The organism is Blastococcus sp. KM273128, assembly GCF_021698975.1.
Classification (GTDB): domain Bacteria; phylum Actinomycetota; class Actinomycetes; order Mycobacteriales; family Geodermatophilaceae; genus Blastococcus.
This window is the reverse complement of the sequence record NZ_SSXA01000013.1, coordinates 1-56,804: the sequence shown is the minus strand read 5'-3', so window position 1 is coordinate 56,804 and position 56,804 is coordinate 1. Positions and strand designations below refer to the sequence as shown.

Sequence of the window (56,804 nt, the reverse complement as noted above, 5' to 3'; positions counted from 1 at the left end):
CCACCGGGATGATCGGGTCGTCGTCCCCGGCGACGACGAGGGTCGGCTGCCGGATGAGCCGCAGGAACGGCAGGCTGCTCCAGCCGGTCGTGGCGGCCAGCTGGTAGTAGTAGCCGCGCTGCGGGCCGACCCTGGTGTGGCTGTGCAGCGCCGCCGCGGCCCGCCCGGGGTCGGTGCGGACCGAGCCGCCGTAGATCTGCCCGGCGATGCGGCGGGCGTACTCGGGGTCGCGGTGCCGCCGCGGGGTGAGCATGTGCGCCAGCACCCGGGGGCTGGCCGGCACCATCAGGGTGCCGGTCGCCGTCGCGGCCAGCACCAGCCGCCGGCACCGGCGCCTGTGCTGCACCGCGAAGTGCTGGGCCAGCCCGCCGCCCCAGGACAGGCCGAGGACGTCGACCGGCCGGTGGTGGCCCAGCCTGTCCAGCAGCCCCGCGACCACGGGGGTCAGCGTCGACAGCACGTAGGGGACGACCGGCGCGGGCGAGCCGCCGACGCCGGGGACGTCGAAGCGGATGACGGTGCGCCGGGGGTCCAGCGCGTCGACGAAGGGCTGCAGCACCTCCAGGCTGGCGCCGATGCCGTTCATCAGCAGCAGCGGCGGCACCGTCTCGTCGGTGCCCGGCCGCACGGCGGTGCGCAGCGTCCGCCCGCCGATGGTCAGGCTGCGGACGACCTCCCGGCTACTTGTCGAAGACATACGTGCCCGGCGCATCGGCCAGCGGCTCGAGGCCGTCGCCCCCCAGGTGCTCGGGGGCGGGGATCTCCTCGCCCGAGCGCTCGCCCAGCCAGGCCACGTAGTCGGGCCACCAGGAGCCCTTCACCGTCTCCGCGCTGCCCAGCCACTCCTGCGGGTCCGGCGGGGTGGAGGCAGCCACCTGGAACGTCGACCTCGGGTTGCCCGGCGGGTTGACCAGCGAGGCGATGTGGCCGCTGGTCGAGAGCACGAACCGGCTCTCCCCGCCGAGCAGCTGGGTGGTGCGGTAGCAGGCCTGCCACGGGCAGAGGTGGTCCGCGACGCCCGCGGTGACGTAGGAGTCGACGGTGACCGCCGAGAGGTCCACCGGCGTGCCGAGCATCGTGGCCCGGCCCGGCTCGGTCAGCGCGTTGCCCAGCGCCACCTCGATGAAGTCGCGGTGCAGCGCGGCGCTCATCCGGGTGGTGTCGGCGTTCCAGAACAGGATGTCGAAGTTCGGCGGGGGCTTGCCCTGCAGGTAGTTGTTGACCCAGTAGTTCCAGATCAGGTCGTTGGGCCGCAGCCAGGCGAACACCTCGGCCAGCTGCGCGCCGTCGAGGTAGCCCTTCTTGCGCGAGCGCTCGATGGCGGCCCGCACGGCCTCGGGGTCCATGAGCGCGGACATGGTGCCGGCCCGTTCCCAGTCGAGGACGGTGACGGCGAAGCTGGCCGAGCGGATGCGCTCCTGGCGGCCGGTGGCGGCCAGGTGCGCCAGCACCATCGCGGTGATGATCCCGCCGGAGCAGAAGGCCTGCACGCTCGCCTGCTCCTGGCCCGTGATCCGCTCGACGGCGTCCAGCGCGTCCAGGACCGCCTGACCGTAGGTGTCCAGGCCCCAGTCGGCGTGCCGCTCGTCGGGGTTGCGCCACACGATCATGAACACCTGCTGGCCGCCGGAGAGGTAGTGCTCGACGATGCTGCGGCCAGGGGCGAGGTCGGTGATGTAGTACTTGTTGATCGTCGGCGGCACGACCACCAGCGGCACCGACCGCACGGTCTCCGTCGTCGGCCGGTACTGGATGAGCTCGAAGACGTCGGTGCGGAAGACCACCGCGCCCGGCGTGACGGCGAGGTCCTCGCCCACGGTGAACGCGTCCGGCTCCACCATCGAGGGCACCCGCGGCGGGCTGGCCAGGTCGTGGACGAGGCGCCGCACGCCCTCGACGGCGTTCTTGCCGCCGGTGTCGATGACCGCCTTGAGCGCCAGCGGGTTGAGCAGCGGCACGTTGCTGGGGGCGAGCGCGTCGACCAGGTTGGTCGCGGTGAAGCGGAGCCGTTCGTCGTCCTGCCAGTCCAGGCCGGCGTCCTCGATGAGCTCCCAGGCCACCCGCGCCGTCGCCAGGTGGGCCTGCATGGTCCGCCGGAGCAGCGGGTTCCCGCTCCAGGCGGGGTCGGCGAACCGCTTGTCCTTCTTGCCGGGCGCGACCTCGGAGCGGCCGATCACGACCTTGCCGAGCTCGCGGGCCAGCTCTCCGCCCCGGCGGGCGAGGGCGTCGGGCCGGCGGGCCAGCGCGGCCCCGAACCGCAGCACCGTCCCGGCCGGCGGGATCAGCCGGCGCAGCGGCCCCGCGGCGGCGTCCACGAGCACCATGTCCAGGCCCGTGGCGGCCTCGGTGGCCGGCTCCTCGGCCACGTCGGCCGTGGCGCCGTCGGGGACGGCGCGCGGCTTCCGGGCGTCGCGGTCCTGGTCGGTCGCGGGCTGGGCCATCGCGGTCTCCTCTCGACGCGCGGCCCCGGGGCGGACGGCGCCATCCCCCGAGACGCTGCTGTGACCTGGAACACTCAACCACAGGACGGGGGTCGCGGCAGGGCGCGGGCGGTCAGGCCGCCTCCTGGACCAGCGCGGTCCGGGGCGCGGCGTTCAGCGCCCGCCGCCAGCTGCGGTTGTGCCGCCAGAACAGGTAGCAGCCCAGCCCGAGCGGGATCGGGAGCACGTAGCTCAGCGCCCGGAACAGCAGCACCGCCGCGGCCACCTGCGCCCGCGGCCCCCCGGCCGCGGCGAGGCCCGCGATGAGCGCCACCTCCACCACGCCCAGCCCGCCGGGGGTGAGCGGGACGGCGGTGAGCAGCCGCGCGAAGGCGAACACGACCAGCGCCTCGGCCACGCCGACCCGGTCGGCGCCCACGCCGGCGAAGCGGAGCGCGAGCACCAGCAGCAGGAACAGCGACAGGTGGCTGACCAGCGTGGCGAGGGTGATCCAGTGCCAGCGCGCCCGCAGCAGCAGCACGGTGCGGTCGCGGAACTTCGTCGTCGCCCGGTCCCAGCCCTCCACCGGGCCGCGGCCGAACGGGCGGCGGAGCGCCGACGCCACCCCGGCGGCCGCGCGGCCGATCCGCGCCGCCCCGGTGGCGCTGCGCAGCACCGCCCCCAGGAGCGCGACGGTCGCGGCGAGGGCGCCGAGCGCCACCAGCCCGCCCGCCACCCGCGCGGCCGACGGCGGGGCCGAGAACGCCAGGAGGGCCAGCGCCAGGACCGGGAGGCCCAGCTTGGCGAAGTTGTTCCACAGCCCGGCGACCAGCAGCGCCACGGAGGTGCGGGAGCGGGAGAAGCCCCACGAGGAGTTCATCGCGTAGGTGAGGCCGACGGCGACGGCGGCCCCGCCGACCACGGTGTTGGAGACGGCGGTGGCGGCCTCGGTGGCCACCGTCGCCTGCCGCAGGGTTAGGCCGGGGGTCGTGGCGACGACGACGAACTGGTAGGTCACCACGTTCCACCCGGCCGCCAGGAGCAGCGCCACGACCTCGACCCACGACATGCCGGTGATCGCCGCCCACACGCGCGAGAGGTCGGTGAACTGGGGCAGGAACCAGGTGAAGACGGCGACGACGAGCCCCGCCGACAGCAGCGGCCCGAGGGCGCGGGTCCACCGCGGACGGCGGGCCCGGCCGCCCACCGGGGCGGCGGCGGTGCTCACCTCCCACCGGCCGGGGGGTCGAGCTGCAGCTGGCCGTCGGTCTGGTCGAGGACGGCGGCCCGCACCCGGTCGCGGGTCACCGCGCCGATGCCCTGGGTCGCCACGGCGAGCGGCTCGGAGCGGTTCTCGCCCGACAGCCGGAACAGCACGCGCAGGCACCCGCCGGCGAAGACGTAGGACCGGGTGCCGACGTACTGCGGGCTGACCTGCTCGACCCGCTCCCAGCGGCGCATGCCCTCCCGCTCGCTGGGGATCTCCGTGGCGCCGGTCGTGTCGCACGACGCGGTCAGCTCCACCTCGAGGGCGCGCAGCCCGTCGCGGTCGGAGTCCAGCCAGAAGCGCGCGGAGCTCTCGGTCGCCTCGAGCCCGGCCAGGTCCCACCCCAGGGGCATGGCCTCCAGGCAGGGCACCCAGGCGGCGCTGGGCACCGACTGCGCCATGAGGACGACGCCGTTGGCGGGCAGACCCGCGTCACCCTCCTCGCACGCCAGCGTCTCCTCGCCGAGCACGAGCGGCTGCCCGCAGCCGGCGAGCAGGCCCGCCGCGAGCAGCAGCGGTGCGGCCCGGCACGCCCGCCCGGTCACAGCGGGGACCCGAGCAGGCCGGCCGACACGTACAGGGCGGTCAGGGCGGCGGCGAGGGTGACGACGGTCAGCCCGGCCCGCCGCCAGCTCCAGCGCTGGATGCGCACCGGGGGCAGCCGGAACGGCAGCAGGGCGAGGAACTCCTCCTGCAGGTCCCGCCCCTGCTTGCGGATCATGCGCCGCAGCTGCGAGGGCATGGTCAGGCCGCGGGTGGCGGCGAAGGCCTCGGCGATCTCCTCGTCGGTGAACTGCAGCCGCGCCCGCCGGTACACCCGCTCGGCGTCGGTGCGCAGCGCCAGGACCAGCATCATGTTGGCCAGGTCCACCGCCTGCCGCCACGGGCTGGGGCGCACCTCGGCGAACGCGGAGTCGATGAGGTGCAGCGTGCCGTCGCGGACCAGCAGGTTGGCCGGCTTGATGTCCCGGTGGGCCATGCCGATCTCCCACAGCCGGCGCACGATCGCCAGCCCCTGGTCGATGACGGCGTCGTCGATCTCGGCCTCGCCGGCCTCGCGCGCGCCGGAGATGAACTCCGTGACCAGCAGGTACTCCCGCTCCGGCGTGATCTCGACGATGCCCAGCGGCTGGGGGACGGGCAGCCCGCCGTCGGACAGCACCCGCAGCACGTAGTCCTCGTACTGGACGAGCCGCCGCACGCTGTGGAACGGCTTCTCGTCCTCCAGCCGGCCGTACAGCAGCGTCCGGCCGAGCTTGTACCAGCGGTCGGAGCGCACGTGGGTGGCGGCGTAGAGCTTGCCGAACACGTGGCTCTCGTCGTCCCCCTGCGGGTCGTGGGCCTTGACGGTGATCCGCAGCGGCGTGGAGCCGCCGGAGCCGGCCAGGCCGAACGGCGAGACGTCGGTGGCCACCAGCCCCAGCTGGTCCTGCAGCGCGCGCACGATGGCCGCGCCCCGCTCGCCGGAGACGTCGAGGTGGGCCGGCCGGGCGCGGGTGTAGCGCACCGGGTGCACGGCGTTGGGGGTGAGCAGCCGGAAGGCGGCCAGCGGCGTGGCCACCCCGAGGACGACGCCGGCCAGGACGCCGGTGGGGTGGTCCTGGGCCAGGTAGAGCCGGGAGGCGGCGGTGACCACGAGCAGCCCGCAGACCACCCACTTGCCGATCGTCCGCTTCCGGCCGGGCGGGACCAGCGAGTAGAGGGTGCTGACCAGCAGCGCGGCCAGCACGGTCACCGGGAGCGACGGCATCGCGAACCCGGACCAGCCGCCCAGCACCTCCACCTCGAACGGTCGCGGCCGCTGGAGGGTGATCGTCATCGCGGCGCCGACGTTGACGACGAGCAGCCCCACGCCCAGCCACACCAGCAGGTGGCGCCAGCGGCGGAAGGCGGCCAGCAGCACCAGGTCGGCCAGCCAGATGGCGTGCAGCGCCTTCGCGCCGGCCAGCAGACCCGCGACCTCGGCGACCGCGGTCAGCGCGGGCGTCCGGGTGCTCGCGATCGCCTGGAGGATGCGGGTGTCGGCGACGTCGACGTACCGGATGGTCCCGGTGGCCACCACGGCGAGGCAGGCCACCAGGACCAGCGCGCTGAGCCCCAGCCACCACTTCCCGGACGTCCGGAGCTGGCGGGGCAGCGGGGGCGGCTCGCCCGAGGGGCGGCGACGGCGGCGGACGCGGGCGATCGGCGGCGGAGCGGGGCGTTCGGCCCGCCCTGTCGCCCGTGGCTCCGGCAGCGCCTGCGGCAGCGACGCCATGGCCGAGATGGTCCACCCGCCCGGGCACGCGGACCATCCCTTTCCCCGCGGTCCGGCGTTACGGTGGCGCCTCCGCGTGCCCGCCCCCGGCAGGCGGGCGGCGGTGCGGCCGGGAGGTGGCTGCCGTGCGCGCTGGCCGGGCCCTCGCAGCGGCGCTGGTGGCGCTCGCCGCCGTCCTCGGCTGCACGCGTGCCGAGCCCCTGCCGCGGGACCCGGGGGTGGTCCGCTTCGCCTCCTACGACTTCTCCGAGAACCAGATCCTCGTCGAGGTCTACGCCGAGGCCGTCCGGCGCCGCGGCCTGCCGGTCTCGGTGCTGCACGGCATCGGCACCCGGGAGGTGGTGTCCCCCGCGCTGCAACAGGGCGTGGTGGACGTCGTCGTCGACTACCTCGGGACGGCGCTCTCCTTCGCCCGGCCGCAGTTCCCCCGGCCGCCGGAGGAGCCCGGCCAGATGCACGCCGTCCTCTCCCGCACGATGGGCGGGCGCGGGGTCGACGTCCTGACCCCCGCCGCGGCGGAGGACCAGAACGGCTTCGTCGTCACCGAGGAGTTCGCCGCGGAGCACGGGGTGAGCCGGCTCTCCGACCTGGCGCCGCTGGCCGGCGAGCTCACCTTCGGCGGGCCGCCGGAGTGCCCGGACCGGCCGTTCTGCCTGCTCGGCCTCGAGCAGGTCTACGGGCTCCGGTTCGGCACCGTGACCAGCATGCCGTCGCGGGCGGGGACGCTCGAGGCGCTGCTGTCCGGGCAGGTGCAGGTCGGGATGCTGGAGACGACGGACGCGCGGCTGGCCACCGCGCCGCTGGTGCTGCTGGCCGACGACCGCGGGTTGCAGCCGCGGGAGAACGTGGTGCCGATGGTGCGGGCGGAGGTGCTGGACCGGTGGGGGGAGCCGCTGCGGGAGGCCCTCGACGGCGCGAGCGCCCGGCTGACCACCGACGACCTGGTGGAGCTCAACCGGGCGGTGGAGATCGACGGGCGCACGCCCGCGGAGGCGGCGCGGGACTGGTGGGACGCCCAGTGACCCCTCAGACGATGGCGCTCGCCCCGGTGACCCCCCGCCCGACGATCAGCGTGTTGACCTCGCGGGTGCCCTCGTAGGAGTAGATCGCCTCGGCATCGGCGACGTACCGGCCCACGTGGTTCTCCAGCAGGATGCCGTTCCCGCCCATGAGCTCGCGGGCCCAGCCGACCGTCTCGCGCATGCGCATCGTGCAGAACGCCTTGGCCAGCGACGCGTGCTCGTCGGTCATGGTGCCGGCCATCTGCAGCTGCGACAGCCGGGCGCACATGGCGGCCGAGGCGGTGATGTTGCCGAGCATCCGCACCAGCAGGTCCTGGACCAGCTGGAACTCGGTGATCTTCTGCCCGAACTGCTCTCGCTCCAGGGCGTAGCGCAGCGCGTGCTCGTAGGCCCCGCGCGAGCACCCGACGGCCGACCACGCCACGCCGGCGCGCGTCGCCCGCAGCACGTTCGCCGTCTCCCGGAAGCTGTGCGCCTCCTGCAGCCGGTTCTCCTCCGGCACCCGCACGCCCTCCAGGGTGATGTGCGCGTTCTGCACGGCCCGCAGCGCGATCTTGTCCTGCAGGTCGACGGTGGTGAAGCCGGGCGTCCCCTGCTCGACGACGAACCCGAGCACGCGGTCGGTCTCCACGTCGCGGGCCCAGATGATGACCAGGTCGGCGAAGCTGGCGTTGCCGATCCACTTCTTCTCGCCGTCGAGCACCCACGAGTCGCCGTCCCGGCGGGCGGTGGTGCGCAGACCGCGGGCGACGTCGGAGCCGTGGTCGGGCTCGGTCAGCCCGAACGCGCCGATGAGCTCCATGCGGGCCATCGCCGGCAGCCAGCGCTCCTTCTGCTCCTCGGAGCCGCAGAGGTCGATCGAGCCCATGGCCAGCCCGCCGTGCACACCCATGAAGGTGGAGATCGACGGGTCTCCCTTGGAGAGCTCCATCGCGATCATGCCGTCGACCAGCGACGAGCGGCCGGGGCAGCCGTGGCCCCGGATCGGGGTGCCGGCGATGCCGAGCTCGGCCATGGCCGGGATGAGCTGGCGGGGGAACTCCGCGCGGGTCCAGTACTCGTTGATGATCGGCGTGACCTGCTCGTCCATGAAGGCCCGCACCCGGTGCAGCAGCGCCCGGTCGTCCTCGTCGAGCAGCGCCTCGAGGTCGTAGAAGTCCGACGTGATCGTCGACGGGTCGCTCATCGCGGTGCGGCCTCCTGGGTGGGGATCGGTGGGCTGCACCTACCCGGCGGCGTCCGGTGCAACCAGGCGTGGGGCACGGGCGTCGCGGGCACGGAACCAGGATCGACCGACCGGAGGTTCCTGTGCCCAGATCCATCGCCGACCAGACCACCGAGGAGCTGGGCGGGCCGGGCAGCGTGCTCGTCCGCCAGCGCCGCGACCACGAGGAGCTCGACCGGCTGCTGCACGAGCTCGACGGCACCGAGGGTGCCGCGCAGGAGGAGGTGCTCACCCGCATCGACCGGCTGGTGTTCAGCCACGCCTTCGCTGAGGAGACCGTGCTGTGGCCGGTCATCCGCCGGGTGCTGCCCGACGGCGACGCGCTGACGCTGCAGGTCGAGGAGGAGCACCAGGAGGTCAACGAGCTGGTGAGCGCCCTCGAGCGCGGCGGGCTCGACGACCCGGAGCGGCCGGCGCGCCTGCGGCGGCTGGTCGAGGTGCTGCGGGAGGACGTCCGGGACGAGGAGGACGTCCTGCTGCCTCGGCTCCAGGAGCGGCTGAGCCCCGAGGAGCTGCGGGCGCTGGGCCGGCGCTGGGCGCTCGTGGCCCGCATCTCGCCCACCCGGCCGCACCCGACGGTGTCCAGGCGCCCGCCGGGGAACGCGCTGTCCGGGCTGCCGCTGTCGCTGATCGACCGCACCCGCGACGCCGTCGACGCCGGGGTGCGTCGCGTACCGGACCGGTTCGTCCCGGCCGGGCGGGCGGTGAGCTCGGGGCTGGCCGCCGTCGCGGGGCTGGTGGAGCGGGTGCCGCTCGCGCGCCGCGGCGACCGGCCGCCGACCAGCCGCTGAGGCGCCGGGTGGCGGCTCCGATGCCGCCCACCGGTGCGCGCTCGTGCCCGTGTGGGACGCCCACGAGGGGTGCGTGAGCGCGCACCCGCGGCGCTCGGGGCATGCGCGACGGCCCCCTCCCGGGGTGGGAGGGGGCCGTCGGTGTGCGGTGCGACGACTACGTCGTCTGCTTGTCGTCGGGTTCGGCCCGGGCGTCGAGCTGGATCTCCTTCTCGGCCCGCGGCACGCCCTCCTTCAGCTCCTTGGTGCGCTCCACCTCGGCGTCGAGCTCGATGCCGAACAGCAGCGAGACGTTGATCAGCCAGAACCAGATCAGGAAGATCACGACGCCGGCGAGGGCCCCGTAGGTGGCGTTGTAGCTGCCGAAGTTCGCCACGTAGAAGGCGAACGCGGCCGAGGCGACGACCGCCACCAGGATGGCGACGCCGGCGCCGGGCGTCACGAACTTGAAGCCGCGCAGCTTCGCGTTCGGCGTCGAGTAGTAGAGCACCGCGATCATCAGCGCCAGCAGCACGAGGATGACCGGCCACTTCGCCCACGACCAGATGGTGAGGACGGTGCTGCCCAGGCCGATGGCCTGGCCGATGGCGTCGACGACCGGCCCGCTGAGCACCAGCATCGCCAGGATGAGGGCGGCGAACAGGATGCCGACCAGGGTGATCAGCAGCTGCAGCGGCTTCAACTTGTAGAACTTGCGGCCCTCGCGGGTCTCGTAGACGACGTTCGCCGCGCGGGTGAAGGCGCCGACGTAGCCCGACGCGCTCCAGATGGCGCCGGCGAGACCGAGGATGAGACCGAACCCGGCCGCCGTCGAGCTGCCGGCGACCTGCTGGATCACCGGGTCGAGCGTCTCCGCCGCGCTCTCCGGGACCACCTCGGTGAGCGCGGTGGTGAGCTCCTCCGGGTCGGTCAGCAGCCCGACGATCGAGGCGAGGGCGGCGAGCGCGGGGAACAGCGCCAGGACGCCGTAGTAGGTCAGTGCGGCGGCCCAGTCCATGAGGTTGTCCTCGCTGAACTCCTTGACCGAGCGCTTCAGCGTGCCGCCCGTCGTGGGCTTGCGGTCCGCGCCTGTGGGGGCGTAGTCGGCCCGCGTGCCGCTGATGTTGTCGTCCTGCGGCGCGGGATCGCCGCCGGCGCGGTTGCCCGCGCGGTTGTCGGTGAAGCGCGTCTCAGCCTTGGCGCGGCTGGACGAGCCGGTGGATCGAGCCATGTGTGGTCCTCCGGGGACGAGGGCGGTCGCGCCTCTCGATGCCCCGGACGGTGTCGTTCCATGCCGGATGCGCCCGTAACGGTTCGGTCGCACCAGCGCGCGGTGGCCTCAGCGCACCCCGGAGACCGGGGACCACTCACCCGCGCCGGCGGTCGCCTCCTCCACCTCGGCGAGCCCGTCGTGCCGCCGGTGCGGACGGTCGCCGCGCAGCCCGATCAGGGCCACCAGCACGACCACGGCCGAGGCGACGACGCCGATGAGGGCGACCAGCGTGAAGGCCAGGGCCCGGGGGAGCCCGGTGGCGGGGTCGAGGCTGCCGGCGATCAGCGTGACCGCGAGCGTGCTGCCCAGCGCCTGGCCGACCGAGCGGGCGATCGAGTTCACCGCGTTGGCCACGCCCGTCTCGTCCTCCCGTACGGCGTCGACGACGAGCGCGGGCAGCGCCGCGTACGCCACGGTCACCGACACCTGGGTGAGCAGGCCGGCGACGACGACCAGCCACGGCTCCCCGCGCGCCCCGGCCAGCAGCCCGAAGCCCGCGACCCCGAACAGGGCGCCCGCCGTGAGCGTCGGCAGGCCGCCCACCCGGCCGACGACCCTGCCCGCGAACGGCGCCAGCAGGATGCCCACGACGCCGCCGGGCAGCAGGTAGACCACTGCCGCCTCCAGCACGCTCGCGTCGAACCCGTACCCGGTGACGGCGGGGTCGGCCTGGACGTACTGCAGGACGGCGAGGAACGAGGCGAACAGCGCGATGCCGCTCATCACCCCGGCCACGTTGGGCACCACCGTGCGCCGGTCGGTGAGCATGGCCGGGCGCACCAGCGGCTCGGCGGTCCGCCGCTGCAGGACCACCCACCCCGCGAGGACGGCGACCGCCCCGATGGCGCAGCCGATCGTGCCCGGTGAGACCCAGCCCCAGGCAGGGCCCTGGGAGAGCGGCAGCAGCAGGAGCACCAGGCCCAGGCCCAGCACCAGCGCCCCCCACCAGTCGATCCGGCCGCGGGCGGAGACCGGGCGGCGGGGGAGCAGCCACGCGGCGAGCACCAGGGCCAGCAGCGTGATGCCCAGCCCCAGCCAGAAGGCGTGGCGGTAGTCGCCGCCGTCCCCGGTGAGCAGCGCGGTGGCGACCAGCCCGGCCACGCCGCCGACGGCCAGCGTGCTGCTCACCACCGACATCGCCACGCTCAGCCGGGCCTCCGGGAGCTCGCGGCGCAGCACGCTGATCGAGAGGGGGAACAGCCCGTAGGAGGCGCCCTGCAGGACGCGGCCGGCCAGCAGCAGCGGCAGGGACTCCGTGGTGACGATCAGCAGGGTGCCCAGCGCGACCGCGACCAGGATGCCGAGGATGACGGGGCGGGCGCCCCTCAGGTCACCGAGCCGGCCCAGCACCGGGGTGAGGACGGCGGCGGCCAGCAGGTTGGCCGTGAGCACCCAGCCGGCCGCGCCGGGCGAGACGCCGAGCTGCTCCTCGATCCGCCCGAGCGCCGGGACGACCAGGCTCTGCAGCAGGGAGAGCGTGGTGACGCCGAGGGAGAGCGCCACGACCAGCGCCACCGGTCGGGTGCCGCGAGCCGCGCCGGCCTCGTGGGCTGCTGTGGCATCGGGCACGTCCTGATGCAACCACGTCGCCGACCCACGCTCGGCTGCGGTAACAGCTGTGCAACGTGTCACACCCCCTCAGGTGAACTCCTGGAACCGACGATTGAGACGGCGGAGATCGGGGGAAGGTGAGCCCCGACGACGTGCCGCCGCCCGTGACCCGGTGGTGGCATCCGCGAGTTGTGCGAGGAGAGAGTGCAGATGATGTTGTGGCCGGCCGTGACCCTGGTGGGCTTCCTGGTCCTGACGGCCCTGGTCATCGCGATGGGCACCCAGTCCACCGCCCGGTACGAGCAGGAGCAGCGCGCGGCCACCCGTGCCGCGAAGGCGCGCTCCACCGCTCCCGAGACCGTGGGAGCCGCGCGCGCGGCCTGAGCCGAGCGCACCGACCGCCCCGCCGTCCACCCGGACGGCGGGGCGTCGTCGTCTCAGAGCCAGGCGTCCCGGGCGTCGAGCACCGTGCGGTCCAGCGACTCCAGCAGGTCGAACCAGGCGCGCGTGCGGGGCAGCTCCCAGCGCCAGAAGTACCGCGCCGCGGCGCGCTTGCCCTCGTGGAAGTCGGTGCTCCCGGCCTCGGCGGCCAGCGCCTGCTCCAGCCAGAGCCAGCCGACGACGACGTGCCCGGCGGCCTCCAGGTAGACGTGGGAGTTGGCCAGGGCGAGGTCGGGGTCGCCGGTGCCCCACAGCGTCGCCGTCACCGCGCCCATCCGGGCCACCGCGGCGTCGAGGTCGGCGGCGAAGCCGGCCCACTGCGTCCCGGCGGCGCGGGCGGTCGTCGCGCCGATCGTCTCCCCCAGCAGCGCCAGCCCGGCGCCACCCTGCATGACGACCTTGCGGCCGAGCAGGTCCAGCGACTGGATGCCCTGGGTGCCCTCGTGGATCGGGTTGAGCCGGTTGTCCCGGTAGAACTGCTCGACGGGGTAGTCGCGGGTGTAGCCGTAGCCGCCGTGCACCTGGATGGCCAGGTCGTTGGCGGCCAGCCCCCACTGGGAGGGCCACGCCTTGGCGACGGGGGTGAGCATGTCCAGCAGCAGGTGGGCGCGGTCGCGCTCCTCCTGCGTCTCGGCGGTCTGCTCCTCGTCGACCAGGCGGGCGCAGTACAGGCCCAGCGCCAGGCCGCCCTCGGCGTAGGTCTTGGCGGCCAGCAGCATCCGGCGCACGTCGGGGTGCTCGACGATCGGCACCATGGCCGACGCCGGGTCCTTGGCGCCGGCCGGGCGGCCCTGCGTGCGGGTGCGCGCGTACTCCAGCGCGTGCAGGTAGCCGGTGTAGCCCAGCACCGTCGCGCCCATCCCGACGCCGATCCGGGCCTCGTTCATCATGTGGAACATGTAGGTGAGGCCCTTGTGCGGCTCGCCGACCAGGTAGCCGACCGCGCCGGGCTGCCCGCCCGGGGTGTGCACGCCCTCGCCGAAGTTGAGCAGCGTGTTCGTCGTCCCCCGGTAGCCCATCTTGTGGTTGAGCCCGGCCAGGACGACGTCGTTGCGCTCGCCCAGCGAGCCGTCGGGGTTCACCAGGAACTTCGGGACGATGAACAGCGAGATGCCCTTCACCCCGGGCGGACCGCCGGGGATCTTGGCCAGCACCAGGTGGACGATGTTCTCGGTCAGCTCGTGGTCGCCGCCGGAGATCCACATCTTGTTGCCGGTGAGCCGGTAGCTGCCGTCGTCCTGCGGCACCGCCCGGGTGGTGATGTCGGCGAGCGAGGAGCCGGCCTGCGGCTCGGACAGCGCCATGGTGCCGAACCAGCGGCCCTCGATCTCGGGGGCGACGTAGGTGTCGATCTGCTCCCGGCTGCCGTGCGCCAGCAGGAGGCGGGCGTTGCCCATCGTCAGGAACGGGTAGGCCGAGGTGCCCACGTTGGCGGCCTTGAACCAGGCGAAGACGGCCTGCCCGACCACGTGCGGCAGCTGCATGCCGCCGAACTCCTCGTCGAACTCGCCGGCCATCAGCCCGGCCTCGGCGAAGACCCGCAGCGCCTGGGACACCTCGGGGATCAGCTCGACCTTGCCGTCGACGAAGCGCGGCTCGTTCTCGTCGGCCTTCCGGTTGTGCGGGGCGAAGTGCTCGGTGGCGATCTGCTCGGCGAGGTCGAGGACCGCGTCGAAGGTCTCCCGCGAGTGCTCGGTGAACCGTGCCCGCTTGGTCAGCGACTCGACGTCGAGCCACTCGTTGAGCAGGAAGTCCAGGTCACGGCGGGACAGGATCAGCGACGACGACGGCACGGGGTCTCCAGGCGCGGGTACGGCGACGAGGTGCGAACCACTTCACACTAGGCCGGTTGCCCGGCGGCCCGGAGGGGGTAGGGCGGGGGCGCCCGCAGCCGAGCCGAGGGAGCACGCCGTGGAGCTACCCGCCATCGTCAGCCGCGCGGGAGGTGCGCTGCTCAGCACCCTGCAGCACGTGCGCCTGCCCGGAGTCGGCCAGGCGTCCGTCACCGACGACCCGGCCACCGCCGCCCGCAGGTGGCGCGCGGTCACCGTGCTCCGCACCGGGGAGGAGGTCGGCGCGCTGCCGCCGCCCCTGGAGCGGTTCGGCGACCGCATCGAGGTGCGCACCGAGCCCGCGCCGGGGGACCGGGGCACCGAGCTCGCGGCCCGCTTCCGGGGCACGCCGTCGGAGGCGGAGATCGGCGAGCTGCGGGCCGCCCTGCGCGAGGCCAAGCAGTTGCTGGAGGTGGGGGAGGTGCTGCGCGTGGAGCCGCAGCCGCACGGCGTCCGGAAGCCGACCCCGCAGGGCGCGGCGCTGGAGGGCATGACGGAGCGGGCACCGAAGGAGGGCGTCCTGTGAAGGCGGCGACCTGGGCGGGCGTGAACGAGATCGCGGTCGAGGACGTGCCCGAGCCCACGATCCTCAACGACCGCGACGTCATCCTGAAGATCCGCCAGTCCGTCACCTGCGGCTCCGACCTGCACCTCGTCGGCGGCTACATCCCCTTCATGCGGGCCGGTGACGTGATGGGCCACGAGTTCATCGGCGAGGTCGTCGAGGTGGGCAGGGAGGTCCGCGACCGGAAGGTGGGCGACCGCGTCGTCGTCGCGCCGTTCGCCGCCTGCGGCAGCTGCTGGTACTGCCGGCAGGAGCTCTACTCCCTCTGCGACAACGGGAACCCGGATCCCGGGATCACCGAGGGGCTGTGGGGCCAGAGCCCCGGCGGTTGCTTCGGCTACTCGCACGCCATGGGCGGCTACGCGGGCAGCCATGCCGAGTACATGCGGGTGCCCTACGCCGACGTCGGCACGTTCGTCGTCCCCGAGGCGATCCCGGACACCCGCGCGGTGTTCGCCTCCGACGCCGCCTCGACCGGCTGGATGGGCGCGGACCTGGCCGGCACGAAGCCCGGCGACGTCGTCGCGGTCTGGGGCGCCGGTGGTGTCGGGCAGATGGCCGCCCGTGCGGCGATGCTGCTGGGCGCGGAGCAGGTCGTGGTGGTCGACCGGGTGCCCGAGCGGCTGCAGCAGGTGCGCGAGCACATCGGCGCCGAGGCCGTGGACTACACGAGCACCGACGTCGTCGCCGAGCTGCGCGAGCGCACCGGCGGCCGGGGGCCGGACGTGTGCATCGAGGCCGTCGGCATGGAGGCGCACGCCCCCGGTGCGCCCGGCATCTACGACTAGGTCAAGCAGCAGCTGCGGTTGCAGACCGACCGGCCGACCGCCGTCCGCGAGGCGGTCATGGCCTGCCGCAAGGGCGGCTCGGTCTTCACCCTGGGCGTGTTCGCCGCGATGGTGGACAAGTTCCCGCTCGGCGCGGCCATGAACAAGGGGCTCACGATCCGGGGCGCCCAGGTGCACGCCCAGCGCTACATCCCGGAGCTGCTGCGCCGCATGGAGGCCGGGGAGCTGGTCACCGAGCACCTGGCCACGCACGTCATGCCGCTCACCGAGGCGCCGCGGGGCTACCAGCTGTTCAAGGACAAGGACGACGGCTGCGTGCGGGCGGTCTTCCAGCCGTAACCCTGTCGTCCTCCGGCCCCCGCACCGCCACCACCGTGCACAGGCGGCGTGGCGGTGCGTCCCGGGGTCAGCGCGGGGCGCCGGGCCGGTCGCCCGGCTGCCCCACCGGCGGCGGCACCGACGTGGGGGCGGCCGCGCCGACGGCCTCGGTGGCCTGCTCAGCCGGGTCCTCGGGGTCGGTGGTCGCCGTCCCGGCCGCCTCGCCCTGCCGGGCCTGGATGCCCGACTGGGTGCTCAGCGCCAGCTGCGGGAGGAACAGGAAGACGAAGAACCCGACCGCCACCACGCCGGCGGCGATGAGGAACACCAGGTCGATCGAGTTCGAGAAGCCGACCTTGAACGGCTCGGCCAGCGCAGCCGGCAGCTCCTGGATGAAGGAGGTGTCATCCAGCGCGCTCCCGCCACCGGCGGCGAGCTGCTGGAACTGCGGGGCCAGCTCGGGGTTGGCCCGCACGGTGTCCTGGACGGCGGCGTCGATGTCCTGCGGCAGCCGGGTGAACAGGACCGACAGGAACGCCGCCGTCCCGATCGTGCCGCCCATCTGCCGGAAGAAGGTCACCGAGGAGGTGGCCACGCCCATCTCCCGCGGGGAGACGGCGTTCTGCACGGCGAGGATGACCGGCTGGAAGTTGAAGCCGAGCCCCAGCCCGAGCAGGACCATGAACGGCACGAGCGCCCAGACCGAGGTGTCGGCGTCGACCAGGAACGACATCGCCAGCAGCGCCGTCACCATGAGCGCGATGCCGACCAGCGGGAAGACCTTGTACTTCCCGGTCTTCGAGATGGCGATGCCCGAGCTCATCGCGCCGGTCATGATGCCGGCGACGAGCGGGATCATCTGCAGGCCCGCGACCGTCGCGCTGGAGCCCTGCACGATCTGCAGGTACTGCGGGAGCAGCAGCAGCCCGCCGAACATGCCCGCGCCCATGACGACCGAGCCGATGCCGCTGACGGCGAAGCTGCGGTTGCGGAACAGCCGCAGCGGCAGCAGCGCGTCGTCCCGGTAGGCGCGCTCGGCCAGGACGAACAGCGCGAAGCCGACGGCGCCGATCACGTAGCAGGTGACCGCGCCGGAGGAGCCCCAGCCCCAGATCCGGCCCTGCTCGGCGACGACGAGCAGCGGCACGAGGAAGGTCATCAGCGCCAGCGCGCCCGGCCAGTCGATCCGGTGCGGGCGGCTCTCGTGCGGCAGGTGCAGCACCCGCCAGACCGCGGCGAAGGCGAGCAGACCGAGGGGCACGTTGATCCAGAAGATCCAGCGCCACCCATCGACGCCCAGCAGCGAACCCTGGCCGGCGAAGAACCCGCCGATGACCGGGCCCAGCACGCTCGAGGTGCCGAAGACGGCCATGAAGTAGCCCTGGTACCGCGACCGCTCCCGGGGCGGCACGATGTCGCCGATGATGGCCAGCGCCAGCGACATCAGGCCACCGGCGCCGATGCCCTGGACCGCCCGGAACGCGGCCAGCTGGTACATCGTGTCGGCGAGGCCGCACAGCGCCGAGCCGACGACGAAGATCGCGATCGCGAACAGGTAGAACGGCCGGCGGCCGTAGATGTCGGAGAGCTTGCCGTACAGCGGCGTGGCGATCGTCGAGGTGATCAGGAAGGCCGTCGTCGCCCAGGCCTGCAGGTCGTAGCCCTGGAGGTCGTCGGCGATCGTGCGGATCGCGGTCGCGACCACCGTCTGGTCCAGTGCGGCCAGGAACATCGCGACCATCAGACCGGCCAGGATCGTGACGATCTGCCGGTGGCTGAAGGCGCCGCCGGCATCGGGAGCGGCGGCGGCCGCGCGGGCCTCGCGGCGTGACGCGGCGGTGGTGGCGCGGGTGGAGGTCATGCGGACACCGTCCGGTCGTGGGGCGTGGACATGGGGTCGGAGGGCAGGGTGGCCGCGATGCCGTCGAGCAGCCGGTCGAAGAGGGCGGTGAAGGTCTGCAGCTCCTCACCGGTCCAGTCGGCGGTCACCTGGCGCAGGTAGGCCTCCCGCTCGACGCGGAGGCGGTCGAGCTGGGCGCGGCCCGCCTCGGTGACGACCAGGTTGCTGGCCCGGCCGTCGGACTCGTCGGGCGCACGGCGCACCAGGCCCTGCTCCACGAGGAGGGTCACGTGCCGGCTGACCGTGGAGGGGTCCGCGTGCACGAGGTCGGCCAGCGCGCCCTGGCGGAGCGGACCCAGCCTGCTCAGCGGGAACAGCAGCACGTGGGCCGCGCGGTCGCGCCCGCCCTCGGCGGTGTGCTGGTTCTTGAGGCCGTGCATGAGCCGCATGAAGCGGGGCAGCTGCTCGCTGAGGATGCCGACGCCGGAGCCGCGGGGGTCGCCGGTTGCTGGCTCGTCCGTCACGGGGCTCCTCGGGGTGGGGCAGGGGCATGACTGGTGCACGATACACCTTGTTGCACGTTGCATGCATCTGTTTTCCCCGGGCGAGGCGGCCGGTGTGCAGACGGTGCGATGCTGGGAGGGATCACCCGTCCGCGGTGACGTCACCGGGCCGAAGAGGAGTGCGAGAACCGCCGTGACCGCCCTGCACGAGGACCTGCGGTCCCGGCTGTCGCAGCTGACCCTCCTCGACGAGCACCGGCTGGGCCGCCGGCTGGACGGGCTTCGGCGCACCAGGGACGCGCAGGCCCGCGAGCAGCAGCGCGCGCGCATCGCGGCCGACGTCGCCGCGGCCGAGGAGCGGATCGCGCGCCGCCGGGCGGCCGTGCCGGCGATCTCCTACCCGGAGGACCTCCCGGTCAGCGCCCGGCGAGACGAGATCGCCGCCGCCCTCCGGGACGCCCAGGTCGTCGTCGTCGCCGGCGAGACGGGCTCGGGCAAGACCACCCAGCTGCCCAAGATCGCCCTCGAGCTCGGCCGCGGCGTCCGAGGGCGGATCGGGCACACCCAGCCCCGGCGGATCGCCGCGCGCAGCGTGGCCGAGCGGATCGCCGAGGAGCTCGGCACACCGCTGGGCGATGCCGTCGGCTACAAGATGCGGTTCAACGACCAGGTGTCGGACTCGACCCTGGTCAAGCTGATGACCGACGGCGTGCTGCTGGCCGAGATCGGGCACGACCGGCTGCTGCGCCAGTACGACACGATCATCATCGACGAGGCCCACGAGCGGAGCCTCAACATCGACTTCCTGCTGGGCTACCTGGCGCAGGTCCTGCCGCGCCGGCCCGACCTGAAGGTGGTCATCACCTCGGCGACGATCGACGTCGAGCGGGTGGCCCGTCACTTCGGCGGTGCGCCGGTCGTGGAGGTCAGCGGGCGCACCTACCCGGTGGAGGTCCGCTACCGCCCCGTCGTCGACCCGGACGACCCGGACTCCGACGAGGACCGCGACCAGGTCACCGCCGTCCTGGACGCCGTCGACGAGCTGGTCGCGGAGGGGCCCGGTGACATCCTGGTCTTCCTCGCCGGTGAGCGGGAGATCCGCGACACCCAGGACGCGCTGGCCGACCGGGCGCTGCCCTCCACCGAGATCGTCCCGCTCTACTCGCGGCTGTCGGCGGCCGACCAGCACAAGGTGTTCGCCCCGCACACCGGGCGGCGGATCGTGCTGGCCACCAACGTCGCGGAGACCTCGCTGACGGTGCCCGGCATCCGCTACGTCATCGACCCGGGGACCGCGCGGATCTCCCGGTACAGCCATCGCACCAAGGTGCAGCGCCTGCCGATCGAGCCGGTCAGCCAGGCCTCGGCCCGCCAGCGGTCGGGCCGCTGCGGGCGGCTCGGGCCGGGGATCGCGATCCGGCTCTACACCGAGGCCGACTTCGAGTCCCGCCCCGAGTTCACCGACCCGGAGATCCTGCGCACCAACCTCGCGTCGGTCCTGCTCCAGATGGCCGCGCTCGACCTCGGCGAGGTCGAGGACTTCCCCTTCGTCGACCCGCCCGACCGGCGGGCCGTCGCCGACGGGCTCGCACTGCTCGAGGAGCTGCACGCGCTCGACGAGCACGGGAAGCTCACCCCCACCGGCCGGGCGCTGGCCGCGCTGCCCCTGGACCCGCGGATGGCCCGCATGGTGGTGGAGGCCGACCGGCGCGGGGTGCTGGAGGAGGTGCTGGTCATCGCGGCCGGCCTGACCATCCAGGACCCGCGCGAGCGGCCGACCGAGCACCAGCAGGCCGCCGACGAGATGCACCGGCGGTTCGCCGACGAGCACTCCGACTTCCTCGCCCTGCTCAACCTCTGGCGCTACCTCGGCGAGCAGCAGGAGGCGCTCAGCGGCAACCAGTTCCGCCGCACCGTGAAGCGGGAGTTCCTGCACTACCTGCGCATCCGCGAGTGGCAGGACCTGCACGGACAGCTGCGCGGCACCGTCCGGCGGCTGGGCATGACGCTGACCGGCCCGGCGACGGAGCCGGACGAGCGCGGCATCACCGCCGCGTTGCTGGCCGGGCTGCTCTCGCACGTCGGCATGCAGGCCGAACCCGTCAAGGGGCGCGACGGGAAGCCGGGCCGCCCGGGCCGGGAGTACCTCGGCACGCGGGGCACCCGGTTCGTCATCGCGCCGGGCACCCCGCTGGCGAAGAAGCCGCCGCGCTGGGTGGTCGCCGCCGAGCTGGTGGAGACCAGCCGGTTGTTCGCCCGCACGGTGGCGCGGATCGACCCGGAGACGGTCGAGAAGCTCGCCGACCACCTGGTGAAGCGCCAGTACTCCGAGCCGCGCTGGGACGTCAAGCGGCAGTCCGTCGTCGCCACCGAGCGGGTCACCCTCTACGGGTTGCCGCTGGTGGTCGGGCGCCGGGTGCAGTACGGCTCCATCGACCCGGTCGTCTCGCGGGAGCTGTTCATCCGGCACGCCCTCGTGCAGGGGGAGTGGGCCACCCACCACCGCTTCTGGGCGGAGAACCAGCGGGCGATCGAGCGGGTGGCCGAGCTGGAGGAGCGCGCCCGGCGGCGGGACATCGGCGTGGACGACGAGACGCTGTTCGAGCTCTACGACGCCCGGGTGCCCGCCGACGTCGTCTCCACCCGGCACTTCGACACGTGGTGGAAGCGGGCCCGCCACGAGCAGCCCGACCTGCTCACCTTCACGCCGGAGATGCTCACCAACACCGCCGCGGCGGCGCAGGTGCGCCCGGAGGACTTCCCCGACGAGGTGCAGGTGGGGGGCGGGACGGGCGGTGGCCTCACGCTGCCCCTCTCCTACGCGTTCGCGCCCGGCAGCGCCGAGGACGGCGTGACGGTCGACGTGCCGCTGGGGGTGCTGGACTCGGTCGCGGAGCGGACGTCGGGGGAGTCGTTGGCCTTCACCGTGCCCGGCCTGCGCGAGGAGCTGGTGACGGCGCTGCTGCGCACCCTGCCCAAGCAGTTCCGCCGGGCCCTCGTCCCGATCCCGGACCGGGTGCGCGAGGTGCTGCCGCGGATCGACCCCGGGGAGCCGCTGCTGCCGGCGCTGGAGCGGGAGCTCCGGCGGTCGGTGGCGATCACCGTCCCGCCCGACGCCTGGCAGCCGGGGCAGGTGCCCGACCACCTGCGCGCCACCTTCCGGGTGCTCGACGACCAGCACCGGCCCCTGGCCACGGGCAAGGACCTCGCCGCGCTCAAGGCGCAGGTGGCCCCGCAGGCGAGGGCCAGCCTGGCGCGGGCCGCCTCGGAGCTCGAGCGCACCGGCTGCACGGCGTGGGAGTTCGGCGAGCTGCCGCGGACCGTGGAGGTGCGCCGGGGCGGCCACGTCGTCACGGCGTACCCCGCGCTGGTGGACGAGGGGACGACGGTCGGGATCCGGGTCGTCCCCACCGAGGCGGAGGCGACCCGGCTGACCTGGCGCGGCGCCCGGCGGCTGCTGGTGCTGGTCGTGGGCTCGCCGGTCAAGCAGGTGGTCAAGGGGTTGGGGCCGGCCACGCGCCTGGCCCTGCAGTTCAACCCGGACGGCGAGATCCCCGACCTGGTCGCCGACTGCGTGGACGCGGCCGCCGACGAGCTGATCGCGGCGGCCGGCGGCCCACCCCGCGACGCGGCCGCCTTCGACGCGCTGGTCGCCGCCGCGAAGGGGGAGCTGCAGCGGCTCACCGCCGACACGGTGCGGCGCGTCGAGGTCGTCCTGACGCGGGCGCGCGAGGCGGCGGTGGCGATCGGCGCCGCACCCGCCCGCCGGGTGCCCGAGGCGGCGGTGGCCGACCTGCGGCGGCAGATGACCGGGCTGCTGCACCGCGGCTTCGTCGCCGGCACCGGTCGCCGCCGGCTGCCCGACCTCGTCCGGTATCTCACCGCGATGGTGCACCGGCTGGAGAAGCTGCCGGCCAACGCGGTGCGCGACGAGCTGTGGATGCAGCAGGTGGCCGCGGTGACGGCGGAGTACGAGCAGCTCCGGAGGCAGGTCCCGCCCACCGGGGCGCCCGACGACCCGGTGACCCGGGTCCGCTGGATGCTCGAGGAGCTGCGGGTGGGACTGTTCGCCCAGAACGTGGGCACCCCGCGCCCGGTGTCCGAGCAGCGCATCTACAAGGCGATCGACGCCATCGGCGTCTAGGGACGCGGCACGGCCCCGTTCTCCCTCAGCAGGGCCGAGATGCGCTGGCGGGTCACGCCGAAGAGCGCGGCGATCCGGTTGATGCTGACCTGCTCGCGCTGCAGGGCCGCCGCCTCTTCGCGCCGGAAGGCGTGGCCGGCGGTCGCGAGCGAGGCGAGCACCGTGGAGACGCTCTCCACCACCAGCGGACCGGACTCCTCGGTGACCAGGTCCAGCCACGACCGGCCGGCGCGGCGCTCGGCCAGCAGCAGGTCGGCCCGGGCGCGGGCGTGCTCGAGCTCCGCGAGGGAGGCGTCGATGCAGGCGATCAGGCGTTCGAGCGCTGCCTCGGCCGGTTCCTCCGGCGTGCCGTGCGGGCCGCTCATCGCTGCTCCTCACGGGCGTCGGCGGGTGGGTCGGGGGCACTCTAGCGGGACATCTGTTGCACACAACCGGCCTGGGGGGCAAGAGGGGTTGCGCCCACGGGTCGGCGCGTGGCAGGTTGTGCGCAACCAGTCGAGCTCCGCGGTCTGCCGACGTCGCCACCGCCGGGCGACCAGCCGCGCGCCCGCAGATCGGAAACGCCTCATGTCCACGCTCAGCGCCAGCCTCGACCTCCCGCCGGTCGCGGCCAGCGTGCCGGCCGCCCGGCGGCTGGTCCGCGTGCTGCTCACCGGCTGGGGCGCCTGCCAGGACCACGAGGACGCCGCCCTGCTGGTGACCGAGCTGGTCGCCAACGTGGTGGACCACGTGGGCGGCACCGCCTGCCTGACCGTGGAGGCGACCCTCTCGGAGGACTGGCTGCGCCTCGCCGTCGTCGACTGCTCGCCCGCCCGCCCCGAGGTGCAGCCGTTCTCCCAGGACCGGCCCCGGGGCCGGGGCATGCTCCTGGTGGAGCTGCTCGCCGACCGGTGGGGGTGCGAGGAGCACCGCGACGGCAAGCGGGTGTGGTTCGAGCTGCGCCCTGCCCGGCTGTGACGCACCGGCTGGTTTGCCGCGGTCGACGATCGGGGACGGGCGAGGAGGAAGCCAGCCGAAGGAAGGGACCGCGCGATGAGCGAGCCGAACACCCACGCCGCCGGTGAGAACGTCTCCGACGAGGAGATGGTCGAGACCGTGGCCAGCCAGACCGACAGCGCGTCGGAGAACGCCGACGTCGCGGGCAAGGACTGGGACGGCGACCCGGGCTCCGCACCGGCCCCCGGCGACCAGGCCTGAGCCCCCGCACCCCGCTGCACCGCCCCCGTCCCGCACCCGGGCCGGGGGCGGTGCCGCGTCCGGCCCCGGCGTTGGCACACTGCGGTGATGAGCGCCACAGCGGAGCAGCTGGCCCGGCCCGCCCGCACCGCGGCCCGCTGGGCCGTGCGCCACGCCCTGCCCGCCGTCTACCTCTCCCGCAGCGCCCGCCGGGGTGACGCCGTCGGCCGGCTGATGCGCGACCCGGCCCTGCGCGAGCAGCCCTACGGGCTCTTCGAGGAGCTGCGTGCCCGCGGGCCGCTCACCGGCAGCAGCCTCGGCCTGGTCACCACGTCCCACCCCGTGGCGCAGGAGGTGCTGCGCAGCGAGCGCTTCGGCGTGGGCTGGGACCGCTCGGTGGCGCCGAGGATCATCCGGTGGGCGCTGGAGTTCGGGGACGACCCGGCCGCGGCCGGGGTGGCGGAGCCGCCGTCCATGCTCGTCGTCGACCCGCCCGACCACACCCGGTTCCGCCGGCTGGTCAGCCGGGCCTTCACCCCACGCGCGACGGCGGCGTTCGAGCCGGCCGTCCGGCGCACCGCAGGGCGTTTGCTGGACGAGCTCGAGCGCCGGGACGGCGTCGTCGACCTCGTCGGCACCTACGCGGCGCAGCTGCCGGTGCTGGTCATCGCCGAGCTCCTGGGCGTCCCGGTGGAGCGCCGCGAGGACTTCCTCCGCTGGGGGGCGGCGGCCGCCGCGACCCTCGACCCCGGCCTCCCGCTGGGCCGTTTCCTCTCCGCGGAGCGGGCGCTGCGGGCGATGCACCGCTTCCTCGCCGAGCACTTCGCACGGCTGCGCCGGGAGCCGGGCGAGGACCTGGTCAGCCGGCTGGTCACCCTGCCGCCCGACGAGGCGCTCACCGACCGGGAGCTGCACGCCACGGTGCTGCTGCTCCTCGGGGCGGGCTTCGAGACGACGGTCAACCTGGTGGGCAACGCCGTGGTGCTGCTGGATGCGCACCGCGACCAGTGGGCGGCCCTGCGCGGCGGCGACGCGAGCTGGGACGACGCCGTGGAGGAGGTGCTCCGGCTCGACAGCCCGGTGCAGCTGACCGGCCGGACGGCGCGCGCGGACGTCGAGCTCGCCGGGCGGCGGGTTTCCGCCGGCATGCGGGTCACCCTGCTGCTCGGGGCGGCCAACCGCGACCCGGACGTCTTCCCCGACCCGGCGCGCTTCGACGTCACGCGGGCCAACGCGCGCGAGCACCTGGCCTTCTCCGGCGGCATCCACTACTGCCTGGGTGCGGGCCTGGCGCGGCTGGAGGGTGCCGTCGGCCTGCAGGTGCTGGGCGAGCGCTTCCCGGGCCTGCGCGTGGCCGGCCGTCCGGTGCGCCGCGACCTGCAGACCCTGCGCGGCTTCGAGGTGCTCCCGGTCCGCCTCCGCTGAAGAGAGCTCGCTCTCAGCTGCCGGGCACCAGCATGCCGGCGCCGACGGTGGCGTTGGTGGCCTCGTCGACGAGGATGAAGCGCCCCGTGACGCGGTTGCGGGAGTACTCGTCCACGAACAGCGGCTGGGTGGTGCGCAGCCGCACCCGGCCGATGTCGTTGAGCCCGAGCTCGCCGGCCTCCTGCTCGCGGTGCAGCGTGTTCACGTCCAGCCGGTAGACCAGCTCCTTGACCACGGCGCGCACCGACCGGGTGGTGTGCTTGACGGCCAGCCGCTGGCGCGGGCGCAGCGGCTCGTCGGTCATCCAGCACACCAGCGCGTCGAGGTCCTGGGTGACGTGCGGGGCGTTGGCCGGGCGGCAGACCAGGTCGCCGCGCGAGACGTCGAGGTCGTCGGCCAGCCGCACGGTCACCGACATGGGGGCGAAGGCCTCCGGAACCGGGCCGCGGGGCCCGTCGATGCCGGCGATCGTCGTCGTCAGGCCGCTGGGCAGCACCTGGACCTCGTCGCCGGGGCGCAGCACCCCGCTGGCGACCGTCCCGGCGTAGCCCCGGTAGTCGTGGTGCGCGTCGGACTGCGGCCGGATGACGTACTGCACCGGGAAGCGCACGTCGATCAGGTTGCGGTCGCTGGCGACGTGCACGTGCTCGAGGTGGTGCAGCAGCGAGGGGCCCTGGTACCAGGGCGTGTTCTCCGACCGGCGCACGACGTTGTCACCGTGCAGCGCCGAGATCGGCACCACGGTGAGGTCGGGGACGTCGAGCTTGGCGGCGAAGGCGGTGAACTCGTCGCGGATCGCCTCGTAGGCCTCCTCCGACCAGTCGACGAGGTCCATCTTGTTGACGGCGACGACCAGGTGCGGCACCCGCAGCAGCGAGGCCAGGAACGCGTGCCGCCGGCTCTGCTCCACCATGCCCTTGCGGGCGTCGACCAGCACGATCGCGAGGTCGGCCGTCGAGGCGCCGGTGACCATGTTGCGCGTGTACTGCACGTGGCCGGGGGTGTCGGCCAGGATGAACGTGCGCCGGGGCGTGGCGAAGTACCGGTAGGCGACGTCGATGGTGATGCCCTGCTCGCGCTCGGCGCGCAGGCCGTCGGTGAGCAGCGCGAGGTCGACGTAGTCGCCCTTGCTGGCCCGCTCCACCGCCTCGTACTGGTCCTCGAAGACGGCCTTGCTGTCGTACAGCAGGCGGCCGATCAGCGTGCTCTTGCCGTCGTCCACCGAGCCGGCGGTGGCGATGCGCAGGATGTCCTTCCGCGCGGTGGCGATCTCGGCGGCGGCCTCGGCGGCGGCCGAGTGGACGTCGACGGGGGCGTCGGTCATCGGGCGGTCTCCTGGCGCGGGGCGGCGGCACGGCGGACGCTGGTGTCCGTCGACGACCGGGGAGGCTGCGGGTGTTCGTGCTGCTCGCCGTACCGGGCCTGCTCGTCGTGGTCGCCGGGTACGTCGTCGGCTTCGCCGCGGCGGACTGGGTGTTCGGGCTGCTCGGCGCGCGACCGGGGGGCACGCCGGAGGTCGTGGGCTGGGTGACCGGGCTGCTGCTGCTCGCCGTCGTGGTCAAGCTGGTGGTGGGCCGCCTGCGGCGCCGGGGCGGGGACCGCGGGCATCAGAAGTAGCCCTCCTTCTTGCGGTCCTCCATGGCGGCGTCGCTGACCTTGTCGTCCCCGCGGGTGGCCCCGCGCTCGGTCATCCGGGTCACCGCGATCTCGGCGATGACCTCCTCGACCGTGGTGGCGGTGGAGGGGACGGCGGCGGTCAGGTTGGCGTCGCCGACCGTGCGGTAGCGGACGCTCCGGCGCTGCACCTGCTCGCCCTCGCGCGGGGTGATGAACTCGTTGACCGCGTAGAGCATCCCCTGGCGCTCGACGACGTCCCGCTCCTGGGCCAGGTACAGCGCGGGGATTTCGATCGCCTCGCGGAGGATGTACTGCCAGATGTCCAGCTCGGTCCAGTTCGACAGCGGGAAGACCCGGATCGACTCACCGAGGTGGATGCGGCCGTTGTAGAGGTCCCAGAGCTCGGGGCGCTGGTTCTTGGGGTCCCACTGCCCGAAGTCGTCGCGGAAGGAGAAGACCCGTTCCTTGGCGCGCGCCTTGTCCTCGTCGCGGCGGGCGCCCCCGAAGAGCGCGGTGAAGCCGTGCTCCTCGACCGCGTCCAGCAGCACCGGCGTCTGGATGCGGTTCCGTGAGCCGTTGGGCTCCTCCTTGACCGTGCCGGCCGCGATGGCGTCGGGCACGGAGGCGACCACGAGCTGGACGCCGAGCTCGGCGACCCGCTTGTCGCGGAAGGCCAGCACCTCGGGGAAGTTCAGCCCGGTGTCCACGTGCATGACCGGGAACGGGATGCGGGCCGGCGCGAACGCCTTGCGGGCCAGCTCCAGCATCACGATGGAGTCCTTGCCGCCGGAGAACAGCAGCACCGGCCGCTCGAGCTCGGCCACCACCTCACGGATGACGTGGATGGACTCGGCCTCCAGCGTCTCCAGCTGGCTGAGCCGGTAGTCGGGCGTCGTCACGCGCGCATGCTCCACGGGTAGGGATCGGGGTCGGCGACCGGCGCAACCCGATCGGTTCGGTGCGGATTCCCGCCCAGTGTCCGCTATCGGGCCGCGGCGACCGCAGCCAGCACCCGGGGCGCCAGCTCCGGGCGGGCCACCACCAGGTCCGGCAGAGAGGGGGCGGGGTCGTTGTAGACCAGCGGCGAGCCGTCCAGCCGGCAGGTCACCAGCCCCGCGGCGCGGGCGACGGCGACCGGCGCGGCGGAGTCCCACTGGTACATGCCGCCGCCGTGCACGTAGGCGTCGACCTCCCCGCGCACGACCGCGAGCGTCTTGTAGCCCGCCGAACCCAGCGGCACCAGCTCGCCCTCGAGTGCGTCGGCCACGGCCTGCGCCTCGGCGGGCGGGCGGGTGCGGCTGACGGCGATGCGGACCGGTCCCTCCGGGCGGGGCGGCAGCACGGGAGCCGGCTCGGTGAGGTGCACCTCGTCCAGCGCCGGCAGGGCCACCGCGGCGGCCACCAGGTCGCCCCCGGCCCAGAGGGCGACGTGCACCGCCCAGTCGGTGCGGGCGGGGTCGGAGTACTCGCGGGTCCCGTCGAGCGGGTCGACGATCCACACGCGGTCGGCGGTCAGCCGGCGGGCGTCGTCCACCGCCTCCTCGCTGAACACCGCGTCGCCGGGGCGGGCCCCGGTGAGCACCCCCAGGATCGCCTCCTGGGCGGCGGCGTCGCCGGCGTCCCCGAGCGCGCGCCCCTCCGGGCCGCCGTGGCGCAGCGGCAGGAGCGCCGCGGCCGCGGCCCGCGCGGCGGCCACGGCGACGGCGACGTCGGAGCCCGCGGTCAGCTCCACTGCACCGAGGTGGCGTCGCCGGGACGCCGGGGCGGGGTGTGCCGGCCCGCCGCGTCGGTGATGGTGCCGAAGTAGGTCTGGGCCTTCTCCGGGCGCGGCATGACGAAGATGCCGCGGGCCTCGACCAGCGGGCGCCCGGGGGCGGCCGCCAGCGCGATCGTGCCGACGATCACCGACTTGCGCCCCTCGTTGCTCTCCACCCGGGCGCGCATCACCAGCGGGGTCTCCAGCGGCAGCGGGCCGCGGTAGTCGAGCTCCAGGTGGGCGGTCATGCCCCACAGCCCCGCCGCGCCGGCCGCGCTGCCGAGCAACTGGTCCATGAACAGCGCGCTCATCCCGCCGTGCACGTAGCTGGGCGGGCCCTCGTACGCGACGCCCAGGGTCACCTCGGCGACCACGCCGCCCTCCTCCCGGCGCACCACCAGCGGCGGGGCCAGGGCGTTGCCGGTGCCGACGACGGGGTTGAACACGCGCCGGCCCACCGACGGGTCGTCCAGCGCCGGCAGCTGGGCGGCGGGGCGCCGGGAGGCACCGATCGCCGCGGTCGCCCGGCGGACCGCCTCGGCCGCAGCGGCCACCTCCGCCGCCGGTGCCGTGGTGACCACGGAGGCCTCGATCAGCTCGCGCAGCGCGGCCCCCAGCTCGGTGGAGGCCGCCATGAGCTCGGCGTCGTAGGGGGCGCCGGTCTCGGCGGGGGCGTCGTTCGTCGTCACCGGGCGATGGTCGCAAGCGGGCTCAGGCGGCCGGTGCGCCACCCCCGGAGGGGCCGCTTCGCGGCAGCCGCACGGTGACCGCGAGCCCGTCCCCGGGAGCGGTCTCCAGCGACGCCGACCCGCCGTGGGCGGCGGCCAGCGAGGCGACGATCGAGAGGCCGAGCCCGGTGCCGCCGGCGGCGCGGGTGCGGGAGGTGTCCGCGCGGTAGAACCGCTCGAACGCCCGCTCGGCGTCGGCCGGGTCCATCCCGGGGCCCTCGTCGGCGACCCGCAGCAGCAGGGCATCGGGATCGTCGGGCGCCTCCGCCACGGAGACCAGCACCCGGGTGGACGGCGGGGTGTGGGTGAGCGCGTTCGTGACGAGGTTGCCGACGACCTGGCGCAGCCGGCCCTCGTCGCCGAGCACGACCGGGACCTCGGTGAGCGACTCGTCCAGGTGCAGGCTGATCGGCCGGTCGGGCTGCACGGCGCGGGCGTCGTGCACCGCGTCGCCCGCGATCTCCGCGAGGTCGACCGGCGCCACGGACAGCGGCCGCTGCTGGTCCATGCGGGCGAGCAGCAGCAGGTCCTCGACGAGCAGGCCCATCCGGCCGCCCTCGGCCTCGATGCGCTGCATGAGCCGGGCGACGTCCTCCTGCGAGCGGACGGCGCCCTGCCGGTACAGCTCGGCGAAGCCGCGGATGGAGGTCAGCGGGGTGCGCAGCTCGTGGCTGGCGTCCGCGACGAACCGGCGCATGCGGTGCTCGGACCCGCGCGCCTGCTCCTCGGACGCCTGCTGGGCGCGGAAGGCGGCCTCGATGCGGGCGAGCATGCCGTTGAGCGCCGTGGAGAGCCGCCCGACCTCCGTGCGCTCGTCACCGACCGGCACGCGCCGGGAGAGGTCGCCCGCGGCGATGGCGGCGGCGGTCCGCTCGACGTCGACCAGCGGGCGCAGGCTGTTGCGCACCAGCACGTAGCCGGCGGCGCCCAGCAGCACCAGGAGGGAGAGCCCCACGACCAGCTCGATGCGGACCAGCCGGGCGATCGCCCGCTCCACTCCCGCGTTGTCGTCGCCGACGACCAGCGTGTAGCCGCCGGGCAGCTGGCCCGAGGTCATCCGCCACCGCTCGCCGTCGACCCACATGGTGAAGGGGCGGGGGTCGGCCCGGAGCCGCTCCACCGCCTTGCCGCTCAGCTCGGGCACGGCGTCGCCGCCCGGCCCCTGGGGCTCGCCGAGGACGACCGGTTCGTCGCTGCCCGGCGCGAGGCAGGCGACGAAGAACGGGTTGGGCGCCGGGTCGCCGGGCTGGCGGCAGGCGGCCGCCACCTCGGGGCGCAGGTTGTAGTCGACGTAGATGCGCAGCTCGGCGTCCCGCTGGTCCTGCAGGTAGTCGCGCAGCAGCGAGGTGGTCGCCAGGCCGGTCGCGAGCAGGGCGGCGCTCAGCAGGGCGACCAGCAGCGCGACGAGGGTGACCCGGAGCGGGACCCGCGGGCCCCGCGCCGGTGCGGGCGCAGTGGTCATGCCCCCCGCGGCAGCCGCAGCGTGTACCCGACCCCCCGGATGGTGTGCAGCAGCCGCGGCTCGGTCGTGTCGATCTTGCGGCGGAGGTAGGAGATGTAGGACTCGACGACGTTGGCCTCGCCGTTGAAGTCGTAGTTCCACACGTGGTCGAGGATCTGCGCCTTGGACAGCACCCGCCCGGCGTTGGCCATCAGGTAGCGCAGCAGCTTGAACTCGGTGGGGGAGAGGCTGATCACCTCACCGGCCTTGATGACCTCGTGGCTCTCCTCGTCCAGCTCGATGTCGGCGAAGGTGAGCCGCGGGGCCTCGGCGCCCCGCTGCGCGCCCGTGGTGCGGCGCAGCACGGCACGGATGCGGGCCACCACCTCGTCCAGGCTGAACGGCTTGGTCACGTAGTCGTCCCCGCCGAGGGTCAGACCGGAGACCTTGTCCTCCGCGGCGTCCCGGGCGGTGAGGAACAGCACCGGGGTGTGGCGGCCGCTCTCCCGCAGGCGCCGGACGACGCCGAAGCCGTCGAGCCCGGGCATCATCACGTCGAGCACCAGCAGATCGGGCCGGAACGAGGCGGCCAGGGAGAGCGCCTGCTGGCCGTCCGCGGCGGTGGCCACCTCGAAGCCCGCGTAGCGGAGGCTCGCCGACAGCAGCTCGCGGATGTTGGGCTCGTCGTCCACCACGAGAAGGCGGGCCTCAGGGGCCGTGCGCCCGGTGGGGTGGGGGCCGGACATCGTTCCTCCGGGGGCGTGCGCCGGTGCCGTCGACATGCACCGAGGATGGGCGCGGCAGCTGCGGTCGCTCTGGACGCTACCTGTGAACCCGCTGGGAGGCCCCGGGTCAGCCGGCGGGGGACATGGCGCGACCGCGCCGCCAGTAGCCGATCGCGTGGTGCTGCGCCCGGCCCAGCCCCCAGCGGCCGCGGAGATCGGCGCGGATGGCGCGGACGGCGGCCGACTCGGCGCCGACCCACGCGAACACGTCGTCGCCCGGGGGCCGCTCCAGCGCCGCCACCGCGTCGGCCAGCAGCGTGCTCTCCCCCGGGGGCGTGGCGCCGCGGTGCAGCCAGCGCAGCTCCACCCCGGGCGGGGCGACCAGCTGCTGCTCCTCCTCGGGGCCGGCCACCTCCAGGTAGGCGACGCCGGTGGTGCCGGCCGGGGCGGCGGCGAGGATGCGGCTCACCGCCGGCAGCGCCGTCTCGTCCGCCGCCAGGAGCAGCCACCGGGCGGGGCGCTCGGCGAGCGAGGCGGCGCCGGCCACGCCGAGGATGGCGCCGGGCCGCGCGGCGGCGGCCCAGGAGGCGGCCGGGCCGTCACCGTGCAGCACGAAGTCGATGTCCACCTCGCCGGCGGCCGGGTCCTGCCGGCGGGCGGTGTAGCTGCGCAGCGCCACCCCGTGGCTGCCGTCGGGCCACACGACGCGCCCGTCGCGCTGGAGCAGCGGCCAGCGGGGCGCGGGGTCGTCCACCCGCGGCACCAGGAGGTTCACCGTCGGGCCGGCGGCGGCCACGGCCTCCGGCGTCCCGGCGAGCGTCACGCGGCGGACCGAGGGGGTGACGTCGGTGACCGAGACGACGGTGAGGACGTCGACCGGGCGCAGCCCGTCCACGAGTGCGGCGTCGTTCGCGGTGGTCACGTCATCCGAGCCTAGGCGGGTGGGAGATCGGGACCCCGATGTGTGTCGGCACCGCGCCGGGGGCACCGGCAGGGGCAGCACCGTCCGACGAAGGGGAACACGATGGCCGACGAGTTCGAGAAGGGCGACCACGTCGCCTGGAAGAGCCACGGGTCGAAGACGGAGGGCACGGTCGAGAAGAAGATCACCTCCGACACGAAGGCCTCCGGCCGCACCGTGCGCGCCAGCGAGGACGACCCGCAGTACGAGGTCCGCAGCGACAAGTCCGGCCGCACCGCGGTGCACAAGCCGGGCGCGCTCGACGAGGCCTGACCCCGGCGGACGGACCCATGGCCCGGCGCTGCCGGGCCCGATCAACTGGAGGAACACGTGACCGAGTCCGCAGGCGCGTCCTCGCGCAGCACCAAGCACAACCCCCGGCTCGACGAGGAGCTCGAGCACGAGGTCCAGGGCATGCTCAAGGCCGAGCGGGCCACCCGGGCGCACGAGTGGCGCGAGGTGGAGCCGGTCGGCGAGGGGCAGCCGGACATCGACGCGGACCCGGCGGGCACGCTCGTCGGCGGGACGCCGGTGGGCATGGACGAGGACGCCGTGGTCGCCCGCGCCGAGCTGGCGCGGTGGCTCGACCGGGCCGACTTCCCGAGCACCGGTCCGGACCTGGTCGAGGCCGCGCGCGACCACCGGGCACCCGACGTCGTCGTCTCCGAGCTCGAGCGGCTGCCCGAGGGGGAGACGTTCGAGCGGATCGGTGACGTCGTCCGGGCCCTCGGCTACCCGACCGAGACCGGTCCCGGGCCCGGGGCCTCGGAGCCCGCGCAGGACTCCTGACCCGCCCGCGGGGGCGCCGGCTCAGCCGTCGGCGCCCTCGCGCGCCTCGTCCTCGGCGATCTCCTCGGCGCCGCGCCGCCGGAACAGCTTGGAGCCGGGGAAGCCCTTCACGATCTGCCGCATGTCCTGCACCGTGTCGACGAGGTCGCGGACGTCGGTGCCCACGTTCTCCAGCCCCTCCAGGGCGGGGAGGACCTGGTCGTCCAGGTGGCCGAGCACCTGCGGCAGCCGGTCGATCAGCGTGATCAGCGCGTCGACCTCCGTCGCGTCGAACTCGGCCGCCAGCCGCCGCAGCGCCGGTGCGAGCGCGACGAGCGCCGGTTCGTAGTCGGCGAGCAGCGGCTCGACCCGGCCGACCATGCCCTCCGCGCGGCCGACGACGCCGTCGGCCCGGTCGGTCGTCCCGCTCACCTGCTCGATGGCGTCGTCGGCCTTGGCGCGGGTGCCGTTCATGGCGCCGATCGCGTCGTCGGCCTTGGCGCGGGTCTGGCCCATGGCTTCGATGGCGTCGTCGGCCTTGGCGCGGGTGCCGTTCATGGCGTCGATCGCGTCGTCGGCCTTGCCGCGGGTCTGGCCCATGGCGTCGATCGCCTCGTCGGCCCTCGCGCGGGTGCCGTTCATGGCGCCGATGGCGTCGTCGGCCTTGGCGCGGGTGCCGTTCATGGCGCCGATGGCGTCGTCGGCCTTGCCGCGGGTCTGGCCCATGGCGTCGATCGCCTCGTCGGCCTTGGCGCGGGTGCCGTTCATGGCGCCGATGGCGTCGTCGGCCTTCCGGCGGGTCTCCCCGACGGCGTCGATCGCCTCGTCCGCCCTGCGCCGGGTCTCCCCGACGCCGGCGATCGCCTCGTCGGCGGTGGCGCGCGTGGCGTCCAGCCGGGTGATCGCCCCGTCCGCGCGGTCGAGCAGCGCCTCCACCCGGTCCACCGCACCGGACACGCGGCCGAGCAGCTTCTCCAGGTCCCCGAGCACGGCGGCGGCCCGGGGTACGAGCGCCAGCGCGTCGCCGAGGCCGTCGCGCACGCCTCCTACCAGGGCGACGACGTCGGACGGGCCGGGCACGGAGGGGAGGCGCACCATGCGAACGCTACGCAGTGCCACCGTGGCCCACCATTCGATCGTGCCCGCTCCACCCGACGGGGGAACCGGCCGGTGCGGCCGCCGCCCCGCGCGTCGGCGTGGCCATCGCCGATCCGCCCGTATCGTGGGACGACGGGCACGGACATGCGGACGACGAGAAGGTGTCGACACCTGTGGGGGATCAGCCGACGCGGGACGACGCGGGGGACCGCGACCTCCCCGGTCGCAAGCGCCGTGGGCGCACCCCGGAGGGCGGCGCCGCCGAGCCGGTGACGGTGGAGCAGTTGCTCGCCCGGCAGGGGAACGACGTCGGTGGCCGTCGCGCCGCCCGGCGCAGCGCGGTGGAGCTTCGCCCACGCGGGGACCGGGCCCGGCCGGCCGAGCGCGGCGGCGGAGGCCGGGGCAGCGCCCCCGAGGGGCCCGCCGTCCGTTCCGGGCTCCCGCCGGTGCCCGGCGCCGCGCGGGCCGATCAGGTGCCGGGTGCGCAGCCCGGCTTCCCGCCGGTGCCCGGCGCCCGCTCCGGGCGCGCCCCCGGCGTTCCGGCCCAGTCGGGGTTCCCGCCCGTCCCCGGGGCCCAGCCGGGCTTGCCACCGGTCCCCACCGCCGCCCCCGGACGCCCCGGTGCGGTCGGGACGCCGGCGGCCTGGGCGCCCGACGAGCGGCCGTCCCGGCGCAGCGGCCCCGTCCCCCCGCTCCCCGGCCTCGCGCCGCCGCCCTCGTCGGGTGCCACCCGCCGGCGGGTGCCGGCCGAGCGCCCGCCGCGGAGCCCCGGCCGCAGGCGCCTGGTCCGTGCCGCCACGGCGCTGGCCGCGGTCGTGGGACTCGTCGTCCTCTACCACCTGGCGCTCTACTTCTACGTCGACCAGCGCATCGACCGGGTCGACGCGCTCGCCCTCGACGGCCCGGAGATCCTCGCCCCCGACCTGCAGGAGGCCGCGCAGACCTACCTCGTCGTCGGCACCGGTGTGCCCGGGCAGTCGGGCGCGGCGTCGGTGGCGACCCTGGTCGTGTCGGTCTCGGCCGAGGGGGACCGCGCGGCGCTGGTCAGCGTCCCGCCCACGGCGCTCGTGGACACCCCGGCGTGCCGCACCCCCGACGGCACCCTGCGCCAGCCGGTCACCGAGGCGTTCGCGAGCTCGCTGCTCGAGGGCGGTCCCGCGTGCACGGTCCGGGCGGTCCAGCAGCTGTCCGGGCTCCGGATCGACCACTACCTGGGCGTGGACCTCACCCGCCTCCCGGGGATGGTGGACGCCCTCGGCGGCGTGCCGGTGTGCGTGGTGCCCTCGGCGGCGATCGCGGCCGCGGCCACCCCGCCCCCCGCCGGGCCCTCGGACCTCTCCGGCGCCGCCGCGTCGGGCTTCCTGGAGCCGGGCGACGGCGAGGTCGACATGACCGGGGCGGCCGTCGCCGAGCGGGCGCAGCGCCTGCTCACCTCGACCATGCGGGCGGCGATGACCGCGGACACGCTGCTCGACCCCGTCACGCTGACCCGGTTCCTGTCCCGTGCCTCTGATGCCCTCACGCTCGACGACCAGACGACGCTCGGTGACCTGCGCGCGCTCGCCGGCACCCTGGGCGACCTCTCCGGCGATGCGGTGCAGCGCGCCGGGCTGCCGGTCGCCCAGGTGGGGTACGTGCCGGCCGGCACCGACCAGGCCTACGTGGTCCTCGACGCCTCCGCCACGCGGGCGCTGTTCGACGAGGTCATCGACGGCGCCGGGGTGCCGGCCGAGCTCCTGACCGTCCCGGACCCGGCGCCCGAGGCCGCCGAGCCGGAGCCGGCTCCCGAGGCCGCGACGCCGTCCGTGCCCGAGCCGCTCACCTCGCCCCCCGGTGAGATCACCGTGGACGTGCTGAACGGCACCGCGACCAGCGGGCTGGCCGCGACGGTGGCCGACGCCCTCCGCGCCCAGGGCTTCGGCATCGGCACGGTGGGCAACGAGACCGGCACCGTGACCGGGAGCGTCGTCCGGTACGGGCCGGAGGCGCTGGACCGGGCGCGCACCGTGGCCGCCGCCGTCCCCGGCTCGGTGCTGCAGCCCGGCGACGCCCTCGGCGACAGCGTGCAGCTGGTCGTCGGCCCCGGCTACTCCGCGGTCGTGCCGGTGGAGGTCGGCGCACCGGAGCCGGTCGCGGCCGCGCCGGACACGGCTGCGGCCGCCCCCGAGCCGGAGGCGGCCGCGGTCCGCTGCTGAGATCTCGCTGTCGCGCCGGCTCGACGGCGGCGCCGACCACGTTGCGCCGTCATGCGCACCGTTGCGGTTCTCCGGGCGGCAGAACAGCAACGATGCGCATGGGCGTGGCGCCGCTCGACGGCGCCGGCCCCGTCCAGAGGCTCGCGCCGAGCGGAGCGAGGTGTGAGGAGGGCGGGGTCCTTTCTCAGCCGAAGCGGCCGGAGATGTAGTCCTCGGTCGCCTTCACGTCGGGGTTGCTGAAGATTTTCTCGGTCGGGTTGAACTCGATCAGCCGGCCGGGCTGCCCGACGCCGTTGAGGTTGAAGAAGCCGGTCTGCTCGCTCACGCGGGCCGCCTGCTGCATGTTGTGCGTGACGATGACGATGGTGAACCGCTCCTTGAGCTCCGTCATCAGGTCCTCGATGGCGAGCGTGGAGATCGGGTCCAGCGCCGAGCACGGCTCGTCCATCAGCAGCACGTCGGGCTCGACGGCGATGGCGCGGGCGATGCAGAGCCGCTGCTGCTGACCACCGGAGAGCCCCGACCCCGGCCGGTCGAGGCGGTCCTTGACCTCCTCCCACAGGTTGGCGCCCTTGAGCGAGCGCTCCACCAGGTCGTCCATGTCGGACTTGCTCATCTTGACGCTGTTGAGCCGGAGCCCGGCGGCGACGTTCTCGTAGATCGACATCGTCGGGAACGGGTTCGGCCGCTGGAACACCATGCCGATCTGGCGGCGGACGGTGACCGGGTCGGTGTCGGCGCCGTAGAGGTCCTGGCCGTCCATGACGACCTTGCCCTCGACGCGGGCGCCCGGGATCACCTCGTGCATCCGGTTGAGCGTGCGCAGGAAGGTGGACTTGCCGCAGCCGGACGGGCCGATCAGGGCGGTGATGCTCCGCGGCTCGATCGAGACGTTGACGCCCTCGACCGCTCGGAAGCTGCCGTAGTAGATGTTCAGGTCGGAGACATCGATGCGCTTGGCCACGGGGGTTTCCTCCGGGTCGGTCCGGTCAGCGACCGGTCTTGGGGGCGAAGAAGCGGCTGATCAGGCGGGCGACGACGTTGAGCCCCATGACCAGCATGATGAGCAGGAGTGCCGCCGTCCAGGCGCGGTCGATCGCGAACTGGGGCGGCACACCCGGCTGGGTCAGCTGGTAGTAGGCGTAGACGGGAAGCGTCGCCATGCGGCCGTCGAAGGGGTCGAAGTTGGTCGCGTTGGTGATGCCGACGGTGATGAGCAGCGGCGCGGTCTCGCCGATGACGCGGGCGATGGCGAGCGTCACGCCGGTGCCGATGCCGGCGATCGCGGTCGGGAGGACCACCTTCGTGATCGTCCGCCACTTGGGCACGCCCAGGGCGTAGGAAGCCTCGCGCAGCTCGTTGGGGACGAGCTTGAGGACCTCCTCCGCCGAGCGGACGACGACGGGGATCATCAGCACCGACAGCGCGATCGCGCCCATGATGCCCAGCCGGATGCCCGGCCCGAAGATCAGCACGAACAGCGCGTAGGCGAACAGGCCGGCGACGATCGACGGGATGCCGGTCATGACGTCGACGAAGAAGGTGATGGCGCGCTTGAGCCGCCCCTGCGCGTACTCGACCAGGTAGATCGCCGCCAGCAGGCCGATCGGCACCGAGAGCGCCGTGGTGAGCGCGGTGATGATCAGCGTGCCCATCAGCGCGTGGTACGCGCCGCCGCCCTCGCCGATGATGCCCTGCAGGGAGGCGCCGAAGAACTCGCCGTCGAACCGCTCGCTCCCGCGGCCGATGACCTCCCAGACGAGGGCCACCAGCGGCACGGTCGCGATGCCGAACGCCGCGGTGACCACCGAGGTGACCAGCCGGTCGGTGGCCCTGCGCCGGCCCTCGGCCACCCGCGAGACGACGTAGACCGCGAGCGTGCCGAGCACGACCGCGTAGATCACGAACAGGACGACGTTGAAGCCGGTGAGGGCGCTCAGCAGGGCGGCGAGCGCGGCACCCGCGGCGAAGACCGCGAGCGGGACCCAGCGCGGCAGCGCGTTCTCGTGCTTCTGCTGCGGCCGGGTGGACGCGGAGGCCCCGGTCGTGGGGGTGGGGGTCTGGACGCTCATCAGTTGGCTCCGGAGAAGTCGGCCCGGCGGTTGACGATCCAGCGCGCCAGCATGTTGACCGCGAGCGTGATGACGAAGAGCGCGAGGCCGCTGGCGATCAGCGTGTTGACGTCGATGCCGGTGGACTCGGGGAAGTCCAGGGCGATGTTGGCCGCGATGGTGGCCGGGTTCGCGCTGCTGATCAGGTTGAAGGTGATGCCGCCCGAGACCGAGAGGATGATCGCGACCGCCATCGTCTCGCCCAGCGCGCGCCCCAGGCCCAGCATGGCGCCACCGATGATGCCGCTCTTGCCGTAGGGGATCACCGCCATCTTGATCATCTCCCACCGCGTGGCGCCCAGGGCGAGGGCGGCCTCCTTGTGCAGCGTCGGCACCTGGCGGAACACCTCGCGGGAGATCGCGCTGATGATCGGCAGGATCATGATCGCGAGCACCAGGCCCACGGTGAGCATCGTCCGCCCGGTGGAGGACGTCGGCCCGGCGAACAGCGGGATGAACCCGAGGTTCTCCTCGAGCCAGCGGTAGAACGGGACGAGCTTGGGGGCGAGCCAGAAGATGCCCCAGAAGCCGTAGACGATGCTGGGGATGGCGGCCAGCAGGTCGACCACGTAGCCGAGGCCCTGCGCCATCCGGCGCGGGGCGTAGTGCGTGATGAACAGCGCGATCGCCACCGCCAGCGGGGTGGCGACCACCAGCGCGATCACCGCCGAGAGCAGCGTGCCGAACAGCAGCGGGGCGATGTAGGAGACCAGCCCCTCCTCGCCGGGGATCTCCTCGGCGGGAGCGGTGAGCGCCGGGAACGCCTCGGCCATCAGGAAGGCGGCGACGCCCGCCAGGATGACGAGGATGAGGATGCCCGCGCCCTTGGCGGAACCCGCGAAGATGCGGTCGCCGGGCCGACGGGGCGGCTTGGTCGTGCTCTGGTCGGACGGCGTCCGGGTGGCTGTCACCGCTGCTCCGGGAGGTCGGTGGGGAGAACTGCTGGGAACTTCCTACCCGTCGCCGGGCGGCGCAACGGCCCGGGGCGTCGGATGACGCCCCGGGCCGTTGCCAGGTGGTGCGGGTTCACCTGGCGTCAGGTCACCCGGCGACCGTGATCGCGTCGATCGCCGTCTCGGCCTGCTCGCGCAGCCCGTCGGAGATCGGGGCGGAGCCGGCGGCCTCGGCCGCGGCCTGCTGGCCCTCCTCGCTCACGACGTAGGTCATGAAGTCCTTGACCAGGTCGACGGTCTCCTGGTCCTCGTACTCGATGCAGCCCACGTGGTAGCTGATCAGCACGATCGGGTAGTTGCCGGACTCGCTGGTGTCGCGGGCGAGCTCGATCGCGTAGCTGTGCTCCGGCCGGTCGGCGTCGTCGGCCTGCTCGGAGTTCTCGACGACGGCGGCGGCCGCCTCGGCGGTGGGCGCGACGAACTCGTCCCCGACGCCGACGTTGGCGACACCGAGGTCGCCGGCCTGGCTCAGGTCGGCGTAGCCGATCGCACCGTTGCCGGCGCCGACGGCGCTGACCACGCCCGAGGTGCCCTGCGCGGCCTCGCCACCGGCGACCGGCCAGTCACCGCTGGGCTCGTGCGGCCACGCGTCCGGCGCGGCGGCGGCCAGGTACTCGGTGAAGTTCTCCGTGGTGCCCGACTCGTCGGACCGGTTGACCGGGGTGATCGGCAGGTCCGGCAGCGTGGCGTCGGGGTTGGCCTCGGCGATCGCCGGGTCGTTCCAGTTGGTGATCTGCTGGTTGAAGATCCCCGCGATCACGGCCGGCGGCAGGTTCAGCTCGTCGACGCCCTCGAGGTTGTAGACGACGGCGATCGGCGCGATGTAGTTGGCGAGCTCGAAGATGCCGGAGGGGCCGCAGCGCTCCTCGGCCTGGGCGAGCTCCTCCTCGTCGAGGGCGGCGTCGGAGCCGGCGAAGTCGGTGCCGCCGGCGAGGAACTGCTCGCGGCCACCGCCGGAGCCGACCGGGTCGTAGTTGACGGTCACGCCGGGCTGGGCGCTCGAGTAGCCGGCCGTCCAGCCCTGCATCGCGGCCTGCTGGCTGCTGGCGCCCGCGCCGACGAGCGTGCCGCTGAGCTCGGTGCTGGAACCGGTGCCGCTGCTGCTGGCGGTGTCCGCGGTCTCGTTGGAGGCGCCGCAGGCGGCGAGCGCGAGGGTGCTGGCGAGCGCAACGGAGAGCGTCGTGGCGCGCGTCTTGGTGCTGAGCTTCAACTCAGGGCCTCTCAGGTTCGCCCGGACCTCTTCCGGGCAGCGTGGGACCGACAGGAGGGACGGTAGGGAGGCCAGGTGGCGGCACACCCCGCTTGCGGTGAACGGACGGTGAACGAGCGCCGAGGAGATCGATGATCTTGGGTGGTGCGGGTCACGCCCGGGGGAGGATGCGGGGTCGGGTGTCGCCCGGACGGGTGGCGCCGTGCCCGCAGCCCGCCGGGGCCTCCCTGGTCCGCGGCCCGGGACGAGAGCTGCGCCCCGGCATCCGCTGGGGACGCCGGGGCGCAGCCGGGTGGTCAGCGCGCGGCCGGCGGCCGCGCGGGGGCGTGCGGGCTCAGATGGCGCCCTTGCCCCAGGGGCCGCGGATGGCGAAGCTGACGCCCGGGGTCTGGATGTTGACGAACAGGACCTCGCCGTCGGGGCTGAAGCAGGCCCCGGCGAACTCGTTGTTCACGTCGTCCTCGTCGCCCTCGATGCTGTTCAGCGCGAAGTCGAAGATCCGGCCCTCCTCGTCGAGGCCGCGGACGAACTGCTGGCCGCCGCCGTCCTCGCACAGGACCAGCCCACCGCGGGGGCTGACCGTCAGGTTGTCCGGCGAGTCGAGCACGTCAGCGGACGGGGACTCGAAGAGCAGGATCAGCTGGCCACCGGAGCGGCCACGGGGACGGAACTCCCACACCTGACCGGCGCCGACGTCGCCGCCGCTGGTGGCGTTGAAGAAGATGCTGCCGCCGTCGTACCAGCAGCCCTCCAGGCGGGCGAACGAGGCCCCGCCCTGGGCGAAGCCCTGGTCGAACACCGACTCGGAGGTGATGTCGGCCGGGTCCGGGTCGTCGATGGTGACCCACTCGACCTGCAGTGGCCGGCCCACCAGGTCGCCGACACCCTGGTGGGTCTGCAGCTGCGGCCGGCCCTTCACGGCGAGCATCTGCAGCGTTCCGCCCTCGGCCAGGTAGCCGGGCTTGTTCGGCAGGAAGCGGTAGAAGCCCGAGGTGTTGCCGCTGTCCTCGGTCTCGTAGACCGTCCCGTTCGCCGGGTCGACGGCCACCGCCTCGTGCGCGAACCGGCCCATCTCCCGGAACGGGCCGCGGGAGCGCTTCCGGTCCGGGCCGTTGGCCGGCACCTCGAACACGTAGCCGTGGTCCTCCCGGAACCCGTTCTGGGTCCCGTTCACCGTCTCCTCGCAGCTCAGCCAGGAGCCCCAGGGCGTCGGGCCGCCGGCGCAGTTCACCGAGGTCCCGTTCAGGCTGATGAAGCTGTCGAGCAGCGTCATCGAGCGGGTGTCGAAGGTCATGGTCGTCGTCCCGCCGGCGGCCGCGACGTCGTAGGCGGTCGCGGCGTCGCCGATCAGGACGCGGTCGTAGGCGCGGGAGGCGGTGTAGTCGGCCGGCTCCTGGGAGGCGTCGGTCGGGGAGTAGCCCTGCTCGTGGTTGCGCACCAGGCGGATGACGCCCCGGTGGCTCTCGGGGGTGGTGAAGGCCGCCATGCCGTCGTGCCGACCGGGCGTGGGGTGCCCGTCCGAGCCGATCGCGGCCGGCAGTCCCAGGGCGGCGGCGTACTCCGCCGCGTGGCCGAACGAGGCGTACTCGAACCCGGCCGGCAGGTGCAGCAGGGTGAGGCCGGTGGTCCGGTCCTGCGTCGGCTGCAGCGGCCCGTAGCCGCCGTTGCCGGGGGACTTCAGCGCGGGACCCCGGCGGCCGGGGGCGGCGAGGGCGCCGTGCGTCCCGAGCAGCTGGGTGCCGCTGGCCAGCACGGTGCCGGCGGTCACCGCCGCGCCGCGCTGCAGGAACTTCCGTCGGTCGAACGAGATGGTCATGAACCGTGTCTCCTCGGAGTGGGTCCTCGGGTCGGGGGCGGCCCCAGGGCCTGACGGACGTTAGGCACGGCAGGAGGCGCCCCGAGGGCACGCGGGAGAACCCCCGGCCAACGGTCGGCGCGCCGGGTTCACCTGCCGGGAACGCTGCCGACGCGTCTCTCCCCGGCCTCGCGCGCGCGGGGAGGAGGGCCCCGCGGAGCGGTCCCCGGGCGGGGGCGGGTGTTCCCCCGGTGTTCACACCGGTGCCCTCTCGTGCCGCATAGCGTCCTCGGGCATGACCGACCTGCTGGTGACGCGCCCCGGCGCGACGTCCACGCCCGTCCAGGCCTTCCCGCGGGGCAGCGCGGGGCTCTCCCCGGCGTCCGCACCCGGCCCCCGCGTGCTCGTGGTCGTCGCCAGCCGGCACGGGGCGACCCGGGGGATCGCCGCGGAGCTGGCCCGGGCGCTGCCCGGGACGGCCGCGGGGCGCAGCAGCGGGCTGGTGGCGACCCTGGCCCCGGTCGAGCTGCAGCCCGACCCCGTCGGCTTCGACGCCGTCGTGCTTGGCAGCGCCGTCTACTCCGGCCGCTGGCTGGAGCCGGCCCGGCGGTACGTCGACGCGGTGGCCCCCCAGCTGCTCCCCCGCTCGACGTGGCTGTTCTCGAGCGGGCTGCCCGGCAACCGCCCGTGGTGCCCCGACGAGGCCGACGGCGACATGCTGGTCATCGGCGACCGCACCGGGGCACGGGGGTGCCGCGCGTTCGGCGGCCGGCTGGAGCGGCGGCTGCTGTCGGCCGCCGAGCGGCGCGACTGGCCGGCCGGTGGCGCGACGGGCGACCTCCGGGACTAGCGCGCGGTCCGGCAGTGGGCCGAGGAGGTCGCCGCCGGGGTGGTGGCCCACCACGCGGTGCCCGCCCTCGCGTAGCGCGGCCACCGATCGAGCCCCGGAGAGGGCGCGTGTTCAGCTCCATCGGGTGGGGCGAGGACGTCGACCACCTCCGCGACGTCGACCTGCGCCGTCACCACCCGAAGGCGCTGCTCCGGGAGCACCTCCTCGGCGAGGACGAGGCCCCGCCGCCCCGCGCCACCGGATGATCCCGCCGGGCGGCCTCAGCGGGGTTGCGGCTCCCGGTGCCACGCGACGTCCACGGAGTAGCGGGTGAAGCCGCGGCCCTCGTAGAGCCGCACCGCCGCCGTGTTGTCCTCCTCGACGTAGAGCAGCACCTCGCCGAGGCCGCGCGCCCGCAGGTGCGCCAGCCCGAGGTCGGTGAGCGCGCGCCCCAGCCGCAGCCCCTGGGCGGCCGGGTCGACGCCCAGCACGTACACCTCGCCGACGGGGTCGGGACCGGCGTCCCCCGCGGGGTGGACCTTGGTCCAGTGGAAGCCGAGCAGCTCGCCCCCGGCCCCGGGAGCGCCGCGCCACGCCATGAGGAAGCCCCCGGGGTCGAACCAGGGCTCGGCCTCGCGGCGCTCCAGGTCGGCGCGGGTCATCCGGCCCTGCTCCGGGTGCCAGTCGAAGGCCCGGGCGTTGACGCGCAGCCAGGCGTCCTCGTCCCGGCCGGGGACGAACGGCGCCACGTGGACGTCGCCCGGGAGCTCGGGGCGCGGATCGGGGTCCACGCCGGCCAGGTCGCGCCGCAGCTGGAGGAGCACCCGGGCCCGCCGGAACCCGTGCGGGGCGAGCAGCTCGGCCGACCCGGGCAGGTCCCCGTGCGCCCAGACGTCCAGCGGCGCCCCACCTGCGGCGTCCAGCAGGCGGTGCAGCAGCGCGGTGCCGTGGCCGCGCCGCCGCCGCTCGGGGTGCACCACCAGCTCGGCGGTGCCCCCGTCGAGGCGGGCGTAGCCGGCGAGCGCGCCGTCGTCGTCCCGGACCGTGAGGTCCTGCCCGTCGGGGGAGCCGTGCCGGAGGCGCAGCTCGCCCTCCTCGGAGACCGGTCGCACGCCGTCGGCGGCGCCGGCGGCGCGGAGCAGGTCGAGGACGCCGGCGACGTCGGGTTCGTCGATCACCGGCCCATCAGACCAGCTCGGCGCCCGCCCCGGCGTCGGCGGTGGCCGCGCGGTCCTCGGCGGCGGCCCGCGCGGTGGCGTCGGCCACCTGCTGGTCGAGCTTGTAGCCGACGTTGCGCACGGTGCCGATCAGCGCCTCGTGCTCGGTGCCGAGCTTGGCGCGCAGCCGGCGGACGTGGACGTCGACGGTGCGGGTGCCGCCGAAGTAGTCGTAACCCCAGATCTCCTGCAGGAGCTGGGCGCGGGAGAAGACCCGGCCCGGGTGCTGCGCCAGGTACTTCAGCAGCTCGAACTCCTTGTAGGTGAGGTCGAGCGGGCGGCCGCGCAGCTTGGCCGAGTAGCTGTGCTCGTCGATCACCAGCTCGCCGGCCTGGGTGAGCCCGCCGTCGCCGCCGTCGGCCGGGGTGGTGGCGGCCAGGCGCCGGGCCGTCGCCCACTTGAGGCGGGCGTCGACCTCCGCGGGGCCGGCGGTGTCGAGCAGCACGTCGTCGACGCCCCAGTCCGCGGAGAGGGCGACCAGGCCGCCCTCGGACAGGACGGCGACCAGCGCGGCGGCCACCCCGGTCGAGGAGAGCAGCCCGCACAGGGTGCGGGCCTGGATCAGGTCGTAGCGGGCGTCGACGAGCACGACGTCGCCGGAGTCGCCGTCGAGGAGGCTGGAGAGCTCCGGGGCCACCACGCGGACCTGGTGGCCGAGCAGCCCGAGCGCGGGCAGCACCTCGGTCGTCGCCTGCCGGGCGGCGGTCATGAGCACGAGTCGCATGTCGTCTCCTCAGGGGTCCGGGGCCGGCGGGTGCCGACCGGACCTGCGACGGCGCTGTCGAGGTGAGACGGCAGGATAGCGGACGTCCCCTCCGGCGGGCTCGATCCGCCACCGGGGCGTCCCGCCTGGTGGGCCCGCGACGGCGGACACGGGGCACCCGATCCGCTCGTCGACCGGAACGGGCGCCGGCCTTCTGACACGATCGGTCCGTGAGCTCCGCCGCGGTCCCGTCGACGACGCCGGCCCGCCCGCACCACGTCCCGGCCGCGGGCCTCGCCGTGCTCGCCGCGGGCCTGCTCGCGGGCCTGCCGCCGCTGGCCGGCGAGGTCGGCACCCTCGCCGCCGTGCTCGTGCTCCAGTTGGCGCTGGTGCTCACCTGGGTCCTGGCGACCGGGACGCAGGGCTTCGCGGCCTCGCTGGCCGTCGGCACGGCCGCCGCCGTGGCGGCCGACCTGGCGCTCGTGCTGCCCGAGGACCCGGTGCTGGGCGGCCTCCTGGCCGTGCTCGGCCTCGGCTTCCTCGCCGCCGTGCTGCAGCAGATGCTGCGCACCCCGCGGGAGGCCCTGGTCGACTCGCTGGCCGGGTCGGCCCTGCTGCTCACCGCCGTCGGCGCGCTGGCGTCGCTGCTCCTGCTCGGCCGGGCCGACGAGGACGGCCTGGTCACCACCGCGCTGGTCGCCGGCGCCGCGCTGGTCGTCGGCCACCTCGTCGACCAGGTGCTGCCGCGGCCCCGGCTGGCCCCCGGGGTCCCGCGCGGGCTGCTCGGCGTCGTTCTCGCCGTCCTGGCCGGCGCCGCGACGGCGTGGGCGGTCCGCGACCTCGCCGACCTCGGCGCGCTCCGGGCGCCGGCCGTGGGGGCCCTCGTCGCCCTGGTGGCGGCGCTCGTCGCCGTGGCCGGCAGCTACCTCGCCGTCGAGACCACGACCGAGGGGGAGGCGGAGGCGCTCTCCCCGTGGGCGCCGACCGTGGTGCAGGTCGTGCTGCCCCTCGCCGCTGCCGCGCCCGTGGCCCTCGCGCTGCTGACCGCCCTGTGAAGGTCGCCGCGGTCGTCCTCCTGCTGCTCGTCGTCACCGGCGTCGTCCTCGACCGGGTGGCGGTGGGCTTCGCCGAGCGCGAGGTGGCCGCGCAGCTGGCGGCCCACGACGCGCTGACGGGTGAGCCGGACGTCGACGTCCGCGGCTTCCCGTTCCTCACCCAGGCGCTCGCCGGGCGCTACGAGGAGGTGCGCATCTCCCTCACCGCCGACGAGCTGGGCCAGCCGGAGGGGACCCGCGCGGACGTGACCCTCCGCGGCGTGCACCTGCCCCTGTCGGCGCTCCGGGCGGGCGCGGTCGCCGAGGTGCCGGTCGAGCGGATCGACGGCACCGCGACGCTCTCCTACGAGCTGCTGGCCGGCGAGCTCGGCGCGGACACCACCCTGGAGCGGGAGGGGGACGGGCTGCGCATCACGCGCACCGTCGAGGTCCTCGGCCGTGCCTTCCCGCTGACCGCCGCCGGCACCGTCTCGCTGGACGGCGACGAGCTCGTCGTCGACGTCGACCGGGCCTCCGGGGTCGGCGTCGACGTGCCGCGCATCGTCGTCGAGCGGGCCACCGACCTGCTCGACCTGCGCTACCCCGTCGAGCTGCCCTACGGGCTGCGGCTCACGGAGGTGACCCCCGAGGACGACGGCGTCGCCGTGCGTGCGGTGGCCCAGGACGCCGTCCTCGCCGCGGAATAGGGCCGCGGCCGCGCCGGGTTCTGCCCAGGAGTGCCCGGGGAGCGGAGGAGGACAGGTGGACGCTGCGGCGGTGTTCGACCGGCTCGGCGTGCGCCCGGCCGAGGCGGAGCTGACCGTCGTCCAGTTCTCGACGGCGTTCTGCGGCCCCTGCCGGGCCACCCGGGCCCGGCTGGAGCAGCTGCGGGTGAGCCGACCGGGGCTGGCCGCCGTCCACGTCGACGCGGAGAGCCACCTGGACGAGGTCCGCGAGCTCGACGTCCGGCTGACGCCCACGCTCTTCTACCTGGACCGGGGCGGGCGCGTGGTCGGCCGCACCACCGGCGCTCCCCGGCCGGCGGAGCTGACCGCGCTGGTCGACGCCCACGTGGGTGGCCGGGCGGGCGGTCCGGCGTGATCGGCTACCCTCGCGCCGTGGGCATCCTGCTGACCTCGCGCCGCACAGTCGACCTGTGCCGCGTCGGCAGCTGCCTGTGTCCCGCCCTCTGAGGGCGGCACCGCGCCGCCCGGACGCGCTCCATCGCGCCGTCGGGATGCCCCTCTCCCCGTGAGCTCCGCGCTGCGAGCGATCCGCGTCGTCCTGCACCACCGCAACGACCGACCGCACGAACCGATCACCCGGAGGACCACCACCATGAGCCGCAACGACGTGCTCGTCACCGTCGACTGGGTCCAGGAGAACCTGGGCCGGCCCGGCCTCGTCCTCGTCGAGGTCGACGAGGACACCACCGCCTACGACGGCGGCCACATCGAGGGCGCCGTCAAGCTGGACTGGAAGAAGGACCTGCAGGACCCGCTGCGCCGCGACTACCTCGACAAGAGCGCCTTCGAGGAGCTGCTGTCGAGCCGGGGCATCGGCAACGACGACACCGTCGTCCTCTACGGCGGCAACAACAACTGGTTCGCCGCCTACGCCTACTGGTACTTCAAGATCTACGGCCACGGCGACGTCAAGCTGATGGACGGCGGCCGCAAGAAGTGGGAGCTGGACGGCCGCCCGCTGTCCAAGGACCCCGTCGAGCGCCCCGCCACGCAGTACCGGGCGTCCGAGCCGGACCTGTCGATCCGCGCGTTCCGCGACGAGGTCGTGGCCTCCATCGGCTCGAAGAACATCGTCGACGTGCGCTCGCCCGACGAGTTCTCCGGCAAGATCCTGGCCCCCGCCCACCTGCCCCAGGAGCAGTCGCAGCGGGCCGGCCACGTGCCCACCGCGATCAACATCCCGTGGAGCAAGGCGGCCAACGAGGACGGCACGTTCAAGTCCGACGAGGAGCTGGCCAAGCTCTACGCCGAGCAGGGCTACGACGAGAGCAAGCCGACCATCGCCTACTGCCGGATCGGCGAGCGCTCGAGCCACACCTGGTTCGTGCTGCGCGAGCTGCTCGGCAAGACCGACGTCAAGAACTACGACGGCAGCTGGGTCGAGTACGGCTCGCTCGTCGGCGTCCCGATCGAGAAGTGAGCTGACATGTGCGGAGCGCCGAAGCAGGGCGGTGTCCTCGACGGCATCGACCTGAGCACCCAGACGGTCATCCAGGGCTCGGTGTGGCACGACGGGGCGCCGGTGGCCGGGGCCTACGTGCGGCTGCTCGACTCGACCGACGAGTTCACCGCCGAGGTCGTGACCAGCCCCGAGGGCGAGTTCCGGTTCTTCGCCGCGCCCGGGCCGTGGAAGCTGCGCGCCCTCGCCGCGGTCGGCAAGGGTGAGCGCACCCTCGACGCCGAGGTCGGGCTGAACGAGACCACGGTCGTCGTGGAGTAAGGACCCCGTTCCCCTCACCGCTCGCGAGCTCGCGGCGAGCCTCCGAACGGGGCCGGGAGCTCTTCGCCGACGGCCCGTCTCCCCCCGGGGAGGCGGGCCGTCGGCGTCTCAGGCCAGGCCGGGCGGCAGGCGGTTCGGGCCGGCCTCGGCGGGCCGGGGGCGGTCCTCGGGGAAGGTCCGCACGGCCACGATGGCGACGTCGTCGGCGCCGGGCTCGGGCACCAGCCGGGTCAGCACGGTGTCCAGCAGCTCCTCCAGCGGCGTGCCGCCGAGGTCGCGCAGGGCCTCGCGGAGCCGCTCGGTGCCCTCGTCGAGGTCGGCGTCGCGGCGCTCGACCAGCCCGTCGGTGACCAGCAGCAGGGTGTGCCCGTCGGGCAGGTCGACGGACTGGTCGCTGCGCGGGGCGTCCGGGTCGATGCCGAGCATGAGCTCCGGCGTGCTGGTGAGCATCGTGACCGAGCCGTCCGGGGCCAGCAGCACCGGCGGCAGGTGTCCGGCGTTGCTCCAGCGCAGCAGCCGGCGCCCGGCCACCGGCACGTCGGGGTGCCGCTCGATGCGCGCGAGGACCGCCGTCGCCAGGGTGGAGACCGCCAGCCCGCGGGCGGCGTGCTCGACGCGGGTGAGGGTCGCCGCCGGGCCGTCCTCCTCGGCGTAGGCGAGCGCCCGCAGCAGCCCGCGGAGCTGCCCCATCGCCGCGGCGGCGCTGCTGTCGTGGCCGACGACGTCGCCGATCACGAGCATGGTGGCGCCGTCCGGCTGGAGGAAGGCGTCGTACCAGTCGCCGCCGACCTGCGCCTCGTGCGCGGCGGGCCGGTAGCGGACGGCGATCTGCAGGTGGTCGGGTTCCGGTGGCGGGGTGAGCAGCGACTGCTGCAGCCGGTCCGACAGCGCGCGGTCCGCGGCGGCCCGGGCGGCCAGCGCCTCCAGCTCGGCGGCCTGCCGCCGGGCCGCCAGCCGCTCGGTGAGGTCGCGGAAGGAGACGACCACGCCGGTGAGCTCGCCGTCCTCCACCGTGGGGACGACGACCATCTCGACCGGCATGGCGGTGCCGTCCTTGCGCCAGAACGTCTCCTGCTCGGCGACGACGGTGCGGCCGGTCTGCAGGGCCTGCCAGACCGGGCACTCCTCGCGGGGGTACGCCGAGCCGTCCGGGCGACGTCCGTGGATGAGCGCGTGCTGGTCCCGGCCGAGCTGCTCGTCCGGCGCGTACCCGGTGAGCCGGGCGGCGGCGGGGTTGAGGAACTCGACGCGGCCGCCGACGTCCAGGCCGTAGATGCCGTCGGCGACGTTGGCCAGCACGCGCTCGGTGATGGCCAGGGCGCGGGTCAGCTTGGCCTCGGTCTCGCGCAGCACCTCCAGGTCGCGGGCGCGGGCGGTGGCCACCTGCCGCAGGGTGGTGGCCTCGGCGCCCGCGGCCCGGGCCTCCGCGGTGAGCCGCTCGGCGTGCAGCCGGTCGGTGATGTCCATGCCGGTCACCAGCAGGAACTGCTGCTGGTCCCCGTCGCGGACGAGCTGCATCGTCAGGTCGGCGGTGCGTCGCCGCCCGTCGGCGAGGAAGAAGCTGGTCACCGCGCGGACCGGCGCCCCTCCGGCCGCGACCTCCAGGCACCAGCCGTGCACCGTCGCGCCGACGTCCGGGTCGCCGGCCCACCAGCCGGCCTCCCAGAAGGGGCGGCCCAGCTGCTCCCGGCGGTCGAACCCGCGGCCCTCCACGGCCAGCCGGTTGGCGGTCAGCAGCGTCCCGTCGAGGTCGCAGACGGCGGCGAACATGAACGTGGACTCGTGCAGCACGGCGTACCACGACGGCGTGCCCGGGAGCGCCTCGATCTCCGGGGTCGGCGCGATGCCGGGGCCGGCCTCGGCCATCTCGATGACTGCTCCTCCCGCTCCTGCCCGCCGTCCGGGGTGCGTCCAGCCTGCCGTACGACCCCCGCCGGCACCAGCGACCCGGCCTGTCGGGTCCGCCTCACCCGGGCGCGCAGCGGAGCGCCCGCCCCGGCGGGAGGGCCGGGACGGGCGCCGCGGGTGGTGCGGTCGGCTCAGCCGCAGAGCCCCTCCGGGAGGGAGGCCAGGCACTGGTTGCGGTCGAAGTCGACGTCCCCGGTCCCGTCCCAGACGAGGTCGGCCGGCTGGTTGCCCTTGGCCTTGTTCCGCTCGACCTCACCGCTGGGCTCGAAGACGGGCACCTGCGGCTCCTCGGGCGGCGCCGGGAAGCTCGACTGCACGACGATCCCGCCTTCGACGACGCTCACGGCCTCCGAGTTGTTGTCGAGCACGGCGTTGCCGCGCACGTGGAACTCCTGCGCGCCGAGCAGGACGATGCCTGCGCCGCTGATCGGCAGGTCGTCGGCACAGACCTTGTTGTTGCCGGTGACCTTGTTGTCCCGGAGCTTCCAGTCCGTGACCGGCCCAGGCGCCCCGGCGAGCAGCAGCATGCCCAGGCAGTTGCCGTCGGCGACGTTTCCGCGGGCCTCACCGACGCTGGCGTTGCGGAAGAAGAAGCCCATCATGTTGTCCGCCGAGTGGTTGCCCCTGACGTTGGCGTGGGCCTTCTCGCTGTCGCCGATGTAGAAGCCGGCCTCGCCGTTCCCGGTGGCCTTGTTGCCGTGGAAGGCGACGCCCCGGGTGACGAAGGCGGCGGCGCCGTACCCGTCGTTGTCGGTGAACCTGCTGTCGGCGACCCGCAGGTGCTCGGTGCCGAGGGAGACCAGCCCGTCGCCGGAGGCCCCGGTCACGGTGACGCCCCGGACGGTGACGCCGGTGACCGGGTCGATCGGCGCGAACGTCTCGGGGTCGACCTCGCCGAGGATGCAGATGCCGGACACGCGGTCGGACTCGGGGTCGTCGAAGGTGTCGCACGCGGTCGGATCCGCGCCGGCGGGCGCGATGACCACGCGGTCGGCGAGCAGCCGGATGCCGTCCTTCGTGATGGTCACCGACTCGTGGTAGGTGCCGGGTGGGATGCGGATCGTGTCGCCCGGCTTCGCGGCGTCCACCGCGGCCTGGATGCTGAAGCCGTGGTGCGGGTCCGGCTTGCCGCGGTCGTCCGCGGCGGCCGGGCCGGCCACCGCGAGGGTGGCGAGGGTGGTGGCGGACGCCGCCGCCAGGAGACGTGCTCTGCGCAGGTGCATGGGTGCTCCCCGGATGCGGGCGCCGGCCCCCGGTTGGCGGACGTCGGTGTCCGCCGCCGCGTCGCCCCTGAGGAGGGGAGCCTGCCCAGGGCTGCGGGTGGAACGGAATCCCCCGAATCCGGGGGTTGCGCCCGTCAGAGACCGAGGCCGGCGGCGAGCTCTGCCATGGCGCGGTCGAACCACCGGTCGGTGTCCAGCACCACCCCCACGAGGTGGCCGAACAGCTCGGAGCTGATCGAGCCGTGAGGCCGGGCCATGGCGCCGTCACTACGGTGGTCGCATGGTCTCTGCCTGGCTCCTGGTCACCCTGACGGCGTCGTGCGCCGTGGCGCTGGGCTACGGCGCCGTCCGGCTCTCCCGCGGCCCGAAGGCGGGCCGGCGGTGAGCGGGCCCACCGAGCTGCCGGTGCCCGACACCGCCGACGTCCGCAGCGGCCCGGAGGTGTCGCCGGAGCTCCTCTCCGTGCTGCCCCTGCTGGGGGAGTGGCACGGCGAGGGGCAGGCGGCCGGCACCGGCGGCGACCACCGGTTCGGCCAGTGGATCCGCTTCGCCCACGACGGCCGCGGGTTCCTGGCCTACGAGTCGCGCACGTGGCGGCTCACCGACGACGGGAAGATCGTGGGTCCCGACGTCCGGGAGTCCGGCTTCTGGCGGCCGCGTGGCGAGGACGACGTCGAGCTGCTCGTCGCCAGCCCGGACGGGCTCGTGGAGATCTACGTCGGCGCCGCGCGCACCACGACCAGCTGGGAGCTCACCAGCGACGTGGTCGCCCGCACGCCGGACGCTCCCGACGTCACCCGCTCGGTGCGGCTCTACGGCATCGTCGAGGGCGCGCTGATGTACGCGGTCGACCGCGCGGTGGGGGAGCAGCCGGCGCGCCCGGTGATGTCGGCGCGGCTGGAGCGCCTGCGGTGACGGCGCCGTCGCCCGCCACTCCCCGTCAGGTCGCCGACCGCTACGTCGACGCGGTCTGCGACCTCGACCCGATCGTCGCGACCTCCCTCGGGGTCCGGCCGGGTGACGACCGGCTGCCCGACGCGAGCCCGGCCGGGCTCGAGGCCGAGGCCGCGCTGGCCCGCGCCACCCTGGCCGAGCTGGACCGGGTGCAGGCGGCCGACCCCGCGCTCGACGCCGACCCGGTCGAGCGCCGCTGCGCCCGCCTGCTGCGCGAGCGGCTGGGCGCGGAGCTGGCCGTGCACGAGGCGGGTGAGGGCTTCCGGTCCCTCAACAACCTGTTCAGCCCGCTGCACGCCGTCCGCCAGGTCTTCATGCTCATGCCGGCGGCGACGGAGGATGACTGGTCGGTCATCGCCCGCCGGCTCGCCCGCGTGCCCGAGGCCTACCGCGGCTACCGGGAGACGCTCGCCGAGGGGGCGCGCCGCGGCCTGCTCGTGGCGCCGCGGCAGGTGCGCACCGTCCTCGCCCAGCTCGACGAGTGGGCCGCCGGGCCGTTCTTCGCCTCGTTCGTCGCCACCGGCCCCGAGGCGCTGCGCGGCGAGCTCGCCGCGGCCGCCCGGGCCGCCGACGAGGCGGTCGTCGAGGTGCGCGGCTTCCTGCGGGACGAGTACGCCCCGCGCACCGAGGGCACGCCGGACGCCGTCGGCCGCGACCGCTACGCCGTCGCGGCCCGCCGCTGGACGGGCTCCGACCTCGGCGCGGGACGGGGGCTCGAGGAGGCCTACGCCTGGGGCTGGGCCGAGCACCGGCGCATCCTGGCCGAGCAGCGCGCCGAGGCCGAGAGGGTGCACCCGGGTGCGACGCCGCTGGAGGCGATGCGCCGGCTCTCCCTCGAAGGGCCCGCGGTCGAGGGCGCGGAGGCGATCCGCGACCGGCTGCAGCAGATGATGGACGAGGCGATCGCGGCGCTGGACGGCACGCACTTCGACCTCGCGGAGCCGGTGAAGCGGGTCGAGGCGATGATCGCCCCGCCCGGCAGCGCGGCCGCGCCCTACTACACCCGCCCGGCGCACGACTTCTCCCGGCCGGGCCGCACCTGGCTGCCCACCCTCGGGCGCACCCGCTTCCCGCTGTGGGACCTGGTCTCGATCTGGTACCACGAGGGCGTCCCGGGCCACCACCTGCAGCTCGCCCAGTGGGTGCACGTGTCCCGTCAGCTGTCGACCTACCAGACGTCGCTGGGCTCGGTGGGGGCGAACGTGGAGGGCTGGGCGCTGTACGCCGAGCGGCTGATGGACGAGCTCGGCTACTTCGCCGACCCGGGGGAGCGGCTCGGTTTCCTGGACGCCCAGCAGCTGCGCTCGGTGCGCGTGGTCATCGACATCGGCATGCACCTGGGGCTCCCCGTGCCCGACGACGCCGAGGGCGCGCTGGCCGAGCACCGCGGCCGGCCGTGGACGCCCGAGCTGGCGCGGATCTTCCTGGGCGAGCACTCCGGTGCCGACGTCGCCTTCCTCGACAGCGAGCTGGTGCGCTACCTCGGGCTGCCGGGGCAGGCGATCAGCTACAAGCTCGGCGAGCGGGCCTGGCGGGACGGGCGGGCCGCCGCCCAGCGGGCCCGGGGCGCCGGATTCGACCTCAAGGCGTGGCACATGGCCGCGCTGTCGCAGGGCTCGCTGGGCCTGGACGACCTCGCCGGGGAGCTCGCCCTGCTCTAGCGCTCAGCCGCGCGCGGGCACGGCGTTGACCGGGTCGTCGGCGTGCCCGACCCGGTCGTCGGCCGCGCTCGGGCAGACCTCCAGCCCCGGAGTGGCCAGCAGCTCGCCGATGCAGGCGGCGCTGCCCCCGACGTAGGTGCTCATCAGGTCGATGTCGGTGGCCACGACCCAGGAGCGGTCGGCGGGCCACCACAGGGTGGCGCTCTGCTCGGACGGCTCGGGCGCCAGGTTGCGCACCGCGTCGGTGACGGCTCCCCGCACCAGCACGACGTCCCGCCCGCGGGGCAGCGGCAGGGTGGGCACCCCGCGCAGCGCGGCCGCGTCGGCCCCGTGGCCGGCCCACCGGCCCAGCAGGCAGTCGCCGGGGGTGCCCGTGTGGCGGGCCAGCACGGCCGCCATGCGCGCGGCGGCGGTGGTGGGCAGGTGCCCCTCCGCCGGAGGGCCGTCCCAGTCCGGCGGCTGGCTGTCCTCGGCCAGGTACTCCCAGCCGCCGGTCACCGCGGGCCACTGCGCCAGCGGGTGGGCCACCGTGCCGTTGAGCGCCGCGACCGCGGCCCAGGGCACCTCCACGTCGTCGTCGCCCTCGTACCGGTAGGCGGGGTGCAGCACGCGGGCGTAGGCCGGGAAGAGCGGCGGCACCAGCGCGGCGACGGTGCCCCAGCGGGCGCGTGCGACGGCCTCGGCGATCCAGGCGCCGGCGGAGACGTCGGTCTCGACGGGTAGACCGCCGAGCTGCACGCGCGCCTCCTGGGAACGGACAACCCCCGGGCTGCTCCGCGGCGCTCCGCTGGGGAGCTGCACGCGGGCCGACTGGACAAATGTCGGCGGCCCGGGGGTCGGGTGACTGTCCGGTTCTCGCTCGCCGCCGTGCGACGGACGGGCGATCATGCCGTCGTTCGGAACGTCGTCCGAACGGGCGGCCCATCTGGACGGCGGCTAGCGGACAGCCACCTCACGAGTCCTGTAGCTCAGCAAAGTTACGGACCACCTCCCTTCTCGTGTGCCACGACGGTACGGCCGCACGCACGGGAGCGCCAACGAATTCCGTCCGCTGTGGGCGAACGCCCTGGTGGCCACCCGGCTCCCGGCGTGTCCACCCCCGGGCCGTCGGCTCAGCTGCGGTCGCCGGGTCCCAGCGTCCGGCCCGGCGGCCGGGCGCCGGTCCAGTCGGGGTCGTGCTCGGCGCGGTCGTCGACGGTCTCGTACCCCGGCCGCGGGCCGTCGTGCTCCCCGAGGTCCTCGGCGGCGTCCACGGCCGTGCGCCCGGGCGGGGGCGCGCCCTCCCAGTCCGGCTCGTGCTCGGCCTCGTCGTCGACCGTCTCGTAGCCCGGGCGGGCGGCTTCCTCCCCGAGCTCGTCCGTGGCGGCGGAGGCGCCGGGGCCCGGCGGCGGCGCGGTGACCCGGCCGGCGCCCTGCTCGAGCCGGTCGTCGACGGGGTCCCAGGCGTCGGGGATGCCGTCCTCGTCGACGTCGCTGATCTCCTGCAGGTACATCGCCCGGTAGCGGCGGTTGCGCAGCCGGAGGATCACCGCGGCGGACAGGGCCGCCAGCAGGGTGCCGAACAGGATGCCGACCTTGGCGTGGTCGTAGCTCTCGCTCTCCGCGCCGTAGGCGAGCTCGGTGATGAGCAGCGAGACGGTGAAGCCCATGCCGCCGAGCAGGGCCAGCCCGACCACGTCCGGCCAGCCGAGGTTCTCGTCCAGCTGCGCCCGGGTGAAGCGGGCGACCAGCCAGGTGGCGCCGGTGATGCCGATCGCCTTGCCGGCGACGAGCCCGACCATGATGCCGACCGCGATGCTGTCCCCGAGCGACTCGCCCAGGCCGGAGAGCCCGCCGATGGCGACACCGGCGGAGAAGAAGGCGAAGACCGGGACGGCGACGCCCGCCGACAGCGGCCGGATGCGGTGCTCGAAGTGCTCGGCCATGCCCGGCCCGGCGTCCGGCCCGCCGGCGGCGTCGCTGCGGATGACCGGGACGGTGAAGGCCAGCAGGACGCCCGCGACGGTCGCGTGCACGCCCGACTCGTGGACCAGCACCCAGGTGACGGCGGCCAGCGGGATCAGCAGCCACCAGGAGCGGATCCGCTTCTGCACGAGGAAGCCGAAGAGCGCCAGCGGGATCAGCGAGAGCAGCAGCGGCGTGACCGCCAACGAGGCGGTGTAGAAGATCGCGATGATCGTGATGGCCAGCAGGTCGTCGACGACGGCGAGGGTCAGCAGGAAGGTGCGCAGCGCGCTGGGCAGGTGGGTGCTGATGACCGCGAGGACCGCGAGCGCGAAAGCGATGTCGGTCGCCGAGGGGATCGCCCACCCCTGCAGCGCCCCCTCGCGCGCGTTGAGGTTGAACACCACGAAGAACAGCGCCGGGACCACCATGCCGCCGACGGCGGCGGCGATCGGCAGCGCCGCGCGGCGGGGCTCGCGGAGGTCGCCCGCGACGAACTCCCGCTTGAGCTCCAGGCCGGCGACGAAGAAGAAGATCGCGAGCAGCCCGTCGGCGGCCCACGTGCCGAGGGAGAGGTCGAGGTGCAGCGACGCCGGGCCCACCCTCGTGTCGCGCAGCGCCTCGTAGCTCTCCGACCACGGCGAGTTCGCCCAGACCAGCGCGATCGCCGCGCCGATCAGCAGCAGCGCA

General features: G+C 74.7%; 55 protein-coding genes (1 of these 55 running past the window's edge). 23 read left to right on the top strand and 32 right to left on the bottom strand.

The window, feature by feature from the left end:
• From phaZ to E9529_RS06155, 5 genes are all read right to left on the bottom strand, one after another.
• Positions 1-697: the 5' portion of a poly(3-hydroxyalkanoate) depolymerase gene (phaZ, locus tag E9529_RS06175; RefSeq protein WP_236830248.1), read on the bottom strand. Its footprint begins 128 nt before the window's first position; 697 of the gene's 825 nt are visible here — the first part of the coding sequence; it begins with the start codon at positions 695-697; its stop codon lies beyond the left edge, outside the window.
• Positions 681-2,441, bottom strand: coding sequence for an alpha/beta hydrolase (locus tag E9529_RS06170; RefSeq protein WP_236830247.1), 1,761 nt, complete (start codon positions 2,439-2,441; stop codon positions 681-683). Before E9529_RS06170 ends, phaZ begins: the two co-directional genes overlap by 17 nt.
• A 112-nt stretch (positions 2,442-2,553) precedes the next feature.
• Positions 2,554-3,648: a YbhN family protein gene (locus tag E9529_RS06165; protein WP_236830246.1), complete on the bottom strand. Its 1,095-nt coding sequence runs from the start codon at positions 3,646-3,648 to the stop codon at positions 2,554-2,556.
• Positions 3,645-4,232 (bottom strand): hypothetical protein, encoded by a 588-nt coding sequence (locus tag E9529_RS06160; RefSeq protein WP_236830245.1) that lies wholly within the window; start codon positions 4,230-4,232, stop codon positions 3,645-3,647. The genes E9529_RS06165 and E9529_RS06160 overlap by 4 nt, the downstream gene beginning before the upstream one ends.
• Positions 4,229-5,944 carry a phosphatase PAP2 family protein gene (locus E9529_RS06155; protein ID WP_236830244.1) on the bottom strand — a complete coding sequence of 572 codons (1,716 nt, stop codon included), beginning with the start codon at positions 5,942-5,944 and terminating at the stop codon, positions 4,229-4,231. The genes E9529_RS06160 and E9529_RS06155 overlap by 4 nt, the downstream gene beginning before the upstream one ends.
• Before the next feature lie 125 nt (positions 5,945-6,069).
• On the opposite strand from E9529_RS06155, the gene E9529_RS06150 reads away from it, so the two are divergent.
• The gene (locus E9529_RS06150) at positions 6,070-6,966 is read left to right on the top strand and encodes an ABC transporter substrate-binding protein (RefSeq protein ID WP_236830243.1); all 897 of its coding nucleotides are present in this window, start codon (positions 6,070-6,072) and stop codon (positions 6,964-6,966) included.
• 4 nt (positions 6,967-6,970) lie between these two features.
• On the opposite strand, the gene E9529_RS06145 is transcribed toward E9529_RS06150, so the two are convergent.
• Complete coding sequence (locus E9529_RS06145; protein WP_236830242.1) at positions 6,971-8,152, bottom strand: acyl-CoA dehydrogenase family protein; 1,182 nt, start codon at positions 8,150-8,152, stop codon at positions 6,971-6,973.
• Between the two features lie 122 nt (positions 8,153-8,274).
• On the opposite strand from E9529_RS06145, the gene E9529_RS06140 reads away from it, so the two are divergent.
• Complete coding sequence (locus E9529_RS06140) at positions 8,275-8,982, top strand: hemerythrin domain-containing protein (RefSeq protein ID WP_236830241.1); 708 nt, start codon at positions 8,275-8,277, stop codon at positions 8,980-8,982.
• A gap of 157 nt (positions 8,983-9,139) precedes the next feature.
• Here the strand turns inward: E9529_RS06140 and E9529_RS06135 are convergent, their stop codons facing one another.
• A complete protein-coding gene (locus E9529_RS06135; protein ID WP_236830240.1) occupies positions 9,140-10,192 on the bottom strand; it encodes a YihY/virulence factor BrkB family protein in 1,053 nt (350 codons plus the stop codon).
• A 108-nt stretch (positions 10,193-10,300) separates the two neighbouring features.
• Positions 10,301-11,803: an MFS transporter gene (locus E9529_RS06130; RefSeq protein ID WP_236830239.1), complete on the bottom strand. Its 1,503-nt coding sequence runs from the start codon at positions 11,801-11,803 to the stop codon at positions 10,301-10,303.
• A 192-nt stretch (positions 11,804-11,995) separates the two neighbouring features.
• Between E9529_RS06130 and E9529_RS06125 the strand changes: the two genes are divergently transcribed.
• Complete coding sequence (locus E9529_RS06125; RefSeq protein ID WP_236830238.1) at positions 11,996-12,169, top strand: hypothetical protein; 174 nt, start codon at positions 11,996-11,998, stop codon at positions 12,167-12,169.
• Between the two features lie 53 nt (positions 12,170-12,222).
• On the opposite strand, the gene E9529_RS06120 is transcribed toward E9529_RS06125, so the two are convergent.
• A complete protein-coding gene (locus E9529_RS06120) occupies positions 12,223-14,019 on the bottom strand; it encodes an acyl-CoA dehydrogenase (protein ID WP_236830237.1) in 1,797 nt (598 codons plus the stop codon).
• 118 nt (positions 14,020-14,137) lie between these two features.
• Here E9529_RS06120 and E9529_RS06115 point away from each other — a divergent pair, with 118 nt between their 5' ends.
• The 3 genes from E9529_RS06115 to E9529_RS06105 are packed head-to-tail and all read left to right on the top strand — an operon-like array spanning position 14,138 to position 15,750.
• A complete protein-coding gene (locus E9529_RS06115) occupies positions 14,138-14,584 on the top strand; it encodes a hypothetical protein (protein ID WP_236830236.1) in 447 nt (148 codons plus the stop codon).
• Positions 14,581-15,411: an alcohol dehydrogenase catalytic domain-containing protein gene (locus E9529_RS06110; RefSeq protein WP_236830235.1), complete on the top strand. Its 831-nt coding sequence runs from the start codon at positions 14,581-14,583 to the stop codon at positions 15,409-15,411. Before E9529_RS06115 ends, E9529_RS06110 begins: the two co-directional genes overlap by 4 nt.
• An 18-nt stretch (positions 15,412-15,429) precedes the next feature.
• Positions 15,430-15,750: a hypothetical protein gene (locus E9529_RS06105; protein WP_236830234.1), complete on the top strand. Its 321-nt coding sequence runs from the start codon at positions 15,430-15,432 to the stop codon at positions 15,748-15,750.
• A gap of 67 nt (positions 15,751-15,817) precedes the next feature.
• Here the strand turns inward: E9529_RS06105 and E9529_RS06100 are convergent, their stop codons facing one another.
• Entirely contained in the window at positions 15,818-17,590 is a 1,773-nt protein-coding gene (locus tag E9529_RS06100; RefSeq protein WP_236830233.1) for an MDR family MFS transporter, read from the bottom strand.
• Positions 17,587-18,093 carry a MarR family winged helix-turn-helix transcriptional regulator gene (locus tag E9529_RS06095; protein ID WP_236830232.1) on the bottom strand — a complete coding sequence of 169 codons (507 nt, stop codon included), beginning with the start codon at positions 18,091-18,093 and terminating at the stop codon, positions 17,587-17,589. The genes E9529_RS06100 and E9529_RS06095 overlap by 4 nt, the downstream gene beginning before the upstream one ends.
• Positions 18,094-18,265: 172 nt before the next feature.
• Between E9529_RS06095 and hrpA the strand changes: the two genes are divergently transcribed.
• Entirely contained in the window at positions 18,266-22,216 is a 3,951-nt protein-coding gene (hrpA, locus tag E9529_RS06090) for an ATP-dependent RNA helicase HrpA (RefSeq protein ID WP_236830231.1), read from the top strand.
• Here hrpA and E9529_RS06085 read toward each other — a convergent pair.
• On the bottom strand, positions 22,213-22,581 hold the full coding sequence (locus E9529_RS06085) for a hypothetical protein (protein WP_236830230.1): 369 nt from the start codon (positions 22,579-22,581) through the stop codon (positions 22,213-22,215). The genes hrpA and E9529_RS06085 overlap by 4 nt on opposite strands.
• 202 nt (positions 22,582-22,783) lie before the next feature.
• Between E9529_RS06085 and E9529_RS06080 the strand changes: the two genes are divergently transcribed.
• From E9529_RS06080 to E9529_RS06070, 3 genes are all read left to right on the top strand, one after another.
• Positions 22,784-23,173: an ATP-binding protein gene (locus tag E9529_RS06080; RefSeq protein WP_236830229.1), complete on the top strand. Its 390-nt coding sequence runs from the start codon at positions 22,784-22,786 to the stop codon at positions 23,171-23,173.
• Between the two features lie 75 nt (positions 23,174-23,248).
• On the top strand, positions 23,249-23,413 hold the full coding sequence (locus E9529_RS06075) for a hypothetical protein (RefSeq protein WP_236830228.1): 165 nt from the start codon (positions 23,249-23,251) through the stop codon (positions 23,411-23,413).
• An 87-nt stretch (positions 23,414-23,500) separates the two neighbouring features.
• Positions 23,501-24,817, top strand: a complete 1,317-nt coding sequence (locus E9529_RS06070; protein ID WP_236830227.1) for a cytochrome P450 — start codon at positions 23,501-23,503, stop codon at positions 24,815-24,817.
• Between the two features lie 13 nt (positions 24,818-24,830).
• On the opposite strand, the gene E9529_RS06065 is transcribed toward E9529_RS06070, so the two are convergent.
• The gene (locus E9529_RS06065) at positions 24,831-26,141 is read right to left on the bottom strand and encodes a sulfate adenylyltransferase subunit 1 (protein ID WP_236830226.1); all 1,311 of its coding nucleotides are present in this window, start codon (positions 26,139-26,141) and stop codon (positions 24,831-24,833) included.
• Between the two features lie 71 nt (positions 26,142-26,212).
• Here E9529_RS06065 and E9529_RS06060 point away from each other — a divergent pair, with 71 nt between their 5' ends.
• Positions 26,213-26,434: a hypothetical protein gene (locus E9529_RS06060; protein ID WP_236830225.1), complete on the top strand. Its 222-nt coding sequence runs from the start codon at positions 26,213-26,215 to the stop codon at positions 26,432-26,434.
• Here E9529_RS06060 and cysD read toward each other — a convergent pair.
• The 6 genes from cysD to E9529_RS06030 form a co-directional block, all read right to left on the bottom strand.
• Complete coding sequence (cysD, locus tag E9529_RS06055; protein ID WP_236830224.1) at positions 26,425-27,333, bottom strand: sulfate adenylyltransferase subunit CysD; 909 nt, start codon at positions 27,331-27,333, stop codon at positions 26,425-26,427. The genes E9529_RS06060 and cysD overlap by 10 nt on opposite strands.
• Before the next feature lie 83 nt (positions 27,334-27,416).
• Positions 27,417-28,166, bottom strand: coding sequence for an inositol monophosphatase family protein (locus E9529_RS06050; RefSeq protein ID WP_236830223.1), 750 nt, complete (start codon positions 28,164-28,166; stop codon positions 27,417-27,419).
• Positions 28,157-28,879 (bottom strand): PaaI family thioesterase, encoded by a 723-nt coding sequence (locus E9529_RS06045; RefSeq protein WP_236830222.1) that lies wholly within the window; start codon positions 28,877-28,879, stop codon positions 28,157-28,159. Before E9529_RS06045 ends, E9529_RS06050 begins: the two co-directional genes overlap by 10 nt.
• Positions 28,880-28,901: 22 nt before the next feature.
• The gene (locus E9529_RS06040) at positions 28,902-30,380 is read right to left on the bottom strand and encodes a cell wall metabolism sensor histidine kinase WalK (RefSeq protein ID WP_236830221.1); all 1,479 of its coding nucleotides are present in this window, start codon (positions 30,378-30,380) and stop codon (positions 28,902-28,904) included.
• Positions 30,377-31,105, bottom strand: a complete 729-nt coding sequence (locus E9529_RS06035) for a response regulator transcription factor (protein ID WP_236830220.1) — start codon at positions 31,103-31,105, stop codon at positions 30,377-30,379. Before E9529_RS06035 ends, E9529_RS06040 begins: the two co-directional genes overlap by 4 nt.
• Before the next feature lie 106 nt (positions 31,106-31,211).
• Positions 31,212-32,006: a siderophore-interacting protein gene (locus E9529_RS06030; RefSeq protein ID WP_236830219.1), complete on the bottom strand. Its 795-nt coding sequence runs from the start codon at positions 32,004-32,006 to the stop codon at positions 31,212-31,214.
• A 102-nt stretch (positions 32,007-32,108) separates the two neighbouring features.
• On the opposite strand from E9529_RS06030, the gene E9529_RS06025 reads away from it, so the two are divergent.
• Together E9529_RS06025 and E9529_RS06020 are read left to right on the top strand one after the other, a co-directional pair.
• Complete coding sequence (locus E9529_RS06025; protein ID WP_236830218.1) at positions 32,109-32,318, top strand: DUF2945 domain-containing protein; 210 nt, start codon at positions 32,109-32,111, stop codon at positions 32,316-32,318.
• Between the two features lie 57 nt (positions 32,319-32,375).
• Positions 32,376-32,834, top strand: a complete 459-nt coding sequence (locus E9529_RS06020) for a DUF2795 domain-containing protein (RefSeq protein ID WP_236830217.1) — start codon at positions 32,376-32,378, stop codon at positions 32,832-32,834.
• A gap of 21 nt (positions 32,835-32,855) precedes the next feature.
• On the opposite strand, the gene E9529_RS06015 is transcribed toward E9529_RS06020, so the two are convergent.
• Positions 32,856-33,908 (bottom strand): hypothetical protein, encoded by a 1,053-nt coding sequence (locus E9529_RS06015; protein WP_236830216.1) that lies wholly within the window; start codon positions 33,906-33,908, stop codon positions 32,856-32,858.
• Positions 33,909-34,084: 176 nt separating this feature from the next.
• On the opposite strand from E9529_RS06015, the gene E9529_RS06010 reads away from it, so the two are divergent.
• Positions 34,085-36,106 carry a LytR C-terminal domain-containing protein gene (locus E9529_RS06010; protein WP_236830215.1) on the top strand — a complete coding sequence of 674 codons (2,022 nt, stop codon included), beginning with the start codon at positions 34,085-34,087 and terminating at the stop codon, positions 36,104-36,106.
• Positions 36,107-36,290: 184 nt separating this feature from the next.
• On the opposite strand, the gene pstB is transcribed toward E9529_RS06010, so the two are convergent.
• From pstB to E9529_RS05985, 5 genes are all read right to left on the bottom strand, one after another.
• Positions 36,291-37,070, bottom strand: coding sequence for a phosphate ABC transporter ATP-binding protein PstB (gene pstB / locus E9529_RS06005; RefSeq protein WP_236830214.1), 780 nt, complete (start codon positions 37,068-37,070; stop codon positions 36,291-36,293).
• Between the two features lie 25 nt (positions 37,071-37,095).
• Positions 37,096-38,178 (bottom strand): phosphate ABC transporter permease PstA, encoded by a 1,083-nt coding sequence (gene pstA, locus E9529_RS06000; RefSeq protein WP_236830213.1) that lies wholly within the window; start codon positions 38,176-38,178, stop codon positions 37,096-37,098.
• Complete coding sequence (gene pstC / locus E9529_RS05995) at positions 38,178-39,128, bottom strand: phosphate ABC transporter permease subunit PstC (RefSeq protein WP_236830212.1); 951 nt, start codon at positions 39,126-39,128, stop codon at positions 38,178-38,180. Before pstC ends, pstA begins: the two co-directional genes overlap by 1 nt.
• 130 nt (positions 39,129-39,258) lie before the next feature.
• Complete coding sequence (gene pstS, locus E9529_RS05990; protein WP_236830211.1) at positions 39,259-40,380, bottom strand: phosphate ABC transporter substrate-binding protein PstS; 1,122 nt, start codon at positions 40,378-40,380, stop codon at positions 39,259-39,261.
• Between the two features lie 334 nt (positions 40,381-40,714).
• Positions 40,715-42,196, bottom strand: coding sequence for a PhoX family phosphatase (locus tag E9529_RS05985; RefSeq protein ID WP_236830210.1), 1,482 nt, complete (start codon positions 42,194-42,196; stop codon positions 40,715-40,717).
• A gap of 274 nt (positions 42,197-42,470) precedes the next feature.
• On the opposite strand from E9529_RS05985, the gene E9529_RS05980 reads away from it, so the two are divergent.
• Positions 42,471-43,025 (top strand): flavodoxin domain-containing protein, encoded by a 555-nt coding sequence (locus E9529_RS05980; protein ID WP_236830209.1) that lies wholly within the window; start codon positions 42,471-42,473, stop codon positions 43,023-43,025.
• 107 nt (positions 43,026-43,132) lie between these two features.
• Entirely contained in the window at positions 43,133-43,270 is a 138-nt protein-coding gene (locus E9529_RS05975) for a hypothetical protein (RefSeq protein ID WP_236830208.1), read from the top strand.
• A 15-nt stretch (positions 43,271-43,285) separates the two neighbouring features.
• On the opposite strand, the gene mshD is transcribed toward E9529_RS05975, so the two are convergent.
• Positions 43,286-44,182 carry a mycothiol synthase gene (gene mshD, locus E9529_RS05970; protein WP_236830207.1) on the bottom strand — a complete coding sequence of 299 codons (897 nt, stop codon included), beginning with the start codon at positions 44,180-44,182 and terminating at the stop codon, positions 43,286-43,288.
• 7 nt (positions 44,183-44,189) lie between these two features.
• The gene (locus E9529_RS05965; protein WP_236830206.1) at positions 44,190-44,945 is read right to left on the bottom strand and encodes a response regulator transcription factor; all 756 of its coding nucleotides are present in this window, start codon (positions 44,943-44,945) and stop codon (positions 44,190-44,192) included.
• Between the two features lie 209 nt (positions 44,946-45,154).
• On the opposite strand from E9529_RS05965, the gene E9529_RS05960 reads away from it, so the two are divergent.
• The 5 genes from E9529_RS05960 to E9529_RS05940 all read left to right on the top strand — a co-directional run bounded on the left by E9529_RS05960 (position 45,155) and on the right by E9529_RS05940 (position 48,424).
• The gene (locus E9529_RS05960; protein WP_236830205.1) at positions 45,155-45,979 is read left to right on the top strand and encodes a hypothetical protein; all 825 of its coding nucleotides are present in this window, start codon (positions 45,155-45,157) and stop codon (positions 45,977-45,979) included.
• A complete protein-coding gene (locus tag E9529_RS05955; RefSeq protein WP_236830204.1) occupies positions 45,976-46,665 on the top strand; it encodes a DUF2993 domain-containing protein in 690 nt (229 codons plus the stop codon). The genes E9529_RS05960 and E9529_RS05955 overlap by 4 nt, the downstream gene beginning before the upstream one ends.
• 55 nt (positions 46,666-46,720) lie before the next feature.
• A complete protein-coding gene (locus E9529_RS05950; protein WP_236830203.1) occupies positions 46,721-47,059 on the top strand; it encodes a thioredoxin family protein in 339 nt (112 codons plus the stop codon).
• A gap of 237 nt (positions 47,060-47,296) precedes the next feature.
• The gene (locus E9529_RS05945; protein WP_236830202.1) at positions 47,297-48,124 is read left to right on the top strand and encodes a sulfurtransferase; all 828 of its coding nucleotides are present in this window, start codon (positions 47,297-47,299) and stop codon (positions 48,122-48,124) included.
• Positions 48,125-48,130: 6 nt separating this feature from the next.
• Entirely contained in the window at positions 48,131-48,424 is a 294-nt protein-coding gene (locus E9529_RS05940) for a DUF1416 domain-containing protein (protein WP_236830201.1), read from the top strand.
• A gap of 108 nt (positions 48,425-48,532) precedes the next feature.
• Here E9529_RS05940 and E9529_RS05935 read toward each other — a convergent pair whose 3' ends face one another.
• The 3 genes from E9529_RS05935 to E9529_RS21835 all read right to left on the bottom strand — a co-directional run bounded on the left by E9529_RS05935 (position 48,533) and on the right by E9529_RS21835 (position 51,812).
• The gene (locus E9529_RS05935) at positions 48,533-50,290 is read right to left on the bottom strand and encodes a SpoIIE family protein phosphatase (protein ID WP_236830200.1); all 1,758 of its coding nucleotides are present in this window, start codon (positions 50,288-50,290) and stop codon (positions 48,533-48,535) included.
• A gap of 173 nt (positions 50,291-50,463) precedes the next feature.
• Positions 50,464-51,555 (bottom strand): nitrous oxide reductase family maturation protein NosD, encoded by a 1,092-nt coding sequence (locus E9529_RS05930; RefSeq protein WP_236830199.1) that lies wholly within the window; start codon positions 51,553-51,555, stop codon positions 50,464-50,466.
• Between the two features lie 134 nt (positions 51,556-51,689).
• Positions 51,690-51,812 carry a hypothetical protein gene (locus tag E9529_RS21835; RefSeq protein ID WP_255708381.1) on the bottom strand — a complete coding sequence of 41 codons (123 nt, stop codon included), beginning with the start codon at positions 51,810-51,812 and terminating at the stop codon, positions 51,690-51,692.
• Between the two features lie 124 nt (positions 51,813-51,936).
• Here E9529_RS21835 and E9529_RS05925 point away from each other — a divergent pair, with 124 nt between their 5' ends.
• Together E9529_RS05925 and E9529_RS05920 are read left to right on the top strand one after the other, a co-directional pair.
• The gene (locus E9529_RS05925; RefSeq protein WP_236830198.1) at positions 51,937-52,470 is read left to right on the top strand and encodes an FABP family protein; all 534 of its coding nucleotides are present in this window, start codon (positions 51,937-51,939) and stop codon (positions 52,468-52,470) included.
• Complete coding sequence (locus E9529_RS05920; protein WP_236830197.1) at positions 52,467-54,170, top strand: DUF885 domain-containing protein; 1,704 nt, start codon at positions 52,467-52,469, stop codon at positions 54,168-54,170. The genes E9529_RS05925 and E9529_RS05920 overlap by 4 nt, the downstream gene beginning before the upstream one ends.
• A 3-nt stretch (positions 54,171-54,173) precedes the next feature.
• Here E9529_RS05920 and E9529_RS05915 read toward each other — a convergent pair whose 3' ends face one another.
• Entirely contained in the window at positions 54,174-54,908 is a 735-nt protein-coding gene (locus tag E9529_RS05915; RefSeq protein WP_236830196.1) for a hypothetical protein, read from the bottom strand.
• Positions 54,909-55,282: 374 nt separating this feature from the next.
• Positions 55,283-56,804: Na+/H+ antiporter NhaA (gene nhaA / locus E9529_RS05910; protein WP_236830195.1), on the bottom strand; the 1,522-nt coding region annotated here is incomplete at its 5' end.

Coding starts and splice junctions, on each gene's coding strand:
- E9529_RS06125 (WP_236830238.1), top strand. CDS start 11,996: ATGATGTTGTGGCCGGCCGTGACCCTGGTGGGCTTCCTGGTCCTGACG.
- E9529_RS05980 (WP_236830209.1), top strand. CDS start 42,471: ATGACCGACCTGCTGGTGACGCGCCCCGGCGCGACGTCCACGCCCGTC.
- E9529_RS06075 (WP_236830228.1), top strand. CDS start 23,249: ATGAGCGAGCCGAACACCCACGCCGCCGGTGAGAACGTCTCCGACGAG.
- E9529_RS06065 (WP_236830226.1), bottom strand. CDS start 26,141: ATGACCGACGCCCCCGTCGACGTCCACTCGGCCGCCGCCGAGGCCGCC.
- pstA (WP_236830213.1), bottom strand. CDS start 38,178: ATGAGCGTCCAGACCCCCACCCCCACGACCGGGGCCTCCGCGTCCACC.
- E9529_RS05935 (WP_236830200.1), bottom strand. CDS start 50,290: ATGGCCGAGGCCGGCCCCGGCATCGCGCCGACCCCGGAGATCGAGGCG.
- E9529_RS05945 (WP_236830202.1), top strand. CDS start 47,297: ATGAGCCGCAACGACGTGCTCGTCACCGTCGACTGGGTCCAGGAGAAC.
- E9529_RS05930 (WP_236830199.1), bottom strand. CDS start 51,555: ATGCACCTGCGCAGAGCACGTCTCCTGGCGGCGGCGTCCGCCACCACC.
- E9529_RS06135 (WP_236830240.1), bottom strand. CDS start 10,192: ATGGCTCGATCCACCGGCTCGTCCAGCCGCGCCAAGGCTGAGACGCGC.
- E9529_RS06080 (WP_236830229.1), top strand. CDS start 22,784: ATGTCCACGCTCAGCGCCAGCCTCGACCTCCCGCCGGTCGCGGCCAGC.
- E9529_RS06070 (WP_236830227.1), top strand. CDS start 23,501: ATGAGCGCCACAGCGGAGCAGCTGGCCCGGCCCGCCCGCACCGCGGCC.
- E9529_RS06040 (WP_236830221.1), bottom strand. CDS start 30,380: ATGACCACTGCGCCCGCACCGGCGCGGGGCCCGCGGGTCCCGCTCCGG.
- E9529_RS06145 (WP_236830242.1), bottom strand. CDS start 8,152: ATGAGCGACCCGTCGACGATCACGTCGGACTTCTACGACCTCGAGGCG.
- E9529_RS06035 (WP_236830220.1), bottom strand. CDS start 31,105: ATGTCCGGCCCCCACCCCACCGGGCGCACGGCCCCTGAGGCCCGCCTT.
- E9529_RS06085 (WP_236830230.1), bottom strand. CDS start 22,581: ATGAGCGGCCCGCACGGCACGCCGGAGGAACCGGCCGAGGCAGCGCTC.
- E9529_RS05940 (WP_236830201.1), top strand. CDS start 48,131: ATGTGCGGAGCGCCGAAGCAGGGCGGTGTCCTCGACGGCATCGACCTG.
- E9529_RS06170 (WP_236830247.1), bottom strand. CDS start 2,441: ATGGCCCAGCCCGCGACCGACCAGGACCGCGACGCCCGGAAGCCGCGC.
- E9529_RS06100 (WP_236830233.1), bottom strand. CDS start 17,590: ATGACCTCCACCCGCGCCACCACCGCCGCGTCACGCCGCGAGGCCCGC.
- E9529_RS06155 (WP_236830244.1), bottom strand. CDS start 5,944: ATGGCGTCGCTGCCGCAGGCGCTGCCGGAGCCACGGGCGACAGGGCGG.
- E9529_RS05985 (WP_236830210.1), bottom strand. CDS start 42,196: ATGACCATCTCGTTCGACCGACGGAAGTTCCTGCAGCGCGGCGCGGCG.
- E9529_RS06025 (WP_236830218.1), top strand. CDS start 32,109: ATGGCCGACGAGTTCGAGAAGGGCGACCACGTCGCCTGGAAGAGCCAC.
- E9529_RS21835 (WP_255708381.1), bottom strand. CDS start 51,812: ATGGCCCGGCCTCACGGCTCGATCAGCTCCGAGCTGTTCGGCCACCTC.
- E9529_RS05965 (WP_236830206.1), bottom strand. CDS start 44,945: ATGCGACTCGTGCTCATGACCGCCGCCCGGCAGGCGACGACCGAGGTG.